At 64.3% G+C, this 56,650-nt stretch carries 52 protein-coding genes, 1 tRNA gene, 8 pseudogenes and 1 riboswitch (2 of these 62 only partly in view); of the genes and pseudogenes, 18 read left to right on the forward strand and 43 right to left on the reverse strand.

All coding sequences use genetic code 11. The features are described from left to right. The 4 genes from PE067_RS18210 to PE067_RS18225 all read left to right on the forward strand — a co-directional run. On the forward strand, window positions 1-687 hold the 3' portion of the coding sequence (locus PE067_RS18210; RefSeq protein WP_276191116.1) for an MOSC domain-containing protein. It extends 81 nt beyond the left edge of the window; only the last 687 of its 768 coding nucleotides appear in the window; its start codon lies off the left edge, out of view; it ends in the stop codon at window positions 685-687. Then, window positions 684-1,334: a ribosome biogenesis GTP-binding protein YihA/YsxC gene (gene yihA / locus PE067_RS18215; protein ID WP_276191118.1), complete on the forward strand. Its 651-nt coding sequence runs from the start codon at window positions 684-686 to the stop codon at window positions 1,332-1,334. The genes PE067_RS18210 and yihA overlap by 4 nt, the downstream gene beginning before the upstream one ends. A gap of 138 nt (window positions 1,335-1,472) precedes the next feature. Then, window positions 1,473-2,372, forward strand: coding sequence for an acetylglutamate kinase (gene argB, locus PE067_RS18220; protein WP_276191596.1), 900 nt, complete (start codon window positions 1,473-1,475; stop codon window positions 2,370-2,372). Window positions 2,373-2,469: 97 nt separating this feature from the next. Then, window positions 2,470-2,988, forward strand: coding sequence for a histidine phosphatase family protein (locus PE067_RS18225; protein WP_276191120.1), 519 nt, complete (start codon window positions 2,470-2,472; stop codon window positions 2,986-2,988). 45 nt (window positions 2,989-3,033) lie between these two features. On the opposite strand, the gene PE067_RS18230 is transcribed toward PE067_RS18225, so the two are convergent. Then, on the reverse strand, window positions 3,034-3,999 hold the full coding sequence (locus tag PE067_RS18230; protein ID WP_276191122.1) for a hexose kinase: 966 nt from the start codon (window positions 3,997-3,999) through the stop codon (window positions 3,034-3,036). Next, window positions 3,996-4,403, reverse strand: coding sequence for a metallopeptidase family protein (locus PE067_RS18235; RefSeq protein WP_276191123.1), 408 nt, complete (start codon window positions 4,401-4,403; stop codon window positions 3,996-3,998). The genes PE067_RS18230 and PE067_RS18235 overlap by 4 nt, the downstream gene beginning before the upstream one ends. A gap of 78 nt (window positions 4,404-4,481) precedes the next feature. Between PE067_RS18235 and gltX the strand changes: the two genes are divergently transcribed. Then, window positions 4,482-5,807 (forward strand): glutamate--tRNA ligase, encoded by a 1,326-nt coding sequence (gltX, locus tag PE067_RS18240; RefSeq protein ID WP_276191124.1) that lies wholly within the window; start codon window positions 4,482-4,484, stop codon window positions 5,805-5,807. Window positions 5,808-5,910: 103 nt separating this feature from the next. After that, a tRNA-Met gene (locus PE067_RS18245) sits at window positions 5,911-5,987 on the forward strand. 111 nt (window positions 5,988-6,098) lie between these two features. Here the strand turns inward: PE067_RS18245 and PE067_RS18250 are convergent. From PE067_RS18250 to PE067_RS18295, 10 genes are all read right to left on the reverse strand, one after another. Beyond that, window positions 6,099-6,404 carry a hypothetical protein gene (locus PE067_RS18250; protein WP_276191125.1) on the reverse strand — a complete coding sequence of 102 codons (306 nt, stop codon included), beginning with the start codon at window positions 6,402-6,404 and terminating at the stop codon, window positions 6,099-6,101. A 55-nt stretch (window positions 6,405-6,459) separates the two neighbouring features. Next, a complete protein-coding gene (locus tag PE067_RS18255; protein WP_276191127.1) occupies window positions 6,460-7,080 on the reverse strand; it encodes a hypothetical protein in 621 nt (206 codons plus the stop codon). Continuing rightward, window positions 7,080-7,643, reverse strand: a complete 564-nt coding sequence (locus PE067_RS18260; RefSeq protein WP_276191128.1) for a hypothetical protein — start codon at window positions 7,641-7,643, stop codon at window positions 7,080-7,082. The genes PE067_RS18255 and PE067_RS18260 overlap by 1 nt, the downstream gene beginning before the upstream one ends. Before the next feature lie 14 nt (window positions 7,644-7,657). Beyond that, a complete protein-coding gene (locus PE067_RS18265; RefSeq protein WP_276191129.1) occupies window positions 7,658-8,335 on the reverse strand; it encodes a hypothetical protein in 678 nt (225 codons plus the stop codon). A 573-nt stretch (window positions 8,336-8,908) separates the two neighbouring features. Further along, on the reverse strand, window positions 8,909-10,207 hold the full coding sequence (locus PE067_RS18270) for a helicase RepA family protein (protein WP_276191130.1): 1,299 nt from the start codon (window positions 10,205-10,207) through the stop codon (window positions 8,909-8,911). Window position 10,208: 1 nt separating this feature from the next. Continuing rightward, entirely contained in the window at window positions 10,209-10,580 is a 372-nt protein-coding gene (locus tag PE067_RS18275) for a hypothetical protein (RefSeq protein ID WP_276191131.1), read from the reverse strand. Between the two features lie 127 nt (window positions 10,581-10,707). Continuing rightward, complete coding sequence (locus tag PE067_RS18280; RefSeq protein ID WP_276191132.1) at window positions 10,708-10,884, reverse strand: AlpA family phage regulatory protein; 177 nt, start codon at window positions 10,882-10,884, stop codon at window positions 10,708-10,710. Window positions 10,885-10,962: 78 nt separating this feature from the next. Next, window positions 10,963-11,502 carry a hypothetical protein gene (locus PE067_RS18285; protein WP_276191133.1) on the reverse strand — a complete coding sequence of 180 codons (540 nt, stop codon included), beginning with the start codon at window positions 11,500-11,502 and terminating at the stop codon, window positions 10,963-10,965. After that, the gene (locus PE067_RS18290; protein WP_276191135.1) at window positions 11,502-12,806 is read right to left on the reverse strand and encodes an integrase arm-type DNA-binding domain-containing protein; all 1,305 of its coding nucleotides are present in this window, start codon (window positions 12,804-12,806) and stop codon (window positions 11,502-11,504) included. The genes PE067_RS18285 and PE067_RS18290 overlap by 1 nt, the downstream gene beginning before the upstream one ends. 208 nt (window positions 12,807-13,014) lie before the next feature. After that, the gene (locus PE067_RS18295) at window positions 13,015-13,230 is read right to left on the reverse strand and encodes a hypothetical protein (RefSeq protein ID WP_276191136.1); all 216 of its coding nucleotides are present in this window, start codon (window positions 13,228-13,230) and stop codon (window positions 13,015-13,017) included. A gap of 122 nt (window positions 13,231-13,352) precedes the next feature. Between PE067_RS18295 and PE067_RS18300 the strand changes: the two genes are divergently transcribed. Further along, window positions 13,353-13,844 (forward strand): hypothetical protein, encoded by a 492-nt coding sequence (locus PE067_RS18300; RefSeq protein ID WP_276191137.1) that lies wholly within the window; start codon window positions 13,353-13,355, stop codon window positions 13,842-13,844. Between the two features lie 75 nt (window positions 13,845-13,919). Here PE067_RS18300 and PE067_RS18305 read toward each other — a convergent pair whose 3' ends face one another. Genes PE067_RS18305 through PE067_RS18315 form a run of 3 tightly spaced genes read right to left on the reverse strand, consistent with a single transcriptional unit; the run spans window position 13,920 to window position 16,304 of the window. Next, on the reverse strand, window positions 13,920-15,329 hold the full coding sequence (locus PE067_RS18305; protein WP_276191138.1) for a HAMP domain-containing sensor histidine kinase: 1,410 nt from the start codon (window positions 15,327-15,329) through the stop codon (window positions 13,920-13,922). 25 nt (window positions 15,330-15,354) lie between these two features. Then, window positions 15,355-16,014, reverse strand: a complete 660-nt coding sequence (locus PE067_RS18310; RefSeq protein ID WP_276191139.1) for a response regulator transcription factor — start codon at window positions 16,012-16,014, stop codon at window positions 15,355-15,357. Next, on the reverse strand, window positions 16,014-16,304 hold the full coding sequence (locus PE067_RS18315; protein WP_276191140.1) for a PepSY domain-containing protein: 291 nt from the start codon (window positions 16,302-16,304) through the stop codon (window positions 16,014-16,016). Before PE067_RS18315 ends, PE067_RS18310 begins: the two co-directional genes overlap by 1 nt. Before the next feature lie 264 nt (window positions 16,305-16,568). Here PE067_RS18315 and PE067_RS18320 point away from each other — a divergent pair, with 264 nt between their 5' ends. After that, complete coding sequence (locus PE067_RS18320; RefSeq protein WP_276191141.1) at window positions 16,569-17,288, forward strand: calcium-binding protein; 720 nt, start codon at window positions 16,569-16,571, stop codon at window positions 17,286-17,288. A 59-nt stretch (window positions 17,289-17,347) separates the two neighbouring features. Here the strand turns inward: PE067_RS18320 and PE067_RS18325 are convergent, their stop codons facing one another. The 4 genes from PE067_RS18325 to PE067_RS18340 form a co-directional block, all read right to left on the reverse strand. Then, window positions 17,348-18,766, reverse strand: a complete 1,419-nt coding sequence (locus tag PE067_RS18325) for an FAD/NAD(P)-binding protein (protein ID WP_276191142.1) — start codon at window positions 18,764-18,766, stop codon at window positions 17,348-17,350. Between the two features lie 153 nt (window positions 18,767-18,919). Then, window positions 18,920-21,163 (reverse strand): phosphoenolpyruvate--protein phosphotransferase, encoded by a 2,244-nt coding sequence (ptsP, locus tag PE067_RS18330; RefSeq protein ID WP_276191143.1) that lies wholly within the window; start codon window positions 21,161-21,163, stop codon window positions 18,920-18,922. A gap of 29 nt (window positions 21,164-21,192) precedes the next feature. Next, complete coding sequence (locus PE067_RS18335) at window positions 21,193-22,302, reverse strand: aspartate kinase (RefSeq protein WP_276191145.1); 1,110 nt, start codon at window positions 22,300-22,302, stop codon at window positions 21,193-21,195. A gap of 4 nt (window positions 22,303-22,306) precedes the next feature. After that, the gene (locus PE067_RS18340; protein ID WP_276191146.1) at window positions 22,307-22,474 is read right to left on the reverse strand and encodes a hypothetical protein; all 168 of its coding nucleotides are present in this window, start codon (window positions 22,472-22,474) and stop codon (window positions 22,307-22,309) included. 374 nt (window positions 22,475-22,848) lie between these two features. Here PE067_RS18340 and PE067_RS18345 point away from each other — a divergent pair, with 374 nt between their 5' ends. Beyond that, a complete protein-coding gene (locus PE067_RS18345; RefSeq protein ID WP_276191147.1) occupies window positions 22,849-23,097 on the forward strand; it encodes a hypothetical protein in 249 nt (82 codons plus the stop codon). A 93-nt stretch (window positions 23,098-23,190) separates the two neighbouring features. On the opposite strand, the pseudogene PE067_RS18350 reads toward PE067_RS18345, so the two are convergent. From PE067_RS18350 to PE067_RS18375, 7 genes and pseudogenes are all read right to left on the reverse strand, one after another. Further along, a pseudogene (locus tag PE067_RS18350) lies at window positions 23,191-24,238 on the reverse strand (DUF3445 domain-containing protein). A 5-nt stretch (window positions 24,239-24,243) separates the two neighbouring features. Further along, window positions 24,244-25,199 (reverse strand): annotated as a pseudogene (locus PE067_RS18355) (PDR/VanB family oxidoreductase). A 485-nt stretch (window positions 25,200-25,684) separates the two neighbouring features. Next, entirely contained in the window at window positions 25,685-25,807 is a 123-nt protein-coding gene (locus tag PE067_RS18360) for a hypothetical protein (protein WP_276191148.1), read from the reverse strand. Window positions 25,808-25,862: 55 nt separating this feature from the next. Continuing rightward, window positions 25,863-26,996 (reverse strand): aminomethyltransferase family protein, encoded by a 1,134-nt coding sequence (locus tag PE067_RS18365; protein ID WP_276191149.1) that lies wholly within the window; start codon window positions 26,994-26,996, stop codon window positions 25,863-25,865. A 335-nt stretch (window positions 26,997-27,331) separates the two neighbouring features. Further along, window positions 27,332-28,933 (reverse strand): DUF1989 domain-containing protein, encoded by a 1,602-nt coding sequence (locus tag PE067_RS18370; protein WP_346429740.1) that lies wholly within the window; start codon window positions 28,931-28,933, stop codon window positions 27,332-27,334. Next, window positions 28,821-29,702, reverse strand: a complete 882-nt coding sequence (locus tag PE067_RS22000; protein ID WP_346429729.1) for a DUF1989 domain-containing protein — start codon at window positions 29,700-29,702, stop codon at window positions 28,821-28,823. The genes PE067_RS18370 and PE067_RS22000 overlap by 113 nt, the downstream gene beginning before the upstream one ends. A gap of 53 nt (window positions 29,703-29,755) precedes the next feature. Beyond that, window positions 29,756-31,099: an NAD(P)/FAD-dependent oxidoreductase gene (locus tag PE067_RS18375; protein WP_276191150.1), complete on the reverse strand. Its 1,344-nt coding sequence runs from the start codon at window positions 31,097-31,099 to the stop codon at window positions 29,756-29,758. Window positions 31,100-31,292: 193 nt separating this feature from the next. Here PE067_RS18375 and PE067_RS22005 point away from each other — a divergent pair. Beyond that, a pseudogene (locus PE067_RS22005) lies at window positions 31,293-31,643 on the forward strand (ABC transporter substrate-binding protein); the annotation flags it as partial. A 131-nt stretch (window positions 31,644-31,774) separates the two neighbouring features. Continuing rightward, window positions 31,775-32,686, forward strand: coding sequence for an ABC transporter substrate-binding protein (locus PE067_RS22010; RefSeq protein WP_346429730.1), 912 nt, complete (start codon window positions 31,775-31,777; stop codon window positions 32,684-32,686). Here PE067_RS22010 and PE067_RS18385 read toward each other — a convergent pair. The 13 genes and pseudogenes from PE067_RS18385 to PE067_RS18445 all read right to left on the reverse strand — a co-directional run bounded on the left by PE067_RS18385 (window position 32,592) and on the right by PE067_RS18445 (window position 45,519). Further along, on the reverse strand, window positions 32,592-33,137 hold the full coding sequence (locus PE067_RS18385; protein ID WP_346429731.1) for an FCD domain-containing protein: 546 nt from the start codon (window positions 33,135-33,137) through the stop codon (window positions 32,592-32,594). The two genes, PE067_RS22010 and PE067_RS18385, sit on opposite strands and share 95 nt — an antisense overlap. Before the next feature lie 333 nt (window positions 33,138-33,470). Next, window positions 33,471-34,381 (reverse strand): annotated as a pseudogene (locus PE067_RS18390) (formyltetrahydrofolate deformylase). A 137-nt stretch (window positions 34,382-34,518) separates the two neighbouring features. Continuing rightward, window positions 34,519-34,794: a hypothetical protein gene (locus PE067_RS18395; protein WP_276191597.1), complete on the reverse strand. Its 276-nt coding sequence runs from the start codon at window positions 34,792-34,794 to the stop codon at window positions 34,519-34,521. Further along, the gene (locus tag PE067_RS18400; RefSeq protein WP_276191152.1) at window positions 34,680-35,318 is read right to left on the reverse strand and encodes a tetrahydrofolate dehydrogenase/cyclohydrolase catalytic domain-containing protein; all 639 of its coding nucleotides are present in this window, start codon (window positions 35,316-35,318) and stop codon (window positions 34,680-34,682) included. Before PE067_RS18400 ends, PE067_RS18395 begins: the two co-directional genes overlap by 115 nt. Continuing rightward, window positions 35,315-35,881: a sarcosine oxidase subunit gamma gene (locus PE067_RS18405; RefSeq protein ID WP_276191153.1), complete on the reverse strand. Its 567-nt coding sequence runs from the start codon at window positions 35,879-35,881 to the stop codon at window positions 35,315-35,317. The genes PE067_RS18400 and PE067_RS18405 overlap by 4 nt, the downstream gene beginning before the upstream one ends. Then, window positions 35,874-38,806 (reverse strand): annotated as a pseudogene (locus tag PE067_RS18410) (sarcosine oxidase subunit alpha family protein). The gene PE067_RS18405 and the pseudogene PE067_RS18410 overlap by 8 nt, the downstream one beginning before the upstream one ends. Next, window positions 38,803-39,111, reverse strand: a complete 309-nt coding sequence (locus PE067_RS18415; protein WP_276191154.1) for a sarcosine oxidase subunit delta — start codon at window positions 39,109-39,111, stop codon at window positions 38,803-38,805. The pseudogene PE067_RS18410 and the gene PE067_RS18415 overlap by 4 nt, the downstream one beginning before the upstream one ends. 36 nt (window positions 39,112-39,147) lie before the next feature. Next, window positions 39,148-40,398: a sarcosine oxidase subunit beta family protein gene (locus tag PE067_RS18420; RefSeq protein ID WP_276191155.1), complete on the reverse strand. Its 1,251-nt coding sequence runs from the start codon at window positions 40,396-40,398 to the stop codon at window positions 39,148-39,150. Window positions 40,399-40,420: 22 nt separating this feature from the next. Beyond that, a pseudogene (gene glnT, locus PE067_RS18425) lies at window positions 40,421-41,729 on the reverse strand (type III glutamate--ammonia ligase). A gap of 68 nt (window positions 41,730-41,797) precedes the next feature. Beyond that, window positions 41,798-43,000, reverse strand: a complete 1,203-nt coding sequence (locus tag PE067_RS18430) for an FMN-binding glutamate synthase family protein (RefSeq protein WP_276191157.1) — start codon at window positions 42,998-43,000, stop codon at window positions 41,798-41,800. A 137-nt stretch (window positions 43,001-43,137) separates the two neighbouring features. Further along, window positions 43,138-43,816 (reverse strand): annotated as a pseudogene (locus PE067_RS18435) (protein GlxC). Between the two features lie 21 nt (window positions 43,817-43,837). Further along, window positions 43,838-44,724: pseudogene (locus PE067_RS18440) on the reverse strand (glutamine amidotransferase family protein); the annotation flags it as partial. Between the two features lie 219 nt (window positions 44,725-44,943). Further along, window positions 44,944-45,519: an XRE family transcriptional regulator gene (locus PE067_RS18445; protein ID WP_276191598.1), complete on the reverse strand. Its 576-nt coding sequence runs from the start codon at window positions 45,517-45,519 to the stop codon at window positions 44,944-44,946. 356 nt (window positions 45,520-45,875) lie between these two features. Between PE067_RS18445 and tpa the strand changes: the two genes are divergently transcribed. From tpa to PE067_RS18460, 3 genes are all read left to right on the forward strand, one after another. Continuing rightward, window positions 45,876-47,255, forward strand: coding sequence for a hypotaurine--pyruvate aminotransferase Tpa (tpa, locus tag PE067_RS18450; RefSeq protein WP_276191158.1), 1,380 nt, complete (start codon window positions 45,876-45,878; stop codon window positions 47,253-47,255). A gap of 75 nt (window positions 47,256-47,330) precedes the next feature. Continuing rightward, window positions 47,331-48,797: a PLP-dependent aminotransferase family protein gene (locus tag PE067_RS18455; protein WP_276191159.1), complete on the forward strand. Its 1,467-nt coding sequence runs from the start codon at window positions 47,331-47,333 to the stop codon at window positions 48,795-48,797. Between the two features lie 166 nt (window positions 48,798-48,963). Beyond that, a complete protein-coding gene (locus PE067_RS18460; RefSeq protein WP_276191160.1) occupies window positions 48,964-49,506 on the forward strand; it encodes an AAA family ATPase in 543 nt (180 codons plus the stop codon). Between the two features lie 54 nt (window positions 49,507-49,560). Here PE067_RS18460 and PE067_RS18465 read toward each other — a convergent pair whose 3' ends face one another. Together PE067_RS18465 and PE067_RS18470 are read right to left on the reverse strand one after the other, a co-directional pair. Next, window positions 49,561-50,832 carry a hemolysin family protein gene (locus PE067_RS18465; RefSeq protein WP_276191161.1) on the reverse strand — a complete coding sequence of 424 codons (1,272 nt, stop codon included), beginning with the start codon at window positions 50,830-50,832 and terminating at the stop codon, window positions 49,561-49,563. Continuing rightward, window positions 50,832-51,167: an iron-sulfur cluster assembly accessory protein gene (locus tag PE067_RS18470; protein WP_276191162.1), complete on the reverse strand. Its 336-nt coding sequence runs from the start codon at window positions 51,165-51,167 to the stop codon at window positions 50,832-50,834. The genes PE067_RS18465 and PE067_RS18470 overlap by 1 nt, the downstream gene beginning before the upstream one ends. Before the next feature lie 68 nt (window positions 51,168-51,235). Between PE067_RS18470 and PE067_RS18475 the strand changes: the two genes are divergently transcribed. Further along, entirely contained in the window at window positions 51,236-52,411 is a 1,176-nt protein-coding gene (locus PE067_RS18475; RefSeq protein WP_276191163.1) for a deoxyguanosinetriphosphate triphosphohydrolase, read from the forward strand. A gap of 34 nt (window positions 52,412-52,445) precedes the next feature. Next, window positions 52,446-52,599, forward strand: a riboswitch (FMN riboswitch). A gap of 73 nt (window positions 52,600-52,672) precedes the next feature. Further along, window positions 52,673-53,107 carry a 6,7-dimethyl-8-ribityllumazine synthase gene (locus PE067_RS18480; RefSeq protein WP_276191165.1) on the forward strand — a complete coding sequence of 145 codons (435 nt, stop codon included), beginning with the start codon at window positions 52,673-52,675 and terminating at the stop codon, window positions 53,105-53,107. Between the two features lie 106 nt (window positions 53,108-53,213). Here PE067_RS18480 and PE067_RS18485 read toward each other — a convergent pair whose 3' ends face one another. Beyond that, a complete protein-coding gene (locus PE067_RS18485) occupies window positions 53,214-54,104 on the reverse strand; it encodes a DMT family transporter (RefSeq protein WP_276191166.1) in 891 nt (296 codons plus the stop codon). A 97-nt stretch (window positions 54,105-54,201) separates the two neighbouring features. On the opposite strand from PE067_RS18485, the gene PE067_RS18490 reads away from it, so the two are divergent. Together PE067_RS18490 and PE067_RS18495 are read left to right on the forward strand one after the other, a co-directional pair. Then, window positions 54,202-54,624 (forward strand): OsmC family protein, encoded by a 423-nt coding sequence (locus PE067_RS18490; protein ID WP_276191167.1) that lies wholly within the window; start codon window positions 54,202-54,204, stop codon window positions 54,622-54,624. Next, on the forward strand, window positions 54,624-55,460 hold the full coding sequence (locus PE067_RS18495; protein ID WP_276191169.1) for a transglutaminase family protein: 837 nt from the start codon (window positions 54,624-54,626) through the stop codon (window positions 55,458-55,460). Before PE067_RS18490 ends, PE067_RS18495 begins: the two co-directional genes overlap by 1 nt. Window positions 55,461-55,697: 237 nt before the next feature. On the opposite strand, the gene PE067_RS18500 is transcribed toward PE067_RS18495, so the two are convergent. Continuing rightward, window positions 55,698-56,650, reverse strand: the 3' portion of a protein-coding gene (locus PE067_RS18500) for a peptide chain release factor 3 (RefSeq protein WP_276191171.1). The gene runs 652 nt beyond the window's last position; 953 of the gene's 1,605 nt are visible here — the last part of the coding sequence; its start codon lies beyond the right edge, outside the window — the gene reads right to left on this strand; it ends in the stop codon at window positions 55,698-55,700.

Raw genomic sequence — 56,650 nt, forward strand, 5'->3', positions numbered from 1 at the left:
CCGTCGCGCGCGATCGAGGGGGACCGTCAGTGGGCGCTGCTGCATCAGGGGGGCGAACGCCACGCCGGCGACAGCCGTCATCCCGCCCGCTGGCTGCCGAAAAGCTGTTTCCTGCAAGGCGCGAAATCCTCGCGCCTTCAGGCCATTCAGGGCGGGTGGAACGATCAGGGCCGGATCGCCCTGACCCATCCCGATCTGACCGGGCTGGATTTCGACCCGGAAACCGAAGGCACGCGGCTGATCGACTGGATCCGCCCGCTCTGGCCCGAAGGGTTTCCGATCCCGACCCGTCTGGTCCGCGCACCGGCCGCCTTTGCCGATGTCAGCCAGCCCTGGCTGTCGATCCTGTCGCTTGGCACGCTGCGCGATCTGGAAGGCCGCCTTGGCCAGCCGGTCGGCACCAGCCGCTGGCGCGGCAACCTCTGGGTCGAAGGCTGGCCCCCTAGGCTTGAACGCGACCTCATCGGCCGCATCCTGCAGATCGGTCAGGTCGAGCTGCGCGTGGCCGAACCCATCGGCCGCTGCCCGGCAACCAGCGCCGATACCGAAACCGGGCTGATCGACATCGACATGCCCGCCGCCCTGAAACGCCATTTCGGCCATTCCGATTTCGGCATCTACGCACAGGTCGTCACCGGCGGCACCATCCGCCCTGGCGACCGCATCGACATACAGGACCAGCCGTGAAGGTTTCCTTTCCCCTCGCCCCCGAACCCGAAGCCGAAGCAGCCGAGGCCGCGCGCAAGCTGTTCGCGGGCCCGGTCGATTTCGTCAGCCGCGTCGTTGCCATGGACGGCCTGCTCCCTGCCGACCGCCCCGAGGTCTGCTTTGCCGGGCGTTCGAATGTCGGGAAATCCAGCCTGATCAATGCGCTGACCGGGCGAAACGGGCTGGCGCGGGCCTCGAACACGCCGGGGCGGACGCAGGAAATCAACTATTTCGCGCTTGGCCAACAGGCCTATCTGGTCGACCTGCCCGGCTATGGCTTTGCCAAGGCGCCGGTCGCTGTGGTCGCAAAATGGCAGGCGCTGCTGAAAAACTATCTGGCCGGTCGCCCGACCCTGCGCCGCGCCTTTGCGCTGATCGACGCGCGCCACGGCGTCAAGGATGTCGATCACGAGATCATGAAACTGCTGGACCGTTCGGCCGTCCCCTTTCAGGTCGTGCTGACCAAGATCGACAAGATCGGCCCGCAGGCGCTGACCGCGACCATCGCCCAGGTCGAGGAAGCGTTGCAGAAACACCCGGCCGCCTATCCCGAACTGGTCGTGACCTCGTCCGACAAGGGCAAGGGCATCGCGACCCTGCGCGCGATCATCGCCGGTCTGGACTGAATTGGTCGGGACCGGCAGCACAGATCCGCGCGGAATTTGCAACGTCTGGACCTTGGGGCGCACCCGTCCTAACCTGCCGCGCGACGCACAAGACCTGTTGCGCCACGCACAAGGGCCCATCGGATGAGAAAGCAAGATATGAACCGTGACTGGACCGCCACCGCACGCACCCTGTCCGAGGCCCTGCCCTATATGCAGCGCTATTCCGGCGCGGTCGTCGTGGTGAAATTCGGCGGCAATGCCATGGGCGACGACGAGGCGATGGCGGAATTCGCCCGCGATATCGTGCTGATGAAACAGGTCGGCATCCATCCGGTGGTCTGCCACGGCGGCGGCCCGATGATCAATGAAATGCTGGACAAGCTGGGCATCGAATCGCGTTTCGTGCGCGGCAAGCGCGTCACCACCAAGGAAACCGTCGAAGTCGTCGAAATGGTGCTGTCCGGTCTGGTGAACAAGCGCATCGTGCAGGCGATCAATGACGCCGGCGGCCGCGCGGTCGGCATTTCCGGCAAGGACGACGACCTGATCGTCTGCGAGGCGGACGACCCCGAACTGGGCTTTGTCGGCCGCCCCGTCGAAATGAACGTCCAGATCATCCGCGACCTTTACAACGCGGGCCTGATCCCGGTCATCGCCCCGGTCGCGACCGGCATGGCCGACAACGAAACCTTCAACGTCAACGGCGACACGGCGGCGGGCGAAATCGCGGGCGCGCTGCGCGCCGACCGCCTGCTGCTGCTGACCGATGTCGCGGGCGTCAAGGACAGCAATGGCGAGGTCCTGACCCAGATCCATCCCGATCAGGTCCGCGAGATGATCGAGGACGGCACCATCGCGGGCGGCATGATCCCCAAGACGGAAACCGCGCTCAAGGCGCTGCGCGACGGTGTGCGCGCCGTGGTCATTCTGGATGGCCGCGTGCCGAACGCCAGCCTGCTGGAACTGTTCACGGAACATGGCGCGGGCAGCCTGATCCGCGCCTCGAAACCGCGCGTGCGGCCGCGCGGTCTGCGGCAGGGCGAAAGCGAGCTTTGATTTGCGCCCCAATTCCCGGCAGACAATGCTTGCCGCCCGGCGGGAAGCTGTGGCAGGCTGCGCTTTGCACCCTCATGGTCGGCCAAGGTAGAACCTCATGACTTCACCCGGATATCGCCGGCTCATCCTGACGCGGCACGCGAAATCGTCCTGGGACAATCCCGAATTGACGGATCACGACCGCCCGCTGAATGCGCGCGGCAGGCGGTCCGCGCTGGAGCTGGGCGACTGGCTGGCCAGCCGGGGCTATGATCCCGAAGAGGTGCTGTGTTCGACCGCGCAGCGCACGCGGGAAACCTGGGAGTGGGTATCCTCGGCCATTCTGGAGGTTCGCCCGAATATCCGTTTCGAGGCGGGGCTTTACCACGCCAGTCCCGAAAAGATGCTGCAGATCCTGCAGACCGCCGCCGCGCCGACGGTGCTGATGATCGGCCATAATCCCGGCATTGCGGAATTCGCGGCGATGCTGCCCGCGCGCGTGCCCGTCGATCCCGATTTCCGCCGCTATCCGACGGCCGCGACGCTGGTGATCGACTTCCAGACCGACAAATGGGCGGATGTCCGGCCGGGTCAGGGCAGCGTGCTGGACTTTGTCCGCTTCGACGGCCGGGGATAATTGATCCAGAGTGCGCCGCGCCCCGCGCCCTGGATCCGGGGCGCCCTAGATCCGGGTCACGATCCGCGCCTGAAACAGCGCCTCGACGTCCCCGGGGCGGCACAATTCGGTCGCGGGCGTCTGCACCGTCGCAGATGCCGCCGCCGCGCCCAGCCCCATCGCCTCGGCGATGTCCCATCCGCGCGCCAGCCCCAGGGTAAAGCCCGCCAGATAGCTGTCGCCCGCGCCGACCTTGCTGACGACCGGGACCGTTTCGGCATGGGCATGCCAGATCCCGTCGCGGGTCGCGATGATATTGCCATCCGTGCCCCGCGCGATAATGACGCCCTGCGCCGCACCGCGTTCGACCAGTTCCACCGCCAGCGCCGCCGTATCGCCGCGCGTGGGCAGCGGCCTGCCCGCCAGCCCCTCGGCCTCGCGGTCATCCATGCGCAGGATATGGACCGAAGCGTTCCGCCCCGAGGCGACCTCGGCCAAGGCCGCGCCCGATGTATCGACGATCAGCCGCCCCTGCGGCATCCGCGCCGCCAGCATCGCGGCAAAAGCGGCAGGCACGCCCGGCGGGTTCGACCCCGACAGCACGACATAGCCATCGGCCGGGGCATGGCGGGCGATCTGGTCCAGCGCCTGTTCGACCAGATCCGTGCCCCATTCCGGGCCGGGCAGGACAAAACGGAACTGCTGCCCCGTCGCCGCATCGGTCACGGTAAAGGATCTGCGGGTTTCCCCCGGCGCGGGCAGGGCGATGACCCCGATCCCCGCATCGGCCAGCATCTGCACGATCCGCTGCCCGGTCAGCCCGCCAAGCGCCGCCAGCGCCCGGCTGTGCCCGCCCATCAGTGCCATCGCCCGGCTGATATTCAGCCCGCCGCCGCCGGGATGGGTGATCGGCGCCTCGCAACGCAGCTTGACCTCTGGCGTGACGCTGGCCGTCGCGGTGGACAGGTCCAGCGCCGGGTTCAGCGTCACGGTCAGGACCGGAACCTGACGCGCGGGATCCGTCGCCCTCATTCCCACCACCGGTCGATCCGGGCGATGTCGTCATCCGACCAGCCGAAGTGATGGGCATATTCATGAACTACGACATTGCGCACCAGCGCCGCCAGCGTCACATCCCCGCGACTGGCCCATTCGTCCAGAATCGCGCGGCGAAACAGCCAGACGGTATCTGGAAAGGCCTGCGGCTCTGCCAGCGATTTTTCGGTCAGCGGCACACCGTCATACAGGCCCGTCAGCTCCAGCGGGTCGTGAATGTCCAGCGCATCCAGAAAATCATCGCGGGCGAAATCCGCGACGCGCAGGATCACGGCCTGCGCATGGCCCGCGAATTCGGGGGGAAAGGTGGCGATGACGTCGCGGGCCAGAGCCTCGATCGCGTCATTGTCGGGGGCTTGGGCCTCGGTCCAGTCGGTCATGTCGGCTCTCCTGTCGTTGCCCCTGATATGGACAAAATCCGGCTATTGTGAAAGAGCGAACGGGACAGGAGACATCCCATGACCACCACCCGCTTCGCCCCCTCGCCCACCGGACATATCCACGTCGGCAACCTGCGCACCGCGCTGATGAACTATCTGATCGCCCGAAAGAGCGGCGGCAGCTTCATCCTGCGGCTGGACGACACGGACCGCGAAAGGTCGAAACAGGAATATGCGGATGGCATCCAGCGCGATCTGGAATGGTTGGGCCTGACCTGGGACCGGATCGAACGCCAGTCCGACCGGCTGGACCGCTACGGCGAGGCCGCCGATCAACTGCGCGCGGCGGGCAAGCTCTATGAGGTTTTCGAGACCCCGACCGAACTGGACCTGAAACGCAAAAAGCAACTGAACATGGGCAAGCCCCCGGTCTATGACCGTGCGGGGCTGGGCCTGTCGGATGCCGACAAGGACAAGCTGCGCGCCGAGGGCCGCGATGGCTACTGGCGTTTCCTGCTGGATCACGAACGCATCGAATGGACCGACGGCATCCTTGGCGATATCTCCATCGACGCGGCCAGCGTGTCCGACCCGGTGCTGATCCGCGCCGATGGTCAGGTGCTGTATACCTTTGCTTCATCGGTTGATGATACCGATATGGGCGTGACCCATATCGTGCGGGGTGCCGACCATGTGACGAATACCGCGACTCAGATCCAGATCATCAAGGCGCTTGGCGGCACGCCCCCGGCCTTTGCCCATCACAGCCTGCTGACCGGCGCGCAGGGCGAAGAGCTGTCGAAACGTCTTGGCGCGCTGTCGATCCGCGAGATGCGCGAAACCGGCATCGCGCCCGAGGCCTTGCTGTCGATGATGGCGCGTCTTGGCTCATCGCAGCCGATCGAACTGCGCATGTCGCTGGACGAACTGGCCGAAGGGTTCGACCTGTCGCAATTCGGCGCCTCGCCCACGAAATTCGACCCCGACGACCTGCTGCCCCTGACGCGCGAAGCCAATCAGGCCCGCCCCCTGTCCGAGGTCGCCGACCGCATCGCGGCACTTGGCGTCCCGGCCGATCAGGCCGAACGTTTCTGGCGCGTGGCCTCGCAGAACATCACCAAGCTGGACGATCTGGGCGCGTGGTGGACGATTTTCCATGACGGGGCAGAGCCGCGCATCGACGCCGAGGATGCCGATTTCATCGCACAGGCCATGACCCTGCTGCCGCCCCCGCCCTACAACGACCAAAGCTGGTCGGAATTCACCGCCAGGGTGAAAGAGGCGACCGGCCGCAAGGGCAAAGGGCTGTTCATGCCGCTGCGCAAGGCCCTGACCGGTCAGGAACACGGCCCCGACATGGCCGATGTCATGCCGCTGTTGCAGGTCGTGAAGGCGCGCGGCTAAGGGGGCGGCTGGCGGCCTGCGGGCGCGCGTCGGATAAGTTCGGAAAATCGCAACTTACCCGCTTGACGCCCCCGCAAGCCCGCTTTAAACCCCGCTCACCCGTGGCGGAGTAGCTCAGCTGGTTAGAGCAGAGGAATCATAATCCTTGTGTCGGGGGTTCAAATCCCTCCTCCGCTACCATTTAATCCGGTAATGAATTGATATTATTGGAAAAATTTCGACAGACAGGAACATACCCGCCTATTTGCCCGCCATCTCAAAAGCGCTTGATTGCGATGCGATGCGCCACGATCACGCCGCGCGATCCACCACATAGGCCCCGCCTCCCGGCGTGATGACCAACCGCCAGCCGTCGCGCCGCCCCTGCCGGACAATCGCCAAGCCAGTTCCGAGAAGGGCGGTATCAAGTTCCGCGAGTGCCGCGTTCAACTCGGCATACATCCGCACAGGCGGTGGCCCGCCGTCCGGGTCATGGTCAAACATGCGGTCAAAAATCTGGTCGGCAATGATCGGACGGCCACCAGCAAGATAAACCGCTTCAAGCACCGATTGCGCATCCTCCGACAGCCCGCGTTCGTTCATCAGGTCGATCAGCATCAGGTCCAGATCAGCCAAGGCGGGGCGACAGCCGCTGCACATCGGGCACTGGATTTCAGCCGCCATACCGCCGCTTCGCAATCTCGATGGCCTTCAGGATGGTTTCGGGCCGATTTCCCATGCCTGTGTCAATCAGATACTCGGACACGCGCCCGCCCGTCTTCGCATCCAGATCGGCCACCAACCGTTGAGCAAGCGCAATATCATCGGGCGCGATCTGGTTTTCTGCGATGAAGCTTTCGGCGGCGGTGCGCATCTCGGCCAACCGCTCATCCGAAACAGGCAGGTTCGGCATTGTGTTCCCAAGGGCTTCCCGAGCCAGCCCCATCACCTCGGACACATCATCCTGCGACATGCCGCTGTCGCGGAAATCTTGCGCCAGGGCGGCGCTGGTCTCGCGGATCGCTTCGGCTTGATCGGCATTTCCTTCAGCCTGCGCTGATGCAGCCCACGGTTCCAGCGTGTCGGCCACGCTGGCGGCAGGATCGGGGCGCGCTTCACTTGGGAATGCTTCGTCAATCGCATCACGCGGCGGCTGGGCGGCTTGCGTGGCGGGCTTGCTGTCGCCGAAAAGGATTGACGCCGCCGTGGGTGTCGCGGACGCTGGGGACGCGACAGGCGCGCCCTGCGGTGCTGCGGTCGGTTCCGTGGGAAAAAGCAGGTTCGCGGTATCCATCACGCCGGTTCCTTTTCCAAGTATTCCTGCCAAGCGGCCCCAACGAGTTCGGCGACCGTGCGATCATTGCGCCGCTTGGCCGTGCCGTCCACGACTACGGCGATCAAGAAATGGCCGTGCCCTGCGGCATCCTTGCGCCCAACGCGGCCATCCGGGGTGTCACCGGCAAGACGAACATGGTCCCGCGTGGCCTTCTCTGCGGCATCCAGCGCAGCAGCGGCGGCGACGAACGCGGCAATGGCGGCATCCATGTCCCGCGCAGCAGCCAGGGCGGCGGCGGCGGACTTCTGGGCTTCGGCGCGATGGGCGCGGCGATCCTCGATCCCGGCGTCCTCGTCTGCGTCGGCTTCGAGCACCTCGGCCCGGCGCTTGGCTGCAACCAAAACTTCCCTGTCCGCGACCAGTCCGGCGATTTCGGACTTGATCCGCGCCAGTTCCTCGGCGGCGGATTTGTCCCCGGTCACTGCGCCCAGAGCCAGCGCGTCAGATCGGGCGCGTAGGGCCGTGGCGTTCGCATCTAGCGTCGCAAGCTGGCCGGTGATCATTTGGGAGGTGGGTGTCATTTTGATAGTTCCTTTCAACGGTTTGCCAGAAAGCCGAGCGGATCGGCGGAATACGGATCGGAGGTGAACGAGGATCGCCCGCCATCAACGAAAGCCTGTTCCTCCGGCCAATCGACGCGCGGCGCGGCCCAATCGGTGGTCGCGGCTGGGGCTGGCCGGGGCAGAATTGGCCGATATGGTTCAGGCGCTGGTTCGGGCTGGACAGGCGTGGCAGGGGCAGGCGTCGGCGCGACAGGCGCGGGGCAGGCGTCGATCAGCGGCGCGGCAGCATCAGCGGCGTCGGCCAGCGCGTCGAACACTTCGATGACTTCAGCCGCCAGCTTCCTTTTCTTCGCGCGCGCGAGCCGTTCGGCCAATCCTTCGTCGTGCTTCACCGCTTCGGCGGCAACCTCGATCCTGACGGCCATCAGCCGCCGTTCCAGTTCAACCAGCGCATCCGGTTCCATTTCCACAGGCTTCGGGCGGCTGTGCAGGTATGGAGCGGCGGCTTTGGCTGCGTCGAGACGCACATCTGCCGGAAGTTCCTCATCGTTCGCGACGGCGGCCAGGTGTAAGACCGGCGACCAACCCGGAAACGCTTCCTCGACTTCGGCAATCGCTTGCGCAGCACGGCGCAGCGAAGGACGGCCCGGTTTACGGCCTGCACCTTCACGCGCGCCCCCATGGCCGTTGATGTCGGTCTCTGCATCCACTTGAAAAACCCCTGCCGATATTCAAGCGTCACGTTATCACATCTCAGTTTCCCGTCAAGTGTTTGATAACGTTGTGAAATTCACAACACTCTGGCGGATGCTGTCGCGGTGCAAAAAACGCAACGTGCGCAGAGGCGCTGTGCTGCCCGCTGGCGGGCGATCCTGATCGGGGGTGCCGATGATGCAGTGCAGGGTTGGCGGCGGTGTGGCGGGCGATCTGCGGCGGTGCGGCGGTGGCGAGGGCGGATGACCGGCAGATTGATCGGCGCGGCGTTTTCGCAACCTCGCAACCCGCGCGACGGTGGCAAGGTAAGTGCGGCGTTGATGGCGTCACTTCTTGCCGGTCCTGCTTCCCCGCAGCGGGCCGATTTTCCCCACCCCACATGAAGCCCGCCGGGTGACCCCCACCACACCCCACACCCCACTGGTAAGTGGTGGTGGGGGTGCGGAATGAGGGTATTTCACCCCCACTTCCCCACCTTTCCCCACCCCACTTACCCAAGGTGGGGAAGCTCCATCAAGGCACGAAAAAGCCCCGCTTGTGGCGGGGCCGTTTGCAGCAATCTCGCAAGGTCAGTCGTTCACAACCGCCCATTCACCGACAAAGATAGATGGCCTGCTGTGGCCTTTATCGTCCGGCAGGCGCTCGACCTGAAGCGCCCCTGTCGCGATCCATGTCCGCATCAACTGCTTGATCCGGGCGCGGTCGGCCTTGTCCTGCGAATTCAGGCCCAGCAGCGGCGCGATGACGTGCCCGGCCCAGTCGTTCGCTTGGGCGTTTTCCCGCAAGGCCTTGCCGTCAACCGCGTGTTGGACCTTCAACAAATCGGCGGTCGTTATCCCGTCGAAGGCGTCGGGCGGTGTCCATGCCTCCGCCACGGCGACAAAATCCTCGGGCCGGTCAGCGGTTCCATTGCCCAATGACTGGCTTGCGAGGCGAAACCAGCGGGCCGACGATGCCGGGGCGAGGTTCGACTTGGCGTCATCGACACGGACCAGCGAACGCCGCTCATCTGCGGGGATACCCAATGCCTCTGCGGTATCCTTGTTCATGACGTTCAGCACACGGGCCGCGCGAACCGCCCCCGCAATGGCAGACCCGCCACGGGCTGCGTCGATATCGGCATCCGCGCCGTTCAGTTTTCGCGAATGATGCACCAGGTCGATGGCGCACTCCGTGCGATCCGCCACGAGCGCAAACGCTTTCACCGCTGCGTCCATCGCACCGTTGTCGTTTTCCGGCATCGAATGGACCGACACGAACGGGTCAACGATCAGCACGTCGATGCGCCGCGACCTGATGGCCTCGATCAGAGCATCAACCACGGGCATCGCAACCGTGGGGCCATTCGGGGTGTTTGCTCCGATTTTGATCGGCTGATCTCGTCCGCTGTCAATGAAAAGCCGGTCGCCAATTTCATCCGGTCGAATGCAGTGAAACTTCATGGCCGCAATCGCGCGCCGCTCAAGTTCGTCGGTCGGGTCTTCGCCGTTCCACAACCAAACCCGCAGCGCGCCGTGTGGTTTCTGGCCGATCAGGGACCGCCCTGATGCCATCGCCAGCGCGTCGGTGACGGTCAGCGTCGTCTTTCCCACACCGCCCGGCGCAATTGTCGCAGATGCGTATTGCCGGATTAGATGGTGCCCATAGAGCCATTCGCGGGGCGGCAGGTCAGATGCGGGGCGGAAGGTGAAAGGGCGCGGATTGATCGAGGCCGCTTCACCCAAAATAACCCTCGGCCCGTTGTTCGTGCGCAACGGCAGCACGTTCGAGGCGGGGGCCGGATGATCGAAACCGAAATCGCCATAGTCCCGATGATCGGGCATCGGGCCGGGATCGCCGGGCTGGAACATCCACTCGGGCGGGGTCATATCAGTCGTCATGCCGGTCCCCGAAATAGCGACGTTCGGCCCTTTCTGCGAATTCGCGGATGCGGTGATAATAGCCCAGCATTCGCTGAAAATCGGGCTTCTTGCCATCAGCATACGGGTGCATGGCGTCCAACATGGGGCGGCAGCCGGGATCGGGAAGTGGCTTCCCCACCAGCGCATGAAGGTCGTGCCAGTATGCGCCGGAGAGCGTCTGCAAGCTGGCTATCGACCAGCAGGCGCGGTTCATCTCGTTCGGCTTGAGCGACGCATCGTCGTAAAGGCGGCGAAGGCGTTCGGCCAGCATATAAACTTCAGGATGCCCGAATGCCGCGTTATACCGGCGCAGGGGATTTGTCGGGGATGCGGTGTGCATCGAATTACCTCGCAATTTTTCTTGCGAGGCGGGCGCGATGTGATAATGTAACGATGCTTCAACATCTATCGCGACCCGCCTCCGGTTTCATCGCCGGGGGCGTTTCCGCTTCTGGCAGATAGGGCGGTCAGGCGGCTTGCAGCGTCACTTCCCACGCCAGCAAATCGGCAAGCCGCCAGCGGGTGCATCCCGGCGACAGTTTCACGGGACGCGGGAATGCGGGATTGTTCTGAAGACGACGCCACACGGTCGCGGGGTTTTCGCCGTAGCGTTCAGCGACTTTTTTGACGGACAGGTATTCCATTCACTGCACCTTCGGTTTGTAACTCGATGGTTGCAGATTGCCGCGACCAGCCGCTTTGCATCAGTGGCGTTAATTCGGTCAGATTTTCGGGGGCGGCAGATCAGCCGTCAGGATCGTCCTGCCGTGCGCTCGAAGTTCCGCATACCAATGGTCCAGTGCCGCCGAGTGACGCGCCTGCGCCGCAAGTCGCTTCCGGTGCCGCTCATCAACCGCAAGCCGCCCCGACACCCGCGCGCCGATCTGCACGGCGGTCAGAGATTTCCGCCCTCGCCGCTTTCGTGCGCCGCCATCGCGCATTGCATCCGCTAGCCGCATGATTGCCGGGGAGTGCCGCAGCGGCCATGCTGGGCGGCATACCGAAATGGCGCGCGCGAAGGCAGCCGCGTCCTCGATTTCAATCAGCGCAGAAAATTCATTGGCCGCGCGCTTGCGCTTTCCGGCGTTGCTCAACACCCGTGCAAGCCGGTCCAGTCGCTCAACGGTTTCGCTGTAGTCCCCGCCCAAGATCGTGCCCGGCATGTCACGCAACGCCGGAATAGCGGTTCCGCGCAGCCACCGGGCAGCAACCACTGCATCCGCCGCCCGCATCACCACAGGGCGGTTACCGCGCTTGCCCATCACGCCGCCCCGCCATGCAGCGCGACCACCTTGGGCGGGGCTTCACCGCGCAGGAAACGGCCCCACGCCGTCATCAGCGCCCGGCGCTTTTCGATCATGTCACCGCGCCGATACGCACGTTCGGTCGCATCGCCTACTTGGTGCGCCAGTGCGATTTCCAGCATGTCGCGGGGATAGTCCGTCCGTTCGGCCCCCCAATCGCGGAACGTGCTGCGGGCCGTGCCGTGCGGAACAGCGGGCCGCTTTGACCGGGCATCGACATAGCCCACGCCGTCCTTTGCCACCTTGGCTTCGTGGATGCGCTTCATTGTGGCGCTGATCGCGGCATCGGACAACATCCCTCCTCTGGCTGCGGGAAAGACCAGCGGATTTCCTTCGAAACGCGGTAACGACTTTAGCAGAGCGATGGCATCGGCAGTCAGCGGCACCTTGTGTTCGCGGTCCATTTTCATTCTTGCGGCAGGGATAACCCAAAGCCCGGCATCAAGGTCGATTTCGTCCCATGTCGCGCCCCGGACCTCCGCAGACCGAGAGGCACAGAGGACGGCGAATTCCAGCGCGCGTGTCCCGATGCCCGACCGCGACCGGACATCAGCCATCCATGCCGCCATGTCGTCCAGCGCGACAGCCGGGTGGTTTCCTCGCTTCGCAACCTTGCCCGGCGTCGGCAAGTCTTCCTTGAGATTGCCGCGCCACGCCGCCGGGTTATCGCCGGTGCGGTGGCCGTTCACCGTTGCCCACGACAGGATATTTTCCAGACGGCCCCGAAGACGCCGCGCCGTCTCGGTCTTTGTGGTCCAAATCGGCGACAGAACCCGCAGCACGTCTTGTCGGCCAATATCGGACACCAGCATGTTGCCGATTTCTGGTGTCGCATACATCTCGACGCTGGATCGCCAGTTCTGTCGGTGCCGTTCGCTGCCGAACTCGGACATCTTGGCGGTGCAATACCGGTCGAGCGCGTCGGCGAATGTCAGGCCACGCCGCTGCGCAGCCGCCAGAGCCGAACGCTTGGCCTTCCGATCTTCGACGGGGTCAACGCCTTGCCGGATCAGTTCAAGCGTCTCTCGCGCGCGCTCGCGCGCCCCGGCAAGGGTCGTCGTCGCCGTGCCACCCATCCCGATTTCACGGCGCTTGCCGCCCACGGAAACACGCAGAAGCCACGTCCTTCCGCCGTTCGCGGTGATTTGGATATGAAGCCCAGCAACGCCACCGACCGCGAACGCAACGGGCCGATCCCGATCCCCCGGATGCGTGAGGCGCTTCACTTCCAGAGCCGACAATTCCTTTGCAACGCACGGCATTTTGTATCCCCATACCTACCCGCCTAAAAATATCACGTTTATTGCGATACGATGCAACGGATTGCAGTTGGGTTGCGGCCAAAAATCAACGCAACCAATTGGTATTACAAGTAATAATTAGACACCATGCGACTTGTAGCAACACAACTACGGCAGTCTCCTCCGCTACCATTTTTCCAGACAACATGATGGACGATCCGGGCGGCTGTCATGGCCGAACCGACCCGCAGGGAAACCACAGTGACAGCGGCGGAATTCCGGCCTGGTCCCGCCCCTGACAAGGTGTTGGGTAGTCTTGGGTATCGAAACCGTTTAATATCGCGCTCGACAGCCCTGATGGCGAACGAACAACCGTGACCGCCTGCGCGACATCGGACTGGAATATCCCGAAGTGGAACCGGCCGATAAAAACAAGATCAGCCATTACAATTCCCTTCGCGGATTTTTCACCAATCAGGCCGATCAGATCACGGCAACGGAATCTTTTATCCGGCGCATCAACGCGATTGACGGCGATGTGCTTTTGTCTTCAGAGGCATTGAGCAGTTGGCCGCCGTGCAAATCCGAGAGCAGATAAAAGATCCGCATGTCAGGATCATTTTCTACACGCGCGAAAGGCCAAGCTATCTGAAATCCCTTTTCAAGCAACACCTCAAGGTGCTGATGGCTCCCTCATCCTCGATTGAGAATGAACTGCGTGCCTTTCTGGGGCGTGCGATCATCCATTCGGACATGGAGCGTCAAACCCGCATCTGGCGCGAGGTTTTTGACGATGTCAGGGTTATTCGTTTCGAAGATCATGCCGGATCCAGAAATCTTCTGGCCTCTTTCATGAAAGAAGTCGACCGGGATTTGAGTTTCGACATCTCGGCGCCGCGCAACGTTTCTCCGGATTGGGCCGAGCTTGAATTGCGCCGGATCAAATTGATTTTCGGCGTCAGGCAACTGCCCGATCCAGACCCGGAAAAGCGCGCCCGGTTCAATGAGATGATCGAAGCGAAAGTGACCGCGATGATTGCTGCTGCATTGGCGGAATAATCGGCCATTCGCGGGGCCGCTGATCCAAAACCCCGCAGTCGCCCCCCTGCAACCATGAATGTCAGCCCATAGACATCAGCGCGCGGCTGCGGCCTTTTGCAGGATCAGCGTGACCAGCAGGCCGGGATTTGCGTTGACCAGACGCAACTCGCCCCCGGCCGCCGACAGGATATCCTGCGCAATCGACAGGCCGAAGCCATGGCCCTGCCCGGTCCGATCCAGACTGACACCGCGCCGGACAAGCTGGTCCAGCCGGTCGGGCGGCACGCCCTGCCCGTCGTCGCGGATGGTGATCGTCACCCTGTCGCCCCCCGCCCCGTCGCCCCCCGCCCCGTCGCCCCCCGCCCCGTCATCCCCCGCGCCAACCGTGATCGCCACCGCCGAAACCGCATGACGCATGGCATTTTCCAGAAGCGCGCCAAGCGCCTCGGTCAGGTCCTGCTGGTCGATCCGGGCCGGGGAATGCGGCGGGGGCGCGGCCAACTGCCAATCCAGATCGGCACCGCGCGGCAGACGCCGCATCAGCTTCAGCATGCGTTCCAGCAGCGCCACGACATCGGTCGCGCTGCGGCGATGGTCGGACTGGATGCGGGCGCGGGTCAGTTCACGGTCGACGATGCCGCGCATCGCCGCGACCAGAGCCTCGATACTGTCGGCGGTTTCGTCATCCCCGCGGTTTCGCAGCAGTTGCGCATCGCCCATCAAGCCCTGCAGCGGCGTCTTGAAACCATGCGCCAGATCGGCGGCCCGCCTGCGGGCGCGGTCAAGTTCCTGTTCGCGGGCGTCCAGCAGATGGTCGATCTGGCTGGCCAGCGGGCCGACCTCTTGCGGCAGATCCGGGCCCATCCGTGCCCTCTCGCCCCGCGCCAGCGCGGCGATCTGCGTGCCGATCCGGTCCAGAGGCTGCAACCCGATGGTGATCTGCGCCCAGGATGCCGCCATCAGCAGCGCCGCAAGCAGCGCCAGATAGGGCAGCAATTCATCTAGAAAATCGCGGCGGGCACCGACCAGCCCGGCGCGGTCCTGGGCGACGATGACGCGCAGATCCACCCGATCCGCGCCGTCACCGATGACCAGACCGCGATCCACCGCGACCAGTTGCGCGCCCTGCGGGCCCTGCAGCCGTTCAACCCGCAACTGGCCGGGGCGCGGCGCGGGTTCCTGCGGGCGCAGCGTGAAATCCCAGAGCGAGCGCGACTGGATCATCCGCCCGCCAAGTGTCACCTGCCAGTATTTCCCGGAAAAGGGCAGTTCGTATTGCGGATCCAGCCGGTTCTGCCGCACCCCCGCCATGCTCAGGTCATGGTGGTCGATGGTGGCGACCAGCGCCATCGCGCGGGCGTCCAGATCGGCGACCATGACGCGCTGCGCATGGCGTTCGAACAGCAGCGACAGGACCAGCGCCGCAATCGCCAGCGCCACGGCGACGGCAGCCGCCCCGGCCAGAAACAGCCGCAACCGCAACGAGCCGCGCGCCTGCGTCATGACCGCACCAGCGCCGCGCGCCCCCTCATCCCTGCCCCAGATGATAGCCAAAGCCGCGCCGCGTCGCGATCACCCCCGGCCCCAGCTTGCGGCGCAGGCGGGTGATGACGGCCTCGATGGCATTGGCCTCTTTCGCGTCCTCGTCGCCGTAAAGATGTTCCAGCAGCTCGCCCGGCGGCACGACGCGGTCCTGCTGATGAGCCAGATAGGACAGCAGCCGGAATTCCAGCGGAGTCAGATGCAGCGGCACCCCGTCACGCGAAACGACCATGCGGTTCAGGTCGATGCTCAGCCCGGCAATGCCGAACGTCGCGCCGCCGCGCCCCGCCGCCCGCCGCACCAGCGCGCGGGCGCGGGCGACCAGTTCCTCCATCCGGAAGGGCTTGGGCAGGTAATCGTCGGCGCCCGCGTCGATGCCATCGACCCGTTCGGTCCAGGCGCCCCGCGCGGTCAGGATCAGGACGGGCGTGTCGCAGCCTTCGGTGCGCCAGCGTTTCAGCACGGTCAGCCCGTCCAGCCCCGGCAGGCCCAGATCCAGCACGATCAGGTCGTAATTTTCCGTGCCGCCGCGAAACCACGCCTCGTCGCCGTCCTGCGCGCGTTCGACCAGAAACCCGGCCGAGCTGAGCGCGCGGTCCAGATCGGCAGCGATCCGGGCGTCATCCTCGACGACAAAGGCGCGCATCAGTCGTCCTCTTCATAGTCCAGAATCGTGCCTGTGGCGGCGTCCACCTCGATTTCCACATAGCGGCCATCGGGGGTGATCATCTCGATTTCATAGATGAGCAGGTCGTCGTCATCGTCAAGTTCGACTTCGATCACGCGCCCCGGATAGTCGCGCTGGATCTGCTGCAACACCTGCGCCAGCGGCAGGATTTCGCCGCGCGCCACCGCATCCCGTGCGATTTCGTAATCCGGCAGGGCCTGCGACCAGATCGGGCTGGCAGGGGCAACCATCACAAAGACAAGCGGCAATATCCGATTCATGGGACCAGAATACTTCATGGGGCCAGAATACGGTGGCCAGCCTGACAAATCACTGACGAAACCTGTCAGATCGCTGTCAGCCGCGCTGTGCCAATCTGCCCGCACTGGCACATCGTCCCTGCCCGCCTGATCTGTCCCGGTCGCCCATGGCGCCGGAAAACGCCGAACCCCTTCGGTCGGCAGGCGCGGACGACGGCCATTTTCGCGGTCCCCGGACCGACATCACGCAAAGCACATCAGAAGGAGCCAGACATGGCACGCTACACCGGAACGAATGGACATGATCGCTACACCGGCACGGCTTTCAACGACTGGATGTCGGGCCTCTTGGGCAATGACATCGCTTTATGGCCTTGGCGGCAACGACGACATCAACGTGGCGGCGGCGGCAATGATGTTCTGTATGGCGGCGACGGCCGTGACGACCTCGAAGGCGGCGACGGCAATGACCTGCTGTATGGCGGCAACGGCAATGACGAGCTGGAAGGCGGCGCCGGCAACGACCGCCTGTATGGCGGCAACGGCAATGACGAATTGGAAGGCGGCGCGGGCAACGATCTGCTGAACGGCGGCATGGGCAATGACGATCTGGAAGGCGGCGCCGGCAATGACACCCTGTTGGGCGGTCTGGGCAATGACGAACTGGACGGCGACGGCGGCAATGACGTGCTGCATGGCGGCGCGGGCCGCGACACGCTGGACGGCGGGCGCGGCAATGACGTGCTGACCGGGGGCATCGGCGTCGATATCTTTGAATTCGAACGTGGCGACGGGCACGACCGCATCACCGATTTCAAGAATGGCATCGACCGGATCGATCTGGACGATTTCAGCGCCGCTCAGGTCCGGGCGGTGATTTCCGGGGCCCAGCAACAGGGCAATGACGTCGTGCTGACCCTGTCGGCCGATACCACCGTCACGCTGTCGGATTTCCGTCTGGCGCAACTGGATAGCTCTGACTTCATCTGGTGAGATCAGGGGCAGGAAGGCAAAGGGCCGGGTAAAACCCGGCCCTTTTTCACGATTCCCGCTCAGGCGGCCGAGGCAGGCCGGGCCAGATCGCGCGACAGGCGCAGGGCCGTGGTTTCGGCCCAGATCGTGACCTCGGGGGCGCCCATCAGCTCGCCCACCGCGCCGCGCGCAAGGGGGCCTGCGACCAGCAGGTCGTCCTGCGCCTGCCCGTCCTGCGCGATGGCCTGGCCGTCGGGCGTGGTCCAGATGCCAAGCGCCAGCGGGTCGGGGCCGATCAGCCCCTGCCGCGCCAGATCAGCCAGAACCGGGTTCTGCGCGATCACCGCGCCATGCGCGGGGCCGGTCGCCAGAACGACATGCGTGACCCGCAGCGAAAGCGCGTCCCCCTGCCGCTGCGCGATATTCAGCATGACGACCTGCCCCGGATCGGTCCGCGTCACATTACCGGTGATCGGCCGGACCTGCCCCGATCTGATCAGCCTGCCCAGCACCTCATGGGTCTGGGGCGCGATGCGAAAGCGGTGGATGTCCCACAGCCCGCGCAGATGGCGCAGCAGCCGCCGGCGTTCGACCTGCGGCAGCGCGGCCCAGATCTGCGGACCCTGCACGCGCAGGCGGTCGAACAGCGGATGCCATGTCAGCCCCGCCGCCAGATCCTGCGCCAGCGCGCGCCGGATGCGGCGCAGCAGCGCCAGCGCGGTCCGTTCCGGCGCCACCGAAAAATCCGCTGTCGTTTCCGCCTGTTGCGGCCCATGCGGCTGCGAACGCCTGCCGTGACGCGACAGCAGATGGATACGGCCGCGATGGCCGCGACGATGCAGGCTGGCGACGATATCCGCGCCGGTCAGGCCAGAGCCGACGATCAGCACATCCCCCTCTGCCGGAATCGCGGCCAGCGCGTCCGGGGCATAGGGATCGGCGATCAGCGCAGGCGTTCCCCGCAGCGGCGCCAGCGCCCCCGGCAGCGCGGGCGCGGGATGGGTGGCCGCCAGCACGACGCGCTGCGCCTCGACCAGCGCGCCGTTGTCCAGACGGATGCGGAAACCGCCCGCATGGCGTTGCGCCGCGACCGCGCGCCCGCGCAGATGGGTGATGCGCCCGGCGTCGATCTGCTCTTGCAGATGTTCGGCGATATAGCGGCCAAAGACCTGACGCGGCACAAAGACATCGCCCGTCGCCGTCGTGGAAACAGGCGCGATCCACGGCGCGCGACCGGATGCCAGCCAGTCCTGAAAATGCAGGGGCTGGTCGGAAATCAGCGACATCTTGTGTTCGGGCACATTCAGCCGGTGGTCGGGATCGGGCGTCGAATAGGCCAGCCCCTGCCCTAGGGCGTCGCGCGGTTCGATCACGACGATCCGCAACTCGTCCGCCCTGCGCAGCCGCGCCAGATTCCTGGCGAGAACGGCGCCCGACAGCCCGCCCCCGATGATCGCGACCACCTGATCGGAACGATGGGACTGGATTGGGCTGGGCATCTCGGCCTCCGGTATTCTGGCGATATATCACGATCTGATTGGTAGATTTATATCGCCCGTCGCCGAGATACCATTCCAAAATCCCACCCGGAAACAGGAAAAAATTCCACCCCGGCAAAACAGGGTGGAATACGGATCCGGTGCGGATATGGGTTATTGCCGCGCGATCCAGTCGGTGATCTGGCGGCGCAGGTTCGGCAGGCCATCGTTGCGGCCCTGATCTATCACCGCCTTCAGCCCTTCCAGACTGACACGGCGGATCAGATGCTTGACCGGCCCGATCGAGGCCGGACGCATCGACAGGCGCCGGAAACCAAGGGCGGCAAAGGTCACCGCCTCGATCGGGCGACCGGCATCCTCGCCGCAAAAGGACACCGGCACGCGCGCCTCGTCGCAGCGGCGGCAGATCTGTTCCAGCATGGTCAGATAGGACGCACTCAGCGTATCATAGCGCCGCCGGACCCGTTCGTTTTCAGCATCCGCCGCGAAAAAGAACTGTTTCAGGTCATTGCCGCCGACCGAGATGAAATCGCACATCTCGAAAAACCGCTGCGGCGCAAAGGCCATCGAGGGGGTTTCGATCATCGCCCCCACCCGGATGTCCGAGGGCAGATCATGCCCCAGCTTCTGTTCGCGCCCGACCGATTCCATCAGCAGACGCCGGGCCGCCTCGAATTCGGCCATTTCGGCGACGAAGGGGAACATCACATAAAGCGGACGCCCCACCGCCGCACGGATCAGCGCCTGCAACTGCATCTGCAACACGCCGCGCTTGTCCAGCCCGACGCGGATCGCGCGCCAGCCCATCGCCGGGTTCGGTTCGTCCTGCGGCTTCATATAGGGCAGGACCTTGTCCGAGCCGATATCCAGCGTGCGAAACATCACCGGCAGGCCGTGGGCGTTGTCCAGAACATGCGAATAGAGCGCGGCCAGTTCGCTGCGCCGGGGCACGCGGGTCCGGGTCAGGAACTGCAATTCCGTGCGGAACAGCCCGACCCCTTCTGCGCCCGAGTTCTGCAGACTGGGCAGATCGGCCATCAGGCCCGCATTCATATACAGCTTGACGGTCGTGCCGCACAGCGCCTCGGCGGGCAGGTCGCGCAACCCGGCATAACGGCTTTGCGCCTCGGCCTGCATGGCGATCTTGTCGCGAAAGGCGGCGGCGACGGAATCCTCGGGGCGCAGATGGACGGTGCCGGCATCGCCATCGACAAGGATCTGATCGCCGTTCAGCGCCTCGGACGCGATGCGCTCGGCATGGACCACCAGCGGAATCGCCAGCGCCCGCGCGACAATCGCGGCATGGCTGCCGACCGAGCCCTCTTGCAGGACGACGCCTTTCAGCTTGCGGCCATATTCCAGCAATTCGGCGGGGCCGATGTTGCGCGCGACCAGAATCGGGTTTTCCGGCATCTCGGCGCCGGTATCGCGGCCCTGCCCGGTCAGGATGCGCAGCAGGCGGTTCGACAGGTCGTCCAGATCATGCAGACGGTCGCGCAGATAGGGGTCGGCGGCGCTTTCCAGACGCGAACGCGCCAGCGACTGTTCCTTTTCGACGGCAGCCTCGGCCGAAAGGCCCAGTTCGATGTCTTCCTCCATCCGGCGCAGCCAGCTACGCGAATTGGCAAACATGCGATAGGCTTCCATCACCTCGGTATATTCGCTGGCGGCGCTGTCGCTGGCGGCGATCATCGTATCGACATGGCTGCGCAGCATGGCGACGGATTCGATCAGCCGGGCGCGTTCCTTTTGCGGATCGTCACCGACGGGGTTGGTGATGACGACGCGCGGCTCATGCAGCCAGACCCGGCCTTCGGCGGCGCCCTCCTGCCCCGTAGCGCCGCGAAAGACCTGCGGAAAGCGGTGCTGTTGCAACCCGCCGTCGCCCTGCGAATCGCCGAATGCGCCCAGTTCGGCCATTTCGGCCAGAACCATCGCCACGACTTCCAGACCGTAGACCTCATCTTCGGTGAACAGTTCCGCCGCGCGCGACTGCACGACCAGCACGCCCAACCTTTCGCCGACGCGCTGGATGGGCACGCCCAGAAAACCGGGAAAAACCTCTTCGCCGGATTCGGGCATGAAGCGGAAACCGGGTTCGGCGGGGGCGTTCGGGGTGTTGATCGGCCGACCGGTGCGGGCGACGCGGCCCACCAGCCCCTCGCCCAGCTTCAGGCGGATATTGTGGACGGCTTCGGCCTTGAGCCCTTCGGACGAACACAGTTCCAGCGTATCGGCGTCGCGGAACAGATAGATCGAACACACCTCTGTCGCCATGGAATCGGCGATCTGATGGGTAATATCATTCAGGCGGTCCTGACCCTTGCCAGGCGCCGCCAACGTGTCGCGCAAGCGTTTCAACAGCTTGCGCGAATCGCTATCCCTGCGTGCAGCCATTCACCCCCGCTAAAGCCGCGGGCCCGAAATCAGGCCTTTTCCAGCTCAAAGGCATCATGCAGCGCCTGCACGGCAAGTTCCATATACTTGCGGTCGATCAGCACCGAAATCTTGATTTCGCTGGTCGCGATGACCTTGATGTTGATGTTTTCATCAGCCAGCGCCTTGAACATGCGCGCGGCGACGCCCGCATGGCTGCGCATGCCGATGCCGACGACCGACACCTTGGCGACTTCGGTATCGACGACCAGTTCGTCATAGGCGATGTGACCGGCGGCCTTGGCTTCCTCCATCGCCTTGCGGGCGCGGGCGACCTGGTTCACCGGGCAGGAAAAGGTCATGTCGGTCACCGAACCGGGGTGATCTTCGTAATCCTTTTCGGAAATATTCTGGACGATCATGTCCACGTTCACGCCCGCATCGGCCAGAGGCGCGAAAATCGCGGCGGAAATGCCGGGCTTGTCCTCGACCGTGACCAGCGTCAGCTTGGCTTCCTCGCGGGAATAGGCGACGCCGTTGACGACTTTCGATTCCATGATTTCATCCTCATCGCAAACAAGGGTGCCCGACGTTTCGTCGGTTTCGTCAAAGGAGGACAGCACCCGCAGACGGACATTGTAGCGCATCGCTAGTTCGACCGAGCGCGTTTGCAGCACCTTGGCGCCAAGGCTGGCGAGTTCCAGCATTTCCTCGAACGCGATCTTGTCCAGCTTGCGCGCTTTCGAGGTGATGCGCGGATCGGTGGTATAGATGCCATCGACATCGGTATAGATGTCGCAGCGTTCCGGCGCCAAAGGCGGCGGCGACAGGCGACGGCGGTGGTGTCCGACCCGCCCCGGCCAAGCGTGGTGATGCGGCCCTCGGGCGACAGGCCCTGAAAACCCGCGATCACGGCGACGCGCATGCCTTCGGCGAATTTCTGGTCGATGTTGTGGTCGCGGAATATCGACGAAACGCGCGGCGGAATGGGCGGCGGTCGTGTTGATCGGCACCTGCCAGCCCTGCCAGCTACGCGCGGGCACGCCCATTTCCTGCAAGGTCAGCGACATCAGCCCTGCGGTGACGTTTTCGCCGGAACTGACCACGGCGTCATATTCGCGGGCGTCGAACATGGGCGAGGTCGCCTCGACCCAGCCCACCAGGTCATCTCGTCTTGCTCGACATCGCGCTGACGATGACGATGACGTCATAGCCGCGTTCGACCTCTCGCCGCACCTTTCGGGCAGCTTTCTTGATGCGGTCCAGGTCGGCCACCGAGGTGCCGCCGAATTTCATCACCAGAAGCGGCATGTATTGCCCCCAGTAGCCCATTTTTCAACCGCTGCCTTCTAGGCGCGTCGCGCCGGAACCACAAGTGGCGTTCGACATTTTGCCTGCAATCGCTGGCCGCCCGCCCGAGAGAAATGGCCCCGGGAAATGGCCCGGTCGGGAACCTGGGACAGCCCGCCCGTGTTGATGTCAAGGAACAGGACGGAGACGGAAAAATGAAGGGAATCATCGCCTATCTGCTTGGCATACCGATCGTGGTCATCATCCTGCTGTATGTGACGGGGATCTTCTGATCGGGAATTTTCCGATGGGGAATTTTCCGGCCACGGCGGGGACGTAACGCTTTCGTCCGGTTTGATCTTGTCGCCGCGCCGCGTTAGGGCAGGCGGAAATCAAATCGTGAAAGCGGGACAGAAATGCGGAAAATCCTGACGATCGCTGCGGCCGTTGTGATCGCCGTTGTGGTGATAGCCGGATACAAATGGTATGGATACGTCACCAACACCGACAGCCCCTATGATGAAATCGGCATCGACCTGAACAACCTGATGCCCGGCCCGATCAACAAATGGGGCTGCGACCGGCTGCACCAGACCTTTGGCAATGTGCTGCCGCCCTATGGCTGTCAGGCCCCGGATGGCGACGGTCGCCAGTGGCGCTGGTGACCGTGCCGTTGACGCGCTCCGCCGACGCAGGACATGAATTGAGGGCGACCGCCGCGGGGAAGAACGGCGGTCGCCTTTTTTGCCGGAACCCGATCAAACGTCAGGTGCTGTGCCCGGAGAGGTTGGCGCGCCGTCGTCATATTTCGACAGCCACTCGACAATCATCGGACGGTTCACGGCAAATCCCTTGTATTCGGCCAGCTCATCAGGCAGGTCGCGCAAGACCCGGTGAAAGCGGCGGCCCCATTTCGGCACCGTCACCAGATCGTCCAGCCGGATCAGATAGCAGCGGATCGGAAACAGCAGGCCGTTGGAACGCGGCAGGCGGAAAAACGTCTGCAACTCGACCCGCAGATATTGTTTCTGGCCAAGGTTTTCAGGCGTCACCGTGCGCTTTTCCGGGCCCCATTTGTGATAGTTTTCGGGGCTGGTATCCAGACGCGGATTGACCGTCATCGTCCAGTTCAGCCGGCGCGAGGGATCGCCCTGCTGGATGTTCAGCAGGAATTTCAGCGCGCGCTGGAAAATCCCCATTTCGGCGGCCTTGGGCACGGGTGCGTGCCATTCGAAGAAATTCATGCCGATGTCGAAATCCAGGCTCCAGTCCGCCTGGCTGGTGATCATCCCGGCATCCATCCACAGATTGCCTTCGCGCTGGTCCAGCACCGCGAAATCGCCCTGCGCCTGACGGGTGATATATTCCAGCGGGCCGCAGGGCAGCGTCGTCGGATCCAGAAAGGTGAATTTCTGGTCGATGCCCGAGGGCTTGTTGATCCAGTGCCAGTTGTTGCCGTCGCGGTGCAGTTCGAACAGATCGGGGTAATCCTCGGATTTGGACACCATGATCAGTTCCAGCACATCCCAGCCCGCCAGTTCCATATGGGGCAGCGACTGGCAGCGCAGCGGATCTTCGGCCAGGGTGATCGCCCGGTCGCGCATTTCGCTGATGTAATGTTCGTCCACGTCAAAGCGGGCTTCAAAAAACCGGATCCTCGCCCCGGCCCCCCTGATGCGGCTCCATGTTGACGGAATACATGTAGTCGTCTTTGTCGAAGGGGAACGGAAAGCGGCGGATCGCGCGCGCCGAATTGTGATAGGTATAATCGTCGCGGAAGGTTTCGTCGTTGAACTGGATGGTCATCGCATTCACCTGTCTATGATGAGTTCCTTGCCCCGGAATCGCGAGACACAGGGCATGATCTTGGATTTCGCGGCCTTGTCGTCGTCGGTCAGCCAGTGGTCGTTGTGCGGCATCTCGCCCTCGCAGGACGCGACATCGGTTTCACACTGGCCGCAGGCCCCGCCCCGGCACAGCCACGGCGCATCGACACCCGCGGCCTCCAGCGCCTCCAGCAGGCTTTGATGCGGGTTGACCGTGATGGTGATGCCCGATTTCGCCAGCGTGACCTGAAAGCTTTCGCCCGGCGGCGGCGCCAAGAAAGACTTTCGGAATGCAGCGCATCGCGTGGCCAGCCAAGCGCGGCGGCGGTGTCGCGGACCGCGTCGATCATCGGCTGCGGGCCGCAGGTTCGCGTAGACATGCGCGCCCATGGGCTGGCCGCTCAGGATCGCGCGCAGGTCCAGAAAGCCGTTTTCCTCGGTGATCTGCACATGCACCTGCGGCAGCTTCGGCAGCAGCTTCATGCCCGCCGCCTCGTGCCAGTTGCGCACCGAATAGAACAGTTCGGGCGGCAGTTGCAGCCGCGAAAGCTGTTTGGATTTGCGACACGAAGAGGCGTGACCCCGATACCGCCGCCGATCAGCAGATGCTTTTTCGCCCGCAGATCCAGCGAGAACAGGTTGACCGGCGCGCCGATCCGCAGGGTATTGCCGGGGTGGACATGGGTGTGCATATAGCGCGACCCGCCCCGCCCCGCATCGTCGCGCCGGACCGCGATTTCATAGCCCGACCCGTCCATCGGATCGGAAATCAGCGAATAGGCATTGCGTCGCAGCACGTCGCCATCGGGCATTTCGACGACGACATGGGCGCCGCCGGAAAACAGCGGCAGTTGCGCGCCGTCGGGGTCTTCGAAACGAAAGCGGGTGATCTGGGAGGTCAGCGGCTCGACCTCGGCGACCCGCAGCGATCTGGTGGTCATGGCTGGATCTCCTGCGTGGGGGGGACGATGCCCGGTGTTTCGGCATCGACGCAGACACCCTGAAAGGCGCCGAGGCGGCGCGAATAATGGTCGCGGACGAACAGCGTCAGCCCGCGAAATACTTGCGAACAGAACATAGGGGTCGGTGGTGACATTTTCGGTGATGCCCTTGCAGTGGACGCATTGCATCCGCCGCGCCGTCCCGCCGTGCCGTTCGGCCTGAATCGCGCCCAGGGGCAGGCCCGCCGCCAGCGCGGCCACGCTGACCCGGCCGATCAGCCCCTCGTCCCCGGCGATATACAGATGGGTGCCCATATGCGCCTCGGACAGGGCCTTGTTCAGCCGTGGCAGCACGGCCTGATGGCTGGCCCGCCTGATGATACAGCCGGGGCGACAGTGCGGCGATCTGCGGGCCCAGATCGCTGCCCGAGGGGATATAGATCACATGCGCGTCGGTCATCCCTTCGGGGTCGGTCGCCGCAAGCTCAATCACGGCCGCGCCGCCCGCCGCCTTCGGCAGCCATCAATGTCGGCACGCCCCCGCGCGAGACGGGTTTGGGATAGACCGGTCGGCTGCGGAAAACGGAGGCGTCTTCGGTTCGTTGCATGTTCGGCTCCTGTTGGTCGGGGCGAGGCGATCTTGCGCCGCCTCGCCGGTCGTCATCAGCCCTTGGCGGTGCGGATCTTCTTGTCCGGGTCGTAGAAGGGCATGGGTTGGGCCGTCGCCGCGATATCGCCGCCGGGGTTGCGGATGGTCAGGGGCGTGCCCGGCACGGCGCATTCGACCGGCAGCCGGGCGATGCCGACGTTCCAGTTGTTCAGCGGGCTGTTCATGCCAACGGTGACGACACCGACCTGCTTGCCGTCCACGATGACCGGCGCGCCTTCGGCGGCGGGCTCGGTCCCTTCCAGCTTGACGCCATAGATCTTGAAGCGTTCCTTGCCTTTCAGCCGGTAATGCTCCTCGGCGCCGCGGAAACCGGTCTTGCCGGGCGAGACGGTGAAATCCAGACCCAGTTCCCACAGCGTATCACCACCCGGTTCATTCTCGAACGGATAGGTTTCGCTGTTGTCATAGGGATAGAACAGCAGATAGCTTTCGGTGCGCAGCAGGTCCAGCGTCGTGAAGCGGGTCGGGATGATGCCCATTTCCGCGCCTTCGGCGACGATCCGGTCCCAGATTTCCACGGCATCCTGACGGCGGCAAAAGATTTCATAGCCGCGTTCGCCGGTATAGCCGGTGCGCGAGATCGTCACCGGCTTGTCGAACAGCGTGGTGTGGGTGTGGCTGAAATAGGCCAGGTCACGAATGCCCGGCACATGTTTGGCCAGGAAATCGACGGCAACCGGGCCTTGCAGCGAAATATCATGCAGGTCGTCGTCGAACATCACCTGCACATTGCGGCCAAGCGCGGCGCGGGTCAGTTGCTCGTGGCCGGCGCCGGCCCCATGCACGACCATGAAGCTGTGCGGCCCCATGCGGTAGATCACGCAATCGTCGATGAACTTGCCCTGATCGTTCAGCATGCAGGCATAGCTGGACCGGCCCGGCTTGATCTTTTCGACATTGCGGGTGGTGGCGCGGTCGATGACATGGCTGGCATGGGGGCCGATGACATGGACCTTTTTCAGCCCCGAGACATCCATGACCCCGGCCTTGGTGCGGATCGCCAGATATTCTTCGGTCTGGTCCTTGTCATAGGTCCGGGCGGTGCCCATGCCGCTCCAGTCTTCGCGGTTCGAGCCAAGGGCCCGGTGCCTGTCGGCCAGTGCCGAAAATCTCCACGATGCAGTCATGTCGCTTCTCTCCTCTTGGGTTGGTCGGGCCGGGATGCGATGGGCAGCCCGGCGTTAGGGGTGGCGGGGACCCTTGCGGGACGCCAGATCGCGGCGGCGCAGCTGCGGGCATCCGTCGCGCCGCGCGGCCTGCGAAGGCCGGGGGCACAAGCCGAAAGCTGCGGCAGTCGATCTGTCACGTCACGCACTCCCTGAACGTGGTGAGCGGGCGGTTTCGCCCCGTTCTTGTGGTCGCCGCCGGTTTTGACGGTCCTTGCCGCTGGCCTGATGCGGCCATCGGAGTGGTATCGGCACCGCGCCCCCTCCTCAAAGGGCGCGATGCCGGGGATATCAGGTCACGAACGCGGCCTTTCCTTGGTCGGGTCATAGCTGGGAAAGGTCGTGATCCTGGCGGTCAGGCGCTTCATCTGACCGTCCAGACGCCCGACTTCGACATCGGTGCCCGGCTCGGCATGAGCCAGATCGACGCGGGCCAGCGCGATGACCTTGCCGGTGCGGGGCGAACGCATGGCCGAACAGATTTCACCGACCTGCGCGCGACCGATGCGGACGCAATCGCCGTGGCCGATGGCTTCCTGCCCCTCGACCTCGATGCCGACGAACTTGCGCGAGGGGTGATCCTTGCGGCGTTGCAAGGCTTCGCGGCCGATGAAATCGACGTTCTTGGATTTCAGCGGGACGGTAAAACCCACGCCCGCCTCGAACGGGTCGGTCTGGTCGCTGAAATCATAGCCCGCGAACACCAGCCCGGCCTCGATCCGCACCAGATCCAGCCCCGCCAGACCCATCGGGCGGATGCCGTAGGACTGGCCGGTGTTCCAGACCGCCTCAAAGACGACATCGCCATGTTTGGGGTGGCAAAAGATCTCATAGCCCAGCTCGCCGGTGTAACCCGTCCGCGACACCACGACCGGCACGCCCTGCGGCCCGCCGATCCGGCCCACGGTAAAGCGGAACCAGCCCATGTCCGCGATGGCGGGCTGATGCGGCGGGGTCCAGATGATTTCCTTCATCAGATCGCGCGATTTCGGCCCCTGCACCGCCAGGTTGTGCATCTGATCGGTCGAGGACCGGATCATCACGTTCAGCCCCAGCTTTTCGGCCTGTTCGCGCATCCAGACGCCGCCTTCGTCGGAACCACCGATCCAGCGGAAATTATGTTCGCCCAGACGGAACAGGGTGCCGTCGTCGATCATGCCGCCATGCGGATAGCACATCGCGGAATAGACGACCTGCCCGTGGCCCAGCTTGCTGACATCGCGGGTCAGGACCCAGTTCATCAGCGCCTCGGCATCGGGGCCGGTGACCTCGAACTTGCGCAGGGCGGACAGGTCCATGACCACCACGCCCTCGCGGCAGGCCCAGTAGCTTTCCACCGGATCGGTGCCGGGGAAGGAATTGGGCAGCCAAAAGCCCTTGTATTCGACGAAATTGCTGGTGAGTTCCGCGAATTTGCGGTGGAAGGCAGTCTCACGGGTCATGACGGGCTCCGCGTCGGCAGTGGCGCGCCATGCCGAACCGCGCGAAAAACGCTGGTTCGCTCCATAGGTGCGCACATGGATATCGGTCAGGTGCCAGCCATTGGCGGGCGATGTATCGTCGGGGCAGGCAGAGGACACGCAGACCAGATCGGTCATCGCGCGCAGCAGCACATAATCGCCCGGCCGCGACCACGGTTCATCGGCGGTCATGATGCCATGCTCGTCGATAGCCGTGTTGAAGAAAAAGTTCGCAGCCATCCAGCCCGCGCGCGGCGGGAACGCCATAAGCATCCAGCGCGCCGTTGAAATTGTCGAACAGTTGGCGTGACCCGGATAGCCGATGTCATCGTAATATTTCGCCGCACAGGCCATGGCAAAGGCATCGTGACGCCCGCAGGTGTCCTGAATGACCTCGACCAGCGGGATATTGTCCTGATCGTAATATTTCGCATGCAGGCCGGGCATCCGGATAGGCATGACCCTGAATGGTGCGGGTGGTCGTCACATCCAGCGGATGGACGATGCCGCGATCCAGCTTGCGCGCGTCAAAGCACTGGAAATCCGTGCATTGGCGGCCATCGACATCCATGATCTGGATGAACTCACCGGCCCGCACGACATAGGATTCCGCCGTTGCGGAATGGACGCGCAGGTCCAGAACCGGATCGGCCAGCGGATCGGGCAGCGCGAACTGCCCGGCCTTGCGCGCGGTCTTGCGCGTGATCAGCACGGTCAGCGGGGTGGCGGTATCCTGCGCCTCGAAATCCATGGGCGTGGCCGGGGCGGCGATGATCACCCATGCCCGGCCCTGCGCGGTGAATTCGACGCGCTGCCCGGCGCGGCTTTCCGCACCGAACACGCCGACCGCACGGGCCTGCGACGCGTCGATCCCGCGACGCAGCAGCCCAAGCCGGACCCGCGCAAGGCTGGCATCATCCGATTCCTGCAAGCCGCGCAGCCCGTTGGCCGAGGCATCGGCGGTTGCCCCCAGAATGCCGGGATCCAGCCTGCCGTCAGGATGGGCGACCAGCAGCTCGCAGCGCTGGCCCCCTTCATCATTGACGATTTCCAGCCTGTCTCCGGGCATGACCTCGACCACGATCGCACCCCTTCCCGGCACGATGTGACGCTCCTGCGAAGGTGCCAGCGTCCAGGCGCTGGCCCTCCGCGCGCGGGTCGCGCGGGGCGGGCCTGCCCGGAACAGCGCCTCTGATGCAAGTGTCATTGACGTTCATCCTCCCGTGGATGGGGACGGCGCACGCGCGGCGCCGTTTGTCCTTAGTTCTGCAAATAGGCGGCCATGGAATCGTCCAGCGCGGTGTTCCACGGCGTATGATGCGACGGCGCCATCGTGCCGGTGATGACCGATTTGTAGCGCTGGTTGCGGAAGCCCATGATATCCTGCTTCTTGTGATCCTTCCATTCGTAGAAGGCGGCGCAAGCGCCATCGACATCAAAGCTGGGGTAATCGGTTTCCGCGATCAGTTCCTTGACGTATTCGCCCTGATACTTGATCGCATATTTGTCACCCTCTTCCGCCTCTTCGCCGGCGACGCGGGCGGCGACATCGGCCAGCAGTGCGGCCTTGTCCTGAGGCACCGCGATGCGGCCCAGGATGATGTCGCGGACATACCACGCCTGCGCGTCGAACATGTTGAAGGTGAACCACTGGTCCTGCATGCCCAGATAGAACAGCTTGGTGTTGTGGACATAGACGACGCCCTTGTAGAGATCGGCGGTCGCCAGGCGGTTCGCGGTTTTCAGGCGCAGGTCATCGGGCAGGAAGGGGAAATAATGCTTGTAGCCGGTGCACAGGATGATCGCGTCAACCTTTCGGGTCGTGCCATCGACGAAATGCACGGTCTTGCCGACCAGCTTTTCCATCGCACATTTTTCTTCCCAGTTGTCGGGCCATTTGAAGCCCATCGGCGCCGTGCGGTAGCAGGAGGTGATGGATTTCGCGCCGTATTTCCAGCACTGCGACCCGATATCCTCGGCCGAATAGCTTGATCCGACGACCAGCACGTCCTGACCTTCGAATTCGCGGGCATCGCGGAAGTCACGGGCGTGGACGATGCGCCCGGCAAAGGTTTCAAAGCCCGGATATTCCGGCACGTTCGGGCTGGAGAAATGCCCCGAGGCGACGATGACGTGGTCGAAGCGTTCCTTGTAGACGTGATCCTTGGCCAGATCATGGACGGTGACGGTGAAATCGCCCGCCTCGTCGTCGTATTCGACCCAACGGATGACCGAGCTGAAGCGGATCCAGTCGCGCACGCCCGCCTTGACCACGCGGCCCTCGATATAGTCGAACATCACGGCGCGGGGCGGATAGGATGCGATCTGCTTGCCGAAATGTTCCTCGAACGAATAATCCGCAAACTCCAGCCCCTCTTTCGGGCCGTTGGTCCACAGGTAACGATACATCGAACCATGGACCGGCTCGCCGTTTTCATCGACGCCGGTGCGCCATGTGTAGTTCCACAACCCGCCCCAGTTCGACTGCTTTTCAAAGCAGACGATTTCGGGGATCTCGGCGCCCTTCTGGGCGGCCGATTGAAAGGCGCGCAGCTGGGCCAGGCCCGAGGGGCCCGCGCCAATGATGGCGATACGCTTGGTCATATGTTGCTCCCTGACGTTGGTTCAGTCTTGGCTTTGGCGGATCCGGTTCAACCGGTTTCTCATACCGGATCATCCGGTTTAGACCGATTGCAACAGCAAGATCATTTTTAGGCAACCTTTTTCTTCGCAGGAATATGGCTGAGGCGAAAAAATATTCGCTTTTGCCAGGAAAAACCGGGATAGAGGTGAAATCATGAGCAGATGGTCCTTTGCACAGCGCCTTGCCGTAACCGGTTCCCTGCCCCGATTGGGCGCAACGAATCAGTCTCCGGTGCGGATCGGTTTCCTGACACCCCTGTCGGGCCGAGAGGAATATTGGGGTCGTCCGGGGCTGGAAGGCTGCCGGCTGTGGGTCGAATGGATCAACCGCCGGTGCGGCATCATGGTCACCGGCAAGCGCCACCGGATCGAGATGATCGCCCATGACAGCGCCGCGCTGGACGCCGACGGCGTGCTGGCCGCCGCGCGTCACATGGTCGAGGATCAGCATGTCCGCCTGATCCTGACCCTTGGCGGCGACAGTTTCGCCCCCGCCCTGCCCCGGCTGATGCGCCGCCGGGCGCTGGTCGCGACGCTGCTGCCGTCGGATCTGTCGCCCGATACGCCGTCGCTGATCGCCCCGGCAGAGGTCCACCCCCTGCACAATGTCACCGGCGTCGAATATCTGGCCCCGCATTGCCGCCGGGCAGGCGCGTCGCGCTGTGCAGCCAGTCCGACAGCCTTGGCCTGCCCTCGCTGGCGGTCTATCGCGCGGCCGCTGATGCGGTCGGCTGGACGCGGCTGCGCGAAATCCGCTATGCGCCCGACAACCGCGACCCCGAGGGGCTGGTCGCCACGATGCTGCAGGGCGACCCGGACGTGCTGTGCTGGTGTTCGTCATCCCCCCCGATGATCGAGGCAATGACCGAAGCCGCCTTTCGCGCCGGTTTCCGGGGCCGCATCCTGTCCTGCACCGCCGACAACTATCCCCGCATGATCGCCCGCACCTCGGTCGGGTTCATGGAGGGCTATACCTTTCAATTCCCCGATTTCGACGATCCCCTGCTGGCGGAAGCCACCTTTTTCTTTCGCCGCCCCCGCGCCTTTTTCGACACCTACAACCAGCGTTTTCCGGCGCAATGGAGCGCGGTCAGCTGGGAATATGCCTCGATTCTGGATCTGTGGCACAATGCCGTCGAAACCGCCGACACGGTCGAGCCGGTCTCGGTTCTGGCGGCGATGAAACGGGCGCAGGAAATGCCCCATGCCTTTGGCCCCGCGCGCTGGATCGGATCGGCGCTGTTCGGCATCGACAATGCGCTGGTCGGCGACTGGCCGGTGGTGCAGATCAAGCAGGGTAAAGCGCGGATCGTCGAATTCGGGTCGATCCTCGACCGGCTGGCGCGACATGGCCAGTCGCTGCACCGGCAGTTCAGCGATCTGGGCCAGCTCTGGCATCAGCGGCTGGCGGCTCAGGCGCAGGCAAAGGCCGGGTTAGAATCGGCTGCGGACCTTACGATTCCTGCAACAGCAGTTTCTGATCCTCGATCAGCGACAGTTTCATGTATTCGCTGGCTTCTTCGATATCGCGGGCGACGATGGCATTGAACAGCGCATTATAGCCGCGCTGATAGACCGCGATGCGGTTGGGCGTCAGGTGGCGGCGATACATGGCGGCGCGAAAGGACTGGCGCCGGGTGTCCAGCACCAGATCATAGCAGGCCACCAGCAGGGGGTTGCCGGTGCCAATCGCGATCTTGCGGTGGAATTCTTCTTCCAGCCGGGCAAAGGCCACGGCATCGGTCTGGACCGCCTCCATTTCGGACAGGGTTTCGCCAAGCGATTCGATCTGGCGGGGCGACATGCTGACCACGGCCAGCCGCACCATTTCGGGTTCCAGAATGCCGCGAATGACCTGCAGTTGCAGCGGCCCGGTCTCGGCGGCGACCGCCGTCACCGATTCCCGCGCGCCATTCGGATCCCATGTCACGAATGATCCCGACCCCGCGCGGCGCAGAATCATGCCGCGGGTTTCGATGACATCCAGCGCCTCGCGCACGGTATTGCGGGCAACGCCCGGATCTCCGCGCCGGTTGCTGTTCTGCTGCAGGCAGGCGCTCGCTCCAGCCCGTGCTCACCGCGACAGGATGCGCGCGGCCAGCGTATCGACGACATATTGCACGGTCGCGCCGGCTGACCGGCTCGCGCAGCAGGGCACGCGCTGACCTGGACCTCGGACGGACAAGACGGACATCCTTTGAGCGATCGCCGGATGAAAGCGGCCTCGAGCGATAGCTTGCAACGCGCGGTAATCCAGCGCCGTTCTCCGTCGGGCCTCGCGGCCATCGAGGCGCGGTTTCCGGCCCCGGACAGCCATCAGGCGATGCGGGGATCAGCCCATCCGTTCCGAGCTGCAGGATCCCCGGCGAGGGCTGGGAGGACCACCGTTCCTTTGTTGCCGTTCAGGAAAACGCGGTTGTTGGCATGGGCGTGGATCGCACGGGCCAGAACTTCGGCTTTCGACATCGCGACCAAGGCGACGCGCCGTCCTCCGGGCGATTGGGCATGGTCGACGGCGGATGATGTCCTGCTCGATAATCGGACCTTCGTCCGGATCGGCGGTGACATGGTGGCTGGTCGCGATCAGTTTCACGCCGCGCTGGAACGCACGCAGCATAGGGTTCGCACCCTTGAAGCTGGGCAGGAGCGAATGGTGGATGTTGATGATGCGACCCGACATTTCGGTGCACATCTCACGGACAGAACCTGCATGTAGCGGGCCGCTTGCGATCAGCTCCGCGCCGGTGTCGCGGTTTGATGCGCATCTGTTCGGCCTCGGCCTGCGGTTTGTTGTCCTTGGTCACCTTGATGCAGTAATAAGGAATGTCGTGGTTCACGACGACCTGCTGGTAATCCATGTGGTTGGAAATCACCGCCACGATGTCGACTCGGCAGCGCCCCGATGCGCCAGCGATACAGCAGGTCGTTCAGAGCAGTGACCGAAACGGCTGACCATGATGATGAAGCCTTCATCTTGGTGCTTTTTCGTCATCGGAAAGGCATATTTCATGTCGAATTCGGCGGCCGATGCGGCGAAATCCTCGTTCAGCTTGTCCAGATCGGCGCTCCGCAGTTCAGGCACAAAGCTGGACCTGCATGAAAAAGCGGTCGGTTTTCCTGATCGCGTCAGAACTGCGAGCTCGTCCGTGATGTTGCAACCATTCGTCGCCAGAAAGAGTCGAGATCGCCGCGACGATGCCGCGCTTGGACAGGCAGTGTCACGGTAAGGGTGTATTTCTGCATCTTCCTTCTCCAGTCGGGATGATGAGGGGCGAAAAACCTCTTCCCGGCCTTTCTCATGCCGTCAGCCCTCGGGCTCGGGCAGATCCTGCTGCACCGGCAGCAGGCGGTCAGGGTATTGGCCAGCAGGCAGGCGATGGTCATCGGACCGACGCCGCCGGAACCAGGGTGATCGCGCCCGCGACTTTTGCGGCGCTTTCGGAGTCCACGTCACCGACCAGACGGGGCTTGCCGTCGCGTTCGATGCGGTTGATGCCCACGTCGATCACGGTCGCGCCGGGTTTCACCCAATCGCCGGTGATCATTTCGGGGCGGCCGACGGCGGCCACCAGAATGTCGGCGCGGCGGCAGACATCCTCGATATCCTTGGTCTGACTGTGCGCGATGGTGACGGTGCGGCTGTCGCCCAGCAGCACCGCCATCGACTTTGCCGACGATATTGCTGCGCCCAGCGACCACGCGTTCGGCCGGACAGGTTGCCCAGATGGTCGCGCAACGTCATCAGGCGACCCGGCGGCGATACCGGTTGTCGACTTTGCCCGGTGCCCAGCAGGCCGACGTTGGAAATCTGGAACCCGTCGCTGTCCTTGGCCGGGTCGATCGCGTTGATGACCGCATCCGAATCCATGCGCGCAGGCAGCGGCAGCTGCACCAGAATGCCATGAACCGCCGGGTCGTTGTTCAGCCGGTCGATCAGGGCCATCAGCTCGTCCTGGGGGGTGTCGGCGGGCAGCTTGTGTTCATAGCTGTTCATGCCGACCTCAAGGGTCTGCTTGCCCTTGTTGCGGACATAGGCACCGGCTTGCCGGGTCTTCGCCAACCAGCACCACGGCCAGACCGGGGTGATCCCGTGTTCCGCCTTGAGCCGGGCGACATGTTCGCCAACCTGTGCGCGGACTTTTTCCGCAAATGCCTTGCCGTCGATGATCTGAGCGCTCATGCACTTCCCTCCTGAATGCGCGCCGCCGCATGGGTCAGCGCATGCCAGAGCGTTCCGGCCGCCGAACGCATCCCGATTACCGCCAGATTTTCCTCACTACGGCGGATAACAAAGACGCTCATATGTTCAAGGCCGGTTCGCGTCGCAAATCCCGGACAAATGCGTCCGGTATCAACATTGACCAGTTTTTCAACCAGCCCCGTGATAGCGTTTGCCCCTGCATGCGATTGAATTTCAAACGCGATCCAGCCGTCCGTCTGTTCGGTGACTGAAGCATCCGGACAGGCCGACTTCAGTTCACCAGCGAAATCCCGGGCGGCGCCGCCCGGTGCCTCGACCATCCATTGACCGGGTCCGGTCCAGAAGGCCGCGATGCCGCCGCCCTGCACCCAACCGCCCGGTCCGGGCAGGGTCAGGCCAAAGGGCGCGGGATCGGTTCCGTCCCGGCGCAGCGCCAGAGACGCCAGCGCCAGATCGGCATTTTCGCTGATGGTGAAGCCGCCATGCCGTTCCACGGCCGGTCCGTCCAGTCCAAGAGCGGTTGTTTCAAGCAAATCAGTCACGAAGCCGCCCTCCTTCAGGATCGACGAAATGGGCGCTGACCACGCGCAGCCGCGCGGTTTCGCCCTGCAAGGGGTTCGCGGCGACGATAACCTCACCCATCCTTGCGGCGCCATCGGCCAAAAATCCTAAGCCAATAGCCGAACCCACATGCGGCGAATAACAGGCCGAGGTGATCCAGCCCAGATCCGTCCCGGTGTTCTGCTCGGCCCCTTCGGCGAACAGATGCGCCCCCGCGGTCACCGGATCGCCGGCATTGACGGGTTGCAAGCCGACCAGCACGCGGTTGTCCTGCACCAGCCCCTCGCGGCGCGACATGACGGCGCCGATGCTGTCCTCTTTCGTCGATACCATCTTGCCCATGCCCAGCATCTGCGCCGTGGTCTGGCCGTTCAACTCGTTGCCTGCGGCATGGCCCTTTCGATGCGCATGACGCCAAGCGCCTCTGTCCCGTAGGGCACGGCGCCCAGATCGGCCCCGACCTCGATCAGCCGCTGGATCAGCGCATTGCCATAGCGCGCCGGCACCGCCAGCTCATAGGCCAGTTCGCCGGAAAAGCTGATGCGGAACAGCCGCGCCCGCAGGCCCTGGCACACCGTCAGGCTGGCGCAGGCCATAATGGGGAATGCCTCGTTCGACAGATCGACGCCGTCCACGACACGTTCCAGCAGCTTGCGGGCATTGGGACCGGCAATGGCGATCTGCGCCCAGGCATCGGTGGTCGAAATCAGTTGCACATCCAGTTCCGGCCACAGGCATTGCCGCGCATATTCCATATGGCGATAGACCGGCCCGGCCTGCGCGGTGGTCGTCGTGACGACATAATGGTCATCGGCCAGACGGGCGCAGGTGCCATCGTCGCATGCGTGGCCATCCTCGCGCAGCATCAGGCCGTAGCGAACCATGCCGACCTTCAGCGATTTCATCGCATTGGCATAGATCCGGTCCAGGAACTCGGCCGCATCGGCGCCCTGCACATCGACCTTGCCAAGCGTGGTGACGTCGCAGATGCCGACGCCCTTGCGGGTGGCCAGAACCTCGCGGTCGACGGTCTGGCGCCATGTGGTTTCGCCGGGGCGCGGGAAATATTGCGCGCGCATCCACTGGCCGACCTCGATGAACACCGCACCCTGCGCCTTGGCCCATTTATGCGTGGGCGTCAGGCGGCGCGGGCGGAAATTCGCGCCGGTATCGCCGCCACCCAGCACCGACATCGACACCGGCGTATAGGGCGGGCGGAAAATCGTCGTGCCGGTGTTCTGGATGCTTTGCCCGGTCAGTTCGGCCATCACCGCCAGCGCGGTGACATTCGCCGTCTTGCCCTGATCGGTCGCCATGCCAAGCGTGGTCCAGCGTTTCAGATGTTCGACCGGGCGCAGGTTTTCCTGATGGGCCAGTTTCACGTCCTTGACCGTCACGTCATTCTGGAAATCGACCCAGGCCCGGCCCTTGCCCGGCACATGCCAGACCGGATGGGGCGCGGTGAATTCGCTTTCGGCCTGCGGCAGATCGGGCAGCGCGGCGTCGACGCCGATCGCGGCCAGCGCAGCTTGCGCAACCGCCGCACCCGATGCCAGCGCCGCACCCGTCGCGCCCTGCCCCGCTGCCGCGCCGGCGGCGCTCAGCCCGACCGGCCCGCCCTCGCCCGGCACGAAGGCCTGCAGGCCATCGTCCCAGACCGGCCGCCCGCGATGATGCGAGGCGATATGGACATTCGGGTTCCACCCGCCCGAGACCCCAAGCGCGCCGCAATCCAGCCATGTCGTCTGGCCGTTCTGCGCAACCTCGATCCGGGTCAACCCGTGGCGGCCCTTGGTATCCGTGACCATGCCACCGGCGAAAAGCTGATAGCGGCCAAGGGATCGCGCATCGGGCCGCGCATCGACGACGCCCGCGATGGTGACGCCCTTTTCGGCCAGATCCAGTGCCGTGCGATGGCCGTCGTCATTGTTGGTGAATATCGCAACCGGCCCATCGGGCAGCGCCGCCCAACGGTTGGCATAGGCGCGCACCGCCCCCGCCAGCATGACGCCTGGGCGGTCGTTATTGGCAAAGGGGATATGCCGTTCCGTCGCACCCGCCGCCAGCACCGTGCGCTGCGCGGTGATGCGCCACAGGGTCTGGCGAACCGCGCCGTTCGGGTCGGGCAGATGGTCGGACACCCGTTCGACCGCGCCATAGACGCCGTGGTCAAACGCGCCCCAGACCGTCGTGCGGGTCATCACGCGGACATTCGGCAGGCTGTCCAGTTCCGCCTGAACCCTGTCGATCCAGCGCGTCGCGGGGGCGCCGTCCAGCAGATGGGTTTCGGCCAGCAGGCGACCGCCAAGGCGGAAATCCTCGTCCGCCAGGATGACGCGGGCACCCGCGCGCCCCGCCGTCAGCGCGGCTGCCAGACCCGCCGCACCGCCGCCGATGACCAGCAGGTCGCAATGCAGAAAGCCCTTGTCATAGGCGTCGGGATCGGCCTGAAACGACAGGCTGCCCAGACCGGCCGCCTTGCGGATCGCGGGCTCGTAGATCTTTTCCCAGAAGGCGCGCGGCCACATGAAGGTCTTGTAGTAGAACCCCGCCGCAAAGAAATTCGCGAACAGATCGTTCACGGCCATGAAGTCGTGTTTCAGCGACGGCCAGCGGTTCTGGCTGGATGCCTCCAGCCCGTCGAACAGCTCGACCACGGTGGCGCGGGTGTTGGGCTCGCGCCGCGCGCCCGTGCGCAGTTCGACCAGCGCGTTCGGTTCTTCGGAGCCTGCCGAAAACACCCCGCGCGGGCGGTGATATTTGAAGCTGCGGCCCATCAAGGTCACGCCATTGGCCAGCAGGGCCGAAGCCAGCGTGTCGCCCGGATGGCCCTGATAATCCTTGCCGTCAAAGCGGAAACGGATGGTCCGCCCGCGATCGATCAGCCCGCCGGAAAGCTGTGTCATGCCTGCGCCCCCCCTTCCGACAATGCGCCACGCCGCGTCAGCGCCACGTCGCGGGCCAGTTCGGCGCCAAGGATTTCATGGGTGGTGGTGTCGCGGGTGACGATCAGCCAGGAACGGTCGCCCTGTTCGTGAAACCACAATTCGCGGTGAACGCCCGCCGGATTGTCGCGCAGATAGACGTAATCATGAAACGCCTCGGCCGCATTTTCGGCCATGCCGTTCGGGCGGTCGATCAGCCGCGCGTCTCCCAGATAGGTGAATTCCTGCGCGTCGCGTAGGCCAAGCAGAGGATGGGGGATCAGCATGATGGTTCTTGAAGTCCTGATCTGTGCATATGGGGCTTAGTGCAGATTGGGTTGGGCACCCATGCCTTTTTCATCAATGGCATAGCCGCGCCGGAAGCGATCCAGCCGATAGGCGCGCGCGGTGTCATGGGGGGTGTCGGTGGCGATCAGATGGGCGAATGAATAGCCGCTGGCGGGCGTCGCCTTGAACCCGCCATAGCACCAGCCGGCGTTCAGATAGAGCCCTTCGACAGGTGTCCGGTCGATAAAGGGCGAGCCGTCCATGGACATGTCCATGATCCCGCCCCAGACCCGCAGCAGCCGCGCCCGCCCGATCATCGGCATCAGGGCCATGCCGCCCTCGGCGACATCCTCGATCACCGGGATATTGCCGCGTTGGGCATAGGAATTGTAGCCGTCGATATCGCCGCCAAAGACCAGACCGCCCTTGTCCGACTGGCTGACATAGAAATGTCCCGCGCCAAAGGTGATGACGCCCGGAATGGTCGGCTTCAGCCCTTCGGAAACAAAGGCTTGCAGGACATGGCTTTCGATGGGCAGGCGCATCCCGGCCTTTTCCATCACCCGCCCCGACGAGCCTGCGACCGCAACGCCCACCTTGCCCGCCGCGATATAGCCGCGAGAGGTTTCGACCCCGCGCACCCGGCCGTTTTCGATGCGGAACCCCGTGACCTCGCAATTCTGGATCAGATCGACGCCGCGTTCATCGGCACCCCGCGCATAGCCCCAGGCCACGCCGTCATGGCGCGCCGTGCCCGCGCGGCGTTGCAGCAGCCCGCCCTTGATCGGGAACCGCGCATTGTCGAAATTCAGCCAGGGATACATGGCCCGCACCCCGGCCTGATCCAGCAGTTCGGCATCCGCGCCTGCCAGCAGCATGGCATTGCCGCGCCGCCGAAAGGCATCGCGCTGCGCATCGGTATGCAGCAGGTTCAGAATGCCGCGCTGGCTGACCATCGCGTTGAAGTTGAATTCCTGTTCCAGATTTTCCCACAGCTTCATGGAAAATTCGTAAAACGGCTCATTGCCCGGCAGCATGTAGTTCGAGCGGATGATCGTCGTGTTCCGCCCGATATTGCCCGACCCCAGCCAGCCCTTTTCCAGAACCGCGATCCGCGCCTTGCCGAATGTCTTCGCCAGGTAATAGGCCGTCGCCAGCCCATGCCCGCCGCCACCGACGATGACGATGTCGTAGCTGGCCTGAGGTTCCGGATTGCGCCACAGGGGTTTCCACCCCTTATGGCCAGTCAGAGCCTCTTTGATGACGCGAAAGCCGGAAAAGCGCATGATCGGGTCGGTCCTTGGTCTGTCAGATATCCAGCGTGGTGTCGCGTTCCCACCGGGTCAGATGCGACGAGTAGGCATTCCATTCCTGAGTCTTCATCTCGACGTAAGCCTGACGAGAATTCAGTCGCCCAGCGCCGCCTTCAGGTCGGCGTCGGCATCGAAGGCGCGCATGCGCGTCCAGCAGGTTCAGCGGCAGCTTGGGCGCGTCGTTGATCGGTGTGGCCGTCGGCATACATGTCGATGTCCAGGCGCTTGCCGGGGTCGCATTTGTTGCGGACCCCGTCGATCCCGGCGGCCATGATGACGGCTTGCAGCAGGTAGGGGTTCGAGGCCCCGTCCGGCAGGCGCAGTTCGATCCGGCCCTTGCCGGGGACGCGGACCAGGTGGGTGCGGTTGTCGCCCGACCAGGTGACCGAGTTCGGCGCCCAGGTCGCGCCCGACGAGGTGCGCGGCGCGTTGATGCGCTTGTAGCTGTTGATCGTCGGGTTGGTGATCGCCGCCAGCGACGAGGCGTGCTTCATGATGCCACCCAGGAAGTGGTGGCCGACTTCGGACAGGCCCAGCTCGTCATTGCCGTCGTAGAAGGCGTTGGTCTCGCCGTCGAGGCTCCAGCCCGAGATATGGGCATGCATGCCCGAGCCGGTCAGCTCCAGGAACGGCTTGGGCATGAAGGTCACGCGCAGCCCGTGCTTCTCGGCGACCGATTTCAGCATGAACTTGAAGAAGGCCAGCTTGTCGGCGGTCGCCAGCGCGTCGTCGTATTTCCAGTTCATCTCGAACTGGCCGTTGGCGTCCTCGTGGTCGCTCTGATAGGGCTCCCAGCCCAAGTCGATCATGTAGTCGCTGACTTCCGAGATCACGTCATAGCGGCGCATGATCGCCTGCTGGTCGTAGCAGGGCTTGGAGCCCACGTCGCGGGTATCGGCGATCTGACCGCCGCAGGGCGACAGAAAGAAGAACTCGGGCTCGACCCCGGTCTTGATGCGCAGGCCTTCCTTTTCGGCATCGGCGATCACGTTGCGCAGCACGTTGCGCGGCGCCTGCGGCAGCGGGCTGTCGTACATCGCGGGGTTGGCCGCGACCCAGGCCACCTCGGGCTTCCAGGGCAGCTGGATGACGGTCGTCGGGTCCGGCACGCCCAGCATGTCGGGATGCGCGGGGGTCAGGACGAACCCGCCCGCGAAGCCCGCAAAGCCGGCGCCGCCCTTGACGACGTTGTTGATCGTATAGGCCGGCACCAGCTTGGCGCGCTGCGCCCCACCCAGGTCGGTGTAGGACACCATGAAATACTTGACGCCTTTTTCCCGGGCGAATTCGGCAAGATCGGTCATTGATTTGGTCCCTGTTGAATACGGATAAAGCCGGGGCGGGCTCGCGTGGCCCGCCCTTCTGGTCTTGATCAGAAGCCGCCCTGACCAGGGATCCAGCTCGTGCCAGCCAGCGGAACGCCCGCCATCGCGGCCGCCTCCAGCGTCAGCGAGCACAGATCCTCGGGCTCCAGGTTGTGGACATGGCTCTTGCCGCAGGCGCGGGCGATGGTCTGGCATTCCAGCGTCATCACCGCCAGGAAGTTGCGCAGCTTGCGCGCGCCCTCGATCGGGTCGAAGCGCTTCATCAGCTCGGGATCCTGGGTGGTGATGCCGGCCGGGTCCTTGCCCTCGTGCCAGTCGTCATAGGCGTCGGCCGTGGTGCCCAGCGTGTCGTATTCGGCGGCCCATTTCGGGTCGTTCTCGCCAAGCGCGATCAGCGCCGCGGTGCCGATGGCGACAGCATCGGCGCCAAGCGCCAGCGCCTTGGCCACATCGGCGCCCGAGCGGATGCCGCCCGACACGACCAGTTGCACCTTGCGATGCATGCCCAGATCCTGCAGCGCCTTCACGGCGGGACGAATACAGGCCAGCGTCGGCTGCCCGACGTGCTCGATGAACACGTCCTGCGTCGCGGCGGTGCCGCCCTGCATGCCGTCCAGAACCACCACGTCCGCGCCCGGCCTTGACCGCCAGCGCGGTGTCGTAATAGGGCCGGGCGCCGCCGATCTTGATATAGATCGGCTTTTCCCAGTTGGTGATCTCGCGGCAGTCTCCAGGATCTTGATTTCCAGGTCGTCCGGGCCGGTCCAGTCGGGGTGGCGACAGGCGGAACGCTGGTCGATGCCGATGGGCAGGTTGCGCATCCGGGCGACGCGTTCGGTGATCTTCTGGCCCAGCAGCATACCGCCGCCGCCGGGCTTGGCGCCCTGACCGACCACGACCTCGATCGCGTCGGCGCGGCGCAGGTCGTCGGGGTTCATGCCGTAGCGCGACGGCAGGTATTGATAGACCAGCTTTTCCGAATGGCCGCGTTCCTCATTCGTCATGCCGCCGTCGCCGGTGGTGGTCGAGGTGCCGGCCAGTGTCGCGCCACGGCCAAGCGCCTCTTTCGCGGGGCCGGACAGCGCGCCGAAGCTCATGCCCGCGATGGTCACGGGGATCTTCAGCTCGATCGGCTTTTTCGCGAAGCGCGTGCCCAGCACGACCGAGGTGTCGCATTTCTCGCGATAGCCTTCCAGCGGGTAGCGGCTGATCGAGGCGCCCAGAGACAGCAGGTCGTCGAAATGCGGCACCTTGCGCTTTGCGCCGCCGCCACGGATGCCCTAGATGCCGGTATCGGCGGCACGACGGATTTCCGCGCTGATTTCAGGCGTATAGGTCGCGCTGTTCTGCGGCAGGGTTTGCGGGGTGTTTGACATGTCGTCCCTCATCAGTAGGCACCTGCATGATCGACGTGGAAGTTGTAAAGCTGACGCGCCGAACCATGGCGTTTGAACTCTTCGGGTTTCGCATCGGCCCCGGCGCGGTTCAGCAGGTCGGTCAGGATTTCGATATGTTCGGGGCGCATGTCCTTTTCGACGCAATCGGCGCCAAGCGACTTGACGGAACCGCGCACGAACAGGCGGGCTTCATACAGGCTGTCGCCAAGCGCGTCACCGGCATCGCCCAGAACGACCAGATTGCCCGATTGCGCCATGAAGGCCGACGCCATGGCCGGTACGCTTATCGCGCACCAGCACGATGTCGATGCCCTTCGTCGAAATCCCGCAGCGCGAACTGGCATTGCCCTTGATCACCGGCAGCCCGCCGTGGCCCGTCGCTCCCGCATATTGGCTGGCGTCGCCTTCGATGATGACGGTGCCCGACATCATCGGCCTCACGCAACGCCCGGCCCGGCCGAGGCCGGTCACCTTGACGGTTGCCTGCTTGTTCATCCCGGCGCAGTGATAGCCGGTCGAACCGTTGACGGTCACCTCGATGAGCGCATCCAGCCCGACGGCGACCGCATGGGCGCCGCGCGGGTTTTCGGTGACCCAGTTCGTCTGGTTGGTCGCGTCCTTTTGCCCCTGCAGGGCCTGATTAAGTTCGCGCAATTCGGTCGATGCCATGGCCGATGGTCTGCATCTCCGGCGCTCCCAGAAGTAAACGGCGGCGGGTTCGGGTTCCCGAACACGGGCGCTGTCGATGCCCGGCAGGTTGGCAAAGGCGCGGTATTCCGAACCGAATGCCACATAATCGTCGGTTTTGGCCATGACCGCCGGCTTGCAGGCGATCGGGTCGCGGACGACGCCAAAGCCGTTTTTCGTGCCGACGACAGCGGTAAAGAACCCGTCCAGATCGTCCAGCGTGCCTTCCAGCGCCTGGCCCAGATTGGCCCCTTCGGCAAGGCGAGAGGAGATATAGCAGGCCGCGACCTCGGTGTCGTTCTGGGTCTTGGTCGGGAAACCTTTCAGCGTCAGCACGCGGCGCATCTGGTTGTGGTTCGAGAGCGAGCCGTTATGCACCAGGCACTGGTCGTCGCCGGTCGAAAACGGGTGCGCGCCAAGCGTCGTCACCGCGCTTTCGGTGGCCATGCGGGTATGGCCGATGCCGTGGCTGCCGCCCATGTCGCGGATGCCGAAACGCGCCGCCACATCCTTGGGCAGGCCGACCTCCTTGAAGATCTCCATCGAGGCGCCATAGCCCATGACGCGGATGCCGCGTTCGGCCATGAAGGCCTCGACCGTCTTTTCCGAACCTTCGGGCAGGGTCAGGACGGCGTGGGTGTCGATCCGGCGCATGGTGACCGGCGCTTCCAGCAGATGCGCCAGTTCATTGTCCAGCCCCTGGGAAACGTGTCGTCAGGGTGTCCGGACTGAATGGTCATCTTCAGCCCATCGGTCTCATCCCCATAGATCGCGATACCGGCGCTGTCCGGCCCCCGGTCGGTCATGGTGATGAGCATGTCAGTCAGCAGGTTGCCCAGTTGCGGGCGCAGGTCTTCCTTTTTCGGGAAAAGGCCAACGATGCCACACATAGTCGTCTCCGTTCAGAATCGGCGTTGCCGCATGTGTTTAACTATGAGGAAAATTTTTTGCATGCCAAGATAAATTTCGTGGCGTGCATCATTTTTTCTTTCCAAGAAAATATTGGCCCGGAAAAGCCGCATTCTGCAAATGATTTCAGCAGACCTGCCCAAATGACAGAAACCGGCGCCCTAGGGTGCCGGTTTCGCTGGATCCGGGTTGGAAACGGTTCAGACGGCCTGCGGGTAGCAGATCACCGAAAGGAATCGGGCTGGCAGTTGCAACAGATTCTCGGGGCCGTGGGGGCTGTCGGCGTCGAACAGCAGGCTGTCGCCCGGCTCCAGCCGATAGGTCCGGTCGCCGTGGCGGTAATCGACGCAGCCTTGCAGCATATACAGCAATTCGACCCCGTCATGCTGAAAGGTCGGAAAGCGGTCGCTTTCGCTGTCCAGAACGATCAGATAGGGTTCCATCACCACGCCCGTGTCATTGGCCCCCAGATGGCCCAGCAGGTGATAATGCTGGCCCGCGCGCGTCCCGGCCCGTTCGACCCGCGCCGCATCGCCCGCCTTGACATGCATCGCCTCGCGCGGTTCCTCATAGGCTTGCAGAAGCTGGACCAGCGGCACGTTCAGCGCGTTCGACAGCGCCTGCAAGCTCGTCAGCGAAGGCGAGATCAGCCCGTTTTCCACCTTGGACAGCATCCCCACCGACAGCCCGGTCTGCTTTGCCAGTTCGGCGCCGGTCATGCGGCGGCGCTTGCGCAATTCGCGCACCTGCCGGCCGATGGCCATTTCCAGATTCATCTCGCGCGGTTCGGCAAGTTTATGGGGGTTCTGATTCAGCCGCGCCACGGCCGCCGCCGGTGCTGCACCTGCATCATCGTCCGCCGCGATCTGCACTGCCGGTTGCCTTTCGCCGTCTGTCAGTCCGATATTATTTTGAACATTCATAAGCTTTACCTGTAGGCAGACTGCTTTCCTTACAGGCAAGTCTATACTGCAACGCAGCAAAAATGAAGCGCCCCGCCCGCGACCATCCGCCGCGACTGACGTTACGGAAGATTTCTGGCCCCACCGAACGCCACAATCTGGACCTATCGCCAGCCGCGGGAAAGGCGCATCAACAAGATCATCCCCGTCCGAGCCGCAGGAGAAGCGCCATGACCCTTGATCTGTCCCCCAACGACCTTGACGGCGTCGTCGCTGCCGACCGCGCCCATGTCTGGCACCACCTGTCCCAGCACAAGCAATACGAACAGGTCGACCCGCGCGTCTATGTCGAGGGCAAGGGGCTGCGGCTGTGGGATGCCACGGGCCGCGAATATCTGGACGCGCTGTCGGGCGGCGTCTGGACCGTCAACGTGGGCTACGGCCGCGAATCCATCGCCAATGCGGTGCGCGATCAGCTGATCAAGCTGAACTATTTCGCGGGCGCGGCGGGCACGGTTCCGGGCGCGATCTTTGCCGAAAAGCTGATCGGGAAAATGCCGGGGTTGACCCGCGTCTATTATTCCAACTCGGGCTCGGAGGCGAATGAAAAGGCCTACAAGATGGTCCGCCAGATCGCCGCGCGCCATCACGGCGGCCGGAAATGGAAGATCCTGTATCGCGAACGCGACTATCACGGCACCACCATCGGCACGCTGGCGACCAGCGGTCAGGTCCAGCGCGCCGAACAATACGGCCCCTATCCCGACGGTTTCGTCATGGTCCCGCATTGCCTTGAATACCGCAAGCAATGGGATGTCGAAAACTACGGCATCCGCGCCGCCGACGCGATTGAAGAGGTCATCCTGCGCGAAGGTCCCGATACCGTCGGCGCCATCGTGCTGGAGCCGGTGACCGCAGGCGGCGGCGTCATCACGCCCCCCGAAGGCTACTGGCAGCGTGTGCAAGAGATCTGCCGCAGATACGGCATCCTGCTGCATATCGACGAGGTCGTCTGCGGTCTGGGCCGCACCGGCACATGGTTCGGCTATCAGCAATACGGCATCCAGCCCGATTTCGTGACCATGGCCAAGGGCGTCGCCTCGGGCTATGCGGCGATTTCCTGCACCGTCACCTCGGAGCGCGTGTTCGAGATGTTCAAGGACGATGCCAGCGACCCGATGGGCTATTTCCGCGACATCTCGACCTTTGGCGGCTGCACCTCGGGGCCGGTCGCGGCGATCGAAAACATGCGCATCATCGAAGACGAAAACCTGCTGGAAAACACCACCCTGATGGGCGAGCGGCTGATGGGCAACCTGAACGCGCTGATGGAACGCCATGCGGTGATCGGCGATGTGCGCGGCAAGGGGCTGTTCTGCGGCGCCGAACTGGTCGCGGATCGCACCACCAAGGAGCCGATGGATGAAAAGCGCGTGCAGGCCGTGGTGGCCGATTGCGCCGCGAACGGCGTGCTGATCGGCGCGACCAACCGCAGCCTGCCGGGGCTGAACAACACGCTGTGCCTGTCGCCCGCCCTGATCGCCACGGCCAGCGATATCGACGCGATCACCGATGCCATCGACGGCGCCCTGACCCGCGTTTTCGCCTGAATGTCGCCGGGGCGGGGGATTGACCCCCGGCCCGGCATTGCTCTTTCTGGCCGCGACATCATTCGCGGCCAGACCATGACCATCCCTGCGACCATTCCCGCCGAAAACTTTTTCCTCGACCGCGCATCGCCCGCGCCCTTGCAGGTGCAGCTGCGCCGCCAGATCATCGCGGGCGTGCTGCAAGGCCGGTTCCGCGCGGGCGAAAGGCTGCCGTCCAGCCGCCGCCTCGCCCGGCATCTGGGGGTGGCGCGGGTGACGGTGACGCAGGCTTTTGCGGAACTGGTCGCCACGGAATACCTGACCAGCAAGGGCCGCTCGGGCCATTTCATCGCGGATGAGATCACGCCCCTGCCCGATGCCCCCGCAGCCCCGCAGGGGGCGGCCTTCGACTGGTCCCCGCGTCTTGACCTGCGTTTCACGCGGCTGCAACGGCGCGACCGGGTGCAGGATTGGCGGCGCTTTCGCTTTCCCTTTGTCTATGGGCAGGCCGACCCCGAACTGGTCGATCACAACGCCTGGCGCGACTGCGCCGTGCGCGCGCTTGGCCGCCGCGAATTCGCCGCGCTGACCGGCGACCTTTATGACCACGACGACCCGGAACTGCTGGACTATCTGGCCCGCCACATCCTGCCCCGGCGCGGCATCCGCGCCGAACCCGACCAGATTGTGCTGACGCTTGGCGCGCAGAATGCGCTGTGGCTGGTCGCGGAAATCCTGCTGGCCCGCGGCGGCCGCGCCGCCATCGAGGATCCCTGCTATCCCGGCCTGCGCGAAATCCTGTCCCATACCCGCGCCGAAATCCTGCCCCTGTCCGTCGACGCCCAGGGCCTGCCCGTCACGGCCATCCCGCCCGGCACCACGGCGGTTTTCACCACCGCCAGCCACCAATGCCCGACCGGCACGACCATGCCCCTGCCCCGCCGCCACGCCCTGCTGGCGCGCGCGCTGGATCAGGGTTTCGCCATCGTCGAGGATGACTACGAATTCGAGATGTCATTTGCAGGCGCGCCATCCCCGGCGCTCAAGGGCATGGATCAGGCGGAGGCGGTGATCTATATCGGCTCGTTTTCCAAATCGGTGTTTCCGGGGCTGCGGCTTGGCTATATCGTCGCCGATCCGGGTTTTATCCACGAGGCGCGCGCCCTGCGCGGCCTGACCCTGCGCCACCCGCCCGGCATGTTGCAGCGCACGCTGTTTCATTTCCTGTCGCTTGGCCATTACGACGCGCAACTGAACCGCATGCGCCGCGCCTATGCCGAACGCCGCGCGGTGATGTTACGCACGATTGGCGATACAGGGCTGTCGCTGGCCTCAAACCGCGACACCGGCGGTTCCAGCCTGTGGCTGCAGGCCCCGCCCGGCACCGACATGACCGAAACCGGCACGGCCCTGCGCGACCAAAGCGTCCTGATCGAACCCGGCCGCCCCTTCTTCGCCACACCCGAGGACGGGCGCAGCCATTACCGGCTGGCATGGTCGTCGATTTCAGCGGATCTGATCGAGGAAGGTATCAGGCGGATTGCGGGGGCGGTTGGAAAGTGAGATTCCGCGCGCCCCCCTGCGCCGCGCATCCCATGAACAGGCATTGTCGGGACAATTGCGAATTATCGGCTCTGTCGCTATCATCCGTTCCGCGCAATGATGCGCCCCGACTGCGGCTTGCGGGCCATCTGCACATCCCCCGATAGACACCATGCAAGGATGGCCCATGTCTGACCATTTGTTCGTCGTGACCGGTGGTCCCGGTTCCGGCAAGACCAGTTTGATCAGCGAACTGGCCAGCCGGGGGCTTCACAGCATGCCCGAATCCGGTCGGGCGATCATTCAGGATCAGGTTCGCATCGGCGGTCCGTTCTTACCTTGGGCCGACAAAGCCATGTTTGCCGAACTCATGCTGGGCTGCGACCTGCGGTCCTGGCATGAGGCCGCCGCGCTGAAGGGGCATGTTCTCATGGATCGGGGCATACCCGATGGCATCGGCTACCTCAGGCTGTGCGGCTTGCCTGTTCCCGCGCATCTCGAAGCTGCGGCAAAGCTGTATCGGTATAACAGGCAGGTTTTCATCGCCCCTTACTGGCCAGAGATATTTTCGCAGGACGCCGAACGCAAACAGGATCGGCAAGAAGCGGCGGCCACCGCAAAGATCATGGCGGAAACCTATGCGCGCCTTGGATATCAGACCATCGCGCTACCCATGACGGACCTGCAGGGGCGGGCCGATTTTGTCGTGGATCACCTGAACCGCGCCTGACAGGTTCGCCCCTGAATTCCGCCATCGGCCCGATCCGGCCAGATCATGACGCGGCTACTCCTCACCCTTCTTCGGTGCCGCCACGATCACGCGGTCGATGCGCATGCCGTCCATATCGGCGATCTCGAACGCCCAGCCCTGATAGTCGAAGGTATCGCCGGTGCGGGGGATCTGGCCGAGGATGTGCAGGACGAGACCGGCGACGGTTTCATAGTCACCCTCGGGCAGGTCGAAACCGGTTTCGCTGGCGAATTCATCGGCGCTTTCGGCGCCTGCGACCAGCCAGCTGCCATCGGCGCGGCGGACGAAATCAGGGTCATCCTCGCCATCGTCGAAATCGCCTGCGATGGCTTCCAGAATGTCCATCGTATTGATGACGCCCTGAAAATGGCCCAGCTCGTCATAGACCAGAACCATGCGTTCGGGGGTGCGGCGGATGACCTCGACCACGGACATGGCTTTCGCGGTATCCAGAACCATGGGCGCATCGCGCAGCAGGTCGCGGATCGGGGTATCTTCGGCGCCGACCAGATCACGGATCGCCACGACGCCCAGAATATTGTCATTCGCCCCGTCGCTGACCGGGATGCGGGATGTCCGCGCGCGGCGCGCCTTTTCCAGAACCACCTCGCGCGGGTCGGCCAGATCGACGGTTTCGACATCGCGGCGGGGCGTCATCATGCCGCGCGCGCTGCGGTCGGCGACGCGCATCACGCCCGCGATCATGCCGTGTTCATCGGGCAGGATGACGCCGGCGCGGGTCGCCTCGGCGATGGTCATGCGCACGTCTTCGTCGGTGATGTCGGCGTCATCGCTTGGGTTGATGCGCAGCAGGCCCAGCACCAGCTTGGTCGAGGTGTCCAGCAGCCAGACCAGCGGCGTCGCGACCTTGGCGATCAGCCGCAGCATGGGGGCAAGCAGCGCGGATACCGCCTCGGGGCGGGCCAGCGCGATCTGTTTCGGGACCAGTTCGCCCGCGACCAGCGACAGATAGGTGATCGCCGCGACCACGATCCCGACGCCCAAGGGCGCGGCAACGGCGGGCGAGACGCCCATTTCGGCAAAGGCGGCCGAGGCGCGCAGGCCAAGCGTCGCGCCCGAAAAGGCGCCGTTCAGGATGCCGACCAGCGTGATGCCGATCTGCACGGCCGACAGGAATTCGCCGGGCTGTTCGCGCAGTTCCATGGCAAGACGCGCGCCATGGCTGCCCTTTTCCGCCATCGCCGCCAGCCGCACGGGGCGCGAGGAAACCATCGCCAGTTCCGCCATCGCCAACACGCCGTTGACCAGGGTCAGGACCAGAATAATCGCGATTTCGATGAACATCAGATCGAAAACGACGTGCCGCAGCCGCAGGAAGACGAGGCATTCGGGTTTTCGATGGTGAACCTTGCCCCGATCAGTTCATCGGCAAAGTCGATCACCGCGCCGGTCAGAAACGGCAGGGACACCGGGTCCACGACCACCTGCTGACCCGCGTTTTCGATGACCAGATCGTCATCGGCGCGGTCGTCCAGCCGGATATCATATTGAAAACCCGAGCATCCGCCGCCCAGGACCGCCACGCGCAGGGGCTTGGCGGGGCCGGCGCTGTTGATTTCGGCCAGGCGCTCGAATGCGCGTTCGGTGACCTTCGGGGGCAGGTTCAAAGCCACGTTCATGGGGCGTTCCGGTTTCCGTCGTTGAAACCGGAATATAGGCTGCGCATGGACCTATCGCAAGGAATGTCATGTCCGCGCCCTACGCATGCCAGCCAACCGAAAGCCGCGGACGCCGCTGGCCCGAACGGATGTCGACCTTTCGCAGCCCGTGGCAGCGGGATCGCGACCGCATCATCCACTCCAGCGCGTTCCGGCGGCTGAAGCACAAGACGCAGGTTTTCGTCGAACATAACGAAGGCTATCGCGGCGATTACTACCGCACCCGCCTGACCCATACGATCGAGGTCGCGCAGGTCGCGCGCACCATCGCGGGCACGCTTGGCCTGAACACCGATCTGGCCGAAACCGTGGCGCTGGCGCATGATCTGGGGCACCCCCCGTTCGGGCATACCGGCGAGGACGCGCTGGCCGCGCTGATGGAACCCTATGGCGGGTTTGACCATAACGCGCAGGCGCTGCGGATCGTGACGCGGCTGGAACGCCATTACGCCGATTTCGACGGGCTGAACCTGACATGGGAAAGTCTGGAAGGCATCGCCAAACATAATGGTCCGATTGTCGGGACAGGCCCGACGGGTGGCCCTGTCACCGGCCCCCTGCCCTATGCGCTGGCCGATGTGAATGCCGAATGGGATCTGGAACTGCACACCAATGCCAGCGCCGAGGCGCAGGTCGCCGCCGTCGCCGATGACGTGGCCTATAACCACCACGACCTGCATGACGGCTTGCGCGCGGGCCTGTTCACCGAGGAAGATCTGGCCGGGCTGCCCGTCGTCGGCGATGCCTTTGCCGAGGTCGACCGCCTGCATCCCGGCCTTGACCTGATGCGCCGCCGTCACGAGGCGCTGCGCCGGGTCTTTGGCGTCATGGTCGAGGATGTGATCGCCGTCGCGCAGAACCGCCTGACCGGCCTGCAACCGCAAAGCGTGCAGGATATCCGCGACATGGACGGCCCGATCATCCGCTTTTCCAAGCCGCTGTATCAGAACCTCAAGGCGATCAAGCGTTTCCTGTTCCAGCGCATGTATCGCGCCCCTTCGGTGGTGGTCGAACGCAAGCGCGTCACGGAAATGCTGAACGGGCTGTTTCCGCTGTTCCTCAGCGATCCGTCGAAAATGCCCGAAACATGGTTTCTTGCCGCCGAACAGGCCGGGGATGAAACGCAGCGCGCGCGAATCGTCCTTGATTATGTCGCAGGCATGACCGACCGCTTCGCCATTCAAGAGGCCGAACGGCTGTTGTAGGGCTTGCATCCCGGCGCGCGGGCTGGCACCAATCCCCCGTTCTCAGGGCGGGGCGGAATTCCCCACCGGCGGTAAGCAGCGATGCAAGCCCGCGAGCGCCCCTGCCATGCACAATGCCGGGTGGGGGGTCAGCAGATCGGGTGCGATTCCCGGGCCGACGGTCACAGTCCGGAAGAAAGAGAGCGTGCGACCCCGCCCATCCCGGCGGGTCCCTGCATGTGATCGCCTTGGGTGACGTGTCGTTGAACCAAGGAGACCCGGATGACACACACCCGCTATGCCTTCATCAAGGCGAACTGGCATTCCGACATCACCAGCCAGGCGCTGGACGGTTTTTGCCAGATCATCCCCGCCGATCAGGTCGATGTCTTTGACGTGCCCGGCGCATTCGAAATGCCGCTGATGGCGCGCGATCTGGCGCTGACCGGGCGCTACGCGGCCGTCGCCTGCGCGGCGCTGGTCGTCGATGGCGGCATCTATCGCCATGATTTCGTGGCGCAGGCCGTGGTGGACGGGCTGATGCGCGCCGGGCTGGACAGCGGCGTGCCCGTCCTGTCGGTGTCGCTGACCCCGCATCACTATCAGGAAACCGACCACCATAACGCGATCTATCGCACGCATTTCGTGACCAAGGGCCGCGAGGCCGCGCAGGCCGCCATCCAGATCGTTGCCGCCCGCGCCGCGATCAGGGGCTGAGGGTTGCAGGGCGGCAAAAACGCCGCCCCGCACCGCCCCCTGCACAATGAATCATTGTTTGATCTGCATCGCACTCTGCCGCACCGCAGCCGACAAGCGCGTGAACTCACCAGAAAATCAGCGCGGTGCCCGCGACCGCCAGCATGGCCCCGATCCATGACGTGACCGAGGGCCGCACCCCCGTCACCATCCACAGCACCGGCAGGATCAGCACCGGCGACAGCGATGACAGGGTGGACACGATCCCGACCTTGCCGCCCTGCAAGGCAAACATCAGCAGCGTCATGCCCACGACCATCGCGACGAACCCCGACAGGCTGACCACGCCCAGCAGGCGTGGCGTCAGCCGCCCCTGCGTCCTGAAGGCCGGTATCGGCAGGGCCATCAGCGCGCTCAGGCAGGCCGTGGCGACCGCGACCCGGATCAGCGAGGCGACATAGGGGTCAAAGCCGCCGGCCATCACCGGCCGCGCGATCAGCGAGCCAAGCGCCTGCCCAAGCGCCGCGATGACGCCGCACAGGATACCGACCCAGACCGGCCCCCTGATCGCTTCGAACCGGTGGCTGCCCGACCGACCGGCACGACCCATGACCGCGATGCCCACCCCGGCGCTGGCCAGACCGATGCCAAGGATCGACATCCAGGACAGTTCTTCGCCCAGAACGGCCCAGCCCAGAACGGCGGCCATCGGGGCGTTCAGCGAAAACAGCGCGCCATTGCGGCGCGGCCCGATGCGGACCAGCGCGACATACAGGATGGTGTCGCCGACAAAGATGCCGATGATCCCCGACAGCGCCAGCAGCGCGAAATCATGCGCCGCGACAGGCTGCAGCCGCCCCGTCGCCAGCACCAGCGCCAGCAGCATCAGCGCCACCAGGAATTCGCGCAGCCGGGCAAAGCCGAAGGGCCCCAATGCTTCGGCGGCATCCTTGGAAATGATGCCCGTCACCGACCAGCAAAAGGCGGCGCCAAGGGCGGCAAGCTCGTAAATGGGCATTTCGGGAACCCTGACAGGAAAATGCCAGGGACGCGGACCCATGGCCGAGGTTTCGGCGTTTCTAATCCGAACGCAGGCGAACCGAAAGGGTATGACGATGATCACCAAGACAGGCTCGGCGCATTGGCAAGGCGCACTGAAGGACGGCAAGGGCACGGTCTCGACCGGGTCGGGCGCGCTGACGGACCAGCCCTATGGCTTTGCCACGCGGTTCGAGGACAAGCCCGGCACCAACCCCGAGGAACTGATCGGCGCGGCCCATGCCTCGTGTTTTTCGATGGCGCTGTCCAAGGCGCTTGGCGATGCCGGGATCACCGGGGTCGATATCCGCAGCACCTCGACCATCACGCTGGATCGCGACGGTGGCGGATTTTCGATCACCAAGGCGCATCTGGCGACCGAAATCAGCGGCGATGGCGATGCCGACCGGATCAGGGCGCTGGCCGAAGAGGCCAAGGCAGGCTGCCCGGTGTCGCGCGTCCTGAACGCCGAAATCACGTTGCAGGTCACCGTCGCCTGATGCTGATCCGCTACGGCTATCGCATCAGCATCGAATCCTCCGGGCCGCTGCCGCTGGTGACGCAGATGGCGGCGCGCCCGGAACGGCGCATGGACCTGCGCGGCGCGGAAAACGTCGCGACCCTGCCGGTCGTGGCGCAAAGCCATTACATCGACGCCTTTGGCAATCTGTGCACGCGCATGACCAGCCCCGGCGGCGTCTTTACCCTGACCAGCGATGCGGTGATTTCCGACAGCGGGGACAGCGATCCGACCCTGCCCGGAGCAGGCGAGGATCCCATCGAAAGCCTGCCCGATGACGTGCTGGTCTTTCTGATGCCGTCGCGATTTTGCGAATCCGATCTGCTGGGGGATTTCGCATGGCAGCAGTTCGGCACGCTGCCGCCCGGATGGGGGCGGGTGCAGGCGGTGGTCGATTACGTCCACAACCATATCCGTTTCAACTATGGCGATGCGGATGCGACCCGCACCGCCCATGGCGCATGGCAGCAGCAAAAAGGCGTCTGCCGCGACTTTGCCCATCTGGCGATTGCGCTGTGCCGGGCACTGAACATCCCGGCGCGCTACGTCAACGGCTATCTGGGCGATATCGGCATTCCGCCCGACCCCGCCCCGATGGATTTCGCGGCCTGGATGCAGGTCTGGCTGTCGGGCCGCTGGTGGACCTTCGATCCGCGCAACAACAGCCCCCGCATCGGCCGGATCATCGTCGGCATCGGGCGCGATGCGGTGGATGTCGCGCTGATGTCCAGCTTCGGCCAGCACAAGCTGCTGGATTTCAAGGTCTGGACGGATGAGGTCGACGCGGGCGGCAATCCGGTCAGCCCGCCGACATAGCCGCCTTCGGTCAAGCGCCGCACCGGCTGCCGCAGGCCCGTTCGGCGCGGCGGGAAAACCGGCATCCGGATCAGAACCCCGGTGATTTCCCGCCGGGTCAGGCCGATCTGTGCGGAATAGCGCAGCGCGCAGCCCGGTCTGGGCGGCGCATTCGGAAATCCGCAGGTTTCGGCCTTTCGCAAGGGCACGCCCAACCGCTTACGGGTTGAAGGACGCTTCTGGCCAAGGCTGCGAAACCTAGACCATCATTTCCTTGGTCGCGGTCAGTTTCAGGTCGGGATGGTCGCGCGTGACCCGGTCAATGTCCCATTGCAGCCGGGTCAGATAGACCAGATCGCCGTCGTGGTCGGTGGCGATATGCTGCTTGTTGGTGTTGACGAAGCCCTCGACCAGCGGTTTTGGCCCCGACAGCCAGCGTGCGCTGGTGAATTGCGTCGGTTCCAGCCGTACGGGCAGGCCGTATTCGATCTCGATCCGGCTGGCGAGCACGTCGAATTGCAGCGCGCCGACGACGCCCACGATGAAACCCGACCCGATCGAGGGCTTGAAGACCTTGGCCGCGCCTTCCTCGGCGAATTGCATCAGGGCCTTTTCCAGATGCTTGGCCTTCATCGGGTCGCCCGCACGCACCGATTGCAGCAATTCGGGCGCGAATGACGGGATGCCGGTGAAACGCAGGTCCTCGCCCTCGGTCAGGGCATCGCCGATGCGCAACTGCCCGTGGTTCGGAATGCCGATGATATCGCCCGCCCAGGCCTCTTCCGCCAGTTCGCGGTCGGCGGCCAGAAACAGCACCGGGTTCGACACCGCCATCGGCTTTTTCGTGCGCACATGGGTCAGTTTCATGCCGCGTTCGAAATGGCCGCTGGCCAGACGCACAAAGGCCACGCGGTCGCGGTGCTTGGGGTCCATATTGGCCTGCACCTTGAAAACGAAACCCGCAACCTTGCTTTCTTCGGGCAGAACCTCGCGCGTGGCGGTCTTTTGCGGCTGCGGCTGCGGGCCGAATTTGCCGATGCCGTCCATCAATTCCTTGACGCCGAAGGAATTGATCGCGGAACCGAACCAGATCGGGGTCATATGCCCTTCCAGAAAGGATTTCGCATCAAAGGCGGGCAGCAGTTCGCGCGCCATTTCGACCTCTTCGCGCAGCTTGGCCAGCATGTCGGCGGGGATATGTTCGGCCAGTC

The organism is Paracoccus sp. DMF-8, assembly GCF_029309835.1.
Classification (GTDB): Bacteria; Pseudomonadota; Alphaproteobacteria; order Rhodobacterales; family Rhodobacteraceae; genus Paracoccus.

What these genes read in the sequence shown, in the direction of transcription:
- PE067_RS18295 (WP_276191136.1), bottom strand. Translation starts at nt 13,230, where the DNA reads ATGGCTGATCTTGTTTTTATCGGCCGGTTCCACTTCGGGATATTCCAG.
- PE067_RS18470 (WP_276191162.1), bottom strand. Translation starts at nt 51,167, where the DNA reads ATGAACGTGGCTTTGAACCTGCCCCCGAAGGTCACCGAACGCGCATTC.
- PE067_RS18445 (WP_276191598.1), bottom strand. Translation starts at nt 45,519, where the DNA reads ATGAATCTGGAAATGGCCATCGGCCGGCAGGTGCGCGAATTGCGCAAG.
- PE067_RS18375 (WP_276191150.1), bottom strand. Translation starts at nt 31,099, where the DNA reads ATGACCAAGCGTATCGCCATCATTGGCGCGGGCCCCTCGGGCCTGGCC.
- PE067_RS18320 (WP_276191141.1), top strand. Translation starts at nt 16,569, where the DNA reads ATGGCACGCTACACCGGAACGAATGGACATGATCGCTACACCGGCACG.
- PE067_RS18365 (WP_276191149.1), bottom strand. Translation starts at nt 26,996, where the DNA reads ATGACTGCATCGTGGAGATTTTCGGCACTGGCCGACAGGCACCGGGCC.
- PE067_RS18280 (WP_276191132.1), bottom strand. Translation starts at nt 10,884, where the DNA reads ATGGAATACCTGTCCGTCAAAAAAGTCGCTGAACGCTACGGCGAAAAC.
- PE067_RS18400 (WP_276191152.1), bottom strand. Translation starts at nt 35,318, where the DNA reads ATGAGCGCTCAGATCATCGACGGCAAGGCATTTGCGGAAAAAGTCCGC.
- PE067_RS18495 (WP_276191169.1), top strand. Translation starts at nt 54,624, where the DNA reads ATGCTGATCCGCTACGGCTATCGCATCAGCATCGAATCCTCCGGGCCG.
- PE067_RS18490 (WP_276191167.1), top strand. Translation starts at nt 54,202, where the DNA reads ATGATCACCAAGACAGGCTCGGCGCATTGGCAAGGCGCACTGAAGGAC.
- PE067_RS18285 (WP_276191133.1), bottom strand. Translation starts at nt 11,502, where the DNA reads ATGGGCAAGCGCGGTAACCGCCCTGTGGTGATGCGGGCGGCGGATGCA.
- ptsP (WP_276191143.1), bottom strand. Translation starts at nt 21,163, where the DNA reads ATGGCTGCACGCAGGGATAGCGATTCGCGCAAGCTGTTGAAACGCTTG.
- PE067_RS18230 (WP_276191122.1), bottom strand. Translation starts at nt 3,999, where the DNA reads ATGAGGGCGACGGATCCCGCGCGTCAGGTTCCGGTCCTGACCGTGACG.
- argB (WP_276191596.1), top strand. Translation starts at nt 1,473, where the DNA reads ATGAACCGTGACTGGACCGCCACCGCACGCACCCTGTCCGAGGCCCTG.
- PE067_RS18420 (WP_276191155.1), bottom strand. Translation starts at nt 40,398, where the DNA reads ATGCGCTTTTCCGGCTTTCGCGTCATCAAAGAGGCTCTGACTGGCCAT.
- tpa (WP_276191158.1), top strand. Translation starts at nt 45,876, where the DNA reads ATGACCCTTGATCTGTCCCCCAACGACCTTGACGGCGTCGTCGCTGCC.
- gltX (WP_276191124.1), top strand. Translation starts at nt 4,482, where the DNA reads ATGACCACCACCCGCTTCGCCCCCTCGCCCACCGGACATATCCACGTC.
- PE067_RS18340 (WP_276191146.1), bottom strand. Translation starts at nt 22,474, where the DNA reads ATGGGCTACTGGGGGCAATACATGCCGCTTCTGGTGATGAAATTCGGC.
- PE067_RS18255 (WP_276191127.1), bottom strand. Translation starts at nt 7,080, where the DNA reads ATGGATACCGCGAACCTGCTTTTTCCCACGGAACCGACCGCAGCACCG.
- PE067_RS18275 (WP_276191131.1), bottom strand. Translation starts at nt 10,580, where the DNA reads ATGCACACCGCATCCCCGACAAATCCCCTGCGCCGGTATAACGCGGCA.
- PE067_RS18360 (WP_276191148.1), bottom strand. Translation starts at nt 25,807, where the DNA reads ATGCAACGAACCGAAGACGCCTCCGTTTTCCGCAGCCGACCGGTCTAT.
- PE067_RS18225 (WP_276191120.1), top strand. Translation starts at nt 2,470, where the DNA reads ATGACTTCACCCGGATATCGCCGGCTCATCCTGACGCGGCACGCGAAA.
- PE067_RS18455 (WP_276191159.1), top strand. Translation starts at nt 47,331, where the DNA reads ATGACCATCCCTGCGACCATTCCCGCCGAAAACTTTTTCCTCGACCGC.
- PE067_RS18235 (WP_276191123.1), bottom strand. Translation starts at nt 4,403, where the DNA reads ATGACCGACTGGACCGAGGCCCAAGCCCCCGACAATGACGCGATCGAG.
- PE067_RS18290 (WP_276191135.1), bottom strand. Translation starts at nt 12,806, where the DNA reads ATGCCGTGCGTTGCAAAGGAATTGTCGGCTCTGGAAGTGAAGCGCCTC.
- PE067_RS18415 (WP_276191154.1), bottom strand. Translation starts at nt 39,111, where the DNA reads ATGCTGATCCCCCATCCTCTGCTTGGCCTACGCGACGCGCAGGAATTC.
- PE067_RS18460 (WP_276191160.1), top strand. Translation starts at nt 48,964, where the DNA reads ATGTCTGACCATTTGTTCGTCGTGACCGGTGGTCCCGGTTCCGGCAAG.
- PE067_RS18485 (WP_276191166.1), bottom strand. Translation starts at nt 54,104, where the DNA reads ATGCCCATTTACGAGCTTGCCGCCCTTGGCGCCGCCTTTTGCTGGTCG.
- PE067_RS22000 (WP_346429729.1), bottom strand. Translation starts at nt 29,702, where the DNA reads ATGACACTTGCATCAGAGGCGCTGTTCCGGGCAGGCCCGCCCCGCGCG.
- PE067_RS18325 (WP_276191142.1), bottom strand. Translation starts at nt 18,766, where the DNA reads ATGCCCAGCCCAATCCAGTCCCATCGTTCCGATCAGGTGGTCGCGATC.
- PE067_RS18270 (WP_276191130.1), bottom strand. Translation starts at nt 10,207, where the DNA reads ATGACCCCGCCCGAGTGGATGTTCCAGCCCGGCGATCCCGGCCCGATG.
- PE067_RS18305 (WP_276191138.1), bottom strand. Translation starts at nt 15,329, where the DNA reads ATGACGCAGGCGCGCGGCTCGTTGCGGTTGCGGCTGTTTCTGGCCGGG.
- PE067_RS18465 (WP_276191161.1), bottom strand. Translation starts at nt 50,832, where the DNA reads ATGTTCATCGAAATCGCGATTATTCTGGTCCTGACCCTGGTCAACGGC.
- PE067_RS18475 (WP_276191163.1), top strand. Translation starts at nt 51,236, where the DNA reads ATGTCCGCGCCCTACGCATGCCAGCCAACCGAAAGCCGCGGACGCCGC.
- PE067_RS18345 (WP_276191147.1), top strand. Translation starts at nt 22,849, where the DNA reads ATGCGGAAAATCCTGACGATCGCTGCGGCCGTTGTGATCGCCGTTGTG.
- PE067_RS18250 (WP_276191125.1), bottom strand. Translation starts at nt 6,404, where the DNA reads ATGCTGATCGACCTGATGAACGAACGCGGGCTGTCGGAGGATGCGCAA.
- PE067_RS18260 (WP_276191128.1), bottom strand. Translation starts at nt 7,643, where the DNA reads ATGACACCCACCTCCCAAATGATCACCGGCCAGCTTGCGACGCTAGAT.
- PE067_RS18480 (WP_276191165.1), top strand. Translation starts at nt 52,673, where the DNA reads ATGACACACACCCGCTATGCCTTCATCAAGGCGAACTGGCATTCCGAC.
- PE067_RS18310 (WP_276191139.1), bottom strand. Translation starts at nt 16,014, where the DNA reads ATGCGCGCCTTTGTCGTCGAGGATGACGCCCGGATCGCTGCCGATCTG.